At 43.3% G+C, this 57671-nt stretch carries 60 protein-coding genes, 1 tRNA gene and 2 pseudogenes (1 of these 63 only partly in view); 14 read left to right on the forward strand and 49 right to left on the reverse strand.

Features of this window, described 5'->3' with window-relative positions; all coding sequences use genetic code 11:
- On the reverse strand, window positions 1-303 hold the beginning of the coding sequence (locus HHK01_RS07525) for an urease accessory protein UreH domain-containing protein (protein ID WP_170008707.1). 432 nt of this gene lie to the left of the window's left edge; the window shows 303 of its 735 coding nt (coding positions 1-303); it begins with the start codon at window positions 301-303; its stop codon lies off the left edge, out of view.
- 216 nt (window positions 304-519) lie between these two features.
- On the opposite strand from HHK01_RS07525, the gene HHK01_RS07530 reads away from it, so the two are divergent.
- Together HHK01_RS07530 and HHK01_RS07535 are read left to right on the forward strand one after the other, a co-directional pair.
- A complete protein-coding gene (locus tag HHK01_RS07530; RefSeq protein ID WP_228027702.1) occupies window positions 520-1416 on the forward strand; it encodes a YIEGIA family protein in 897 nt (298 codons plus the stop codon).
- Between the two features lie 3 nt (window positions 1417-1419).
- On the forward strand, window positions 1420-1626 hold the full coding sequence (locus HHK01_RS07535; protein WP_170007215.1) for a capping complex subunit for YIEGIA: 207 nt from the start codon (window positions 1420-1422) through the stop codon (window positions 1624-1626).
- 49 nt (window positions 1627-1675) lie between these two features.
- Here HHK01_RS07535 and HHK01_RS07540 read toward each other — a convergent pair whose 3' ends face one another.
- A complete protein-coding gene (locus tag HHK01_RS07540) occupies window positions 1676-1861 on the reverse strand; it encodes a hypothetical protein (protein WP_228027703.1) in 186 nt (61 codons plus the stop codon).
- Between the two features lie 67 nt (window positions 1862-1928).
- Between HHK01_RS07540 and HHK01_RS07545 the strand changes: the two genes are divergently transcribed.
- Window positions 1929-3281, forward strand: coding sequence for a HAMP domain-containing sensor histidine kinase (locus tag HHK01_RS07545; protein WP_170007217.1), 1353 nt, complete (start codon window positions 1929-1931; stop codon window positions 3279-3281).
- On the forward strand, window positions 3278-3961 hold the full coding sequence (locus tag HHK01_RS07550) for a response regulator transcription factor (RefSeq protein WP_170007218.1): 684 nt from the start codon (window positions 3278-3280) through the stop codon (window positions 3959-3961). The genes HHK01_RS07545 and HHK01_RS07550 overlap by 4 nt, the downstream gene beginning before the upstream one ends.
- Window positions 3962-4021: 60 nt before the next feature.
- On the opposite strand, the gene HHK01_RS07555 is transcribed toward HHK01_RS07550, so the two are convergent.
- The 4 genes from HHK01_RS07555 to HHK01_RS07570 all read right to left on the reverse strand — a co-directional run bounded on the left by HHK01_RS07555 (window position 4022) and on the right by HHK01_RS07570 (window position 6694).
- Window positions 4022-4354 (reverse strand): four-helix bundle copper-binding protein, encoded by a 333-nt coding sequence (locus HHK01_RS07555; protein WP_170007219.1) that lies wholly within the window; start codon window positions 4352-4354, stop codon window positions 4022-4024.
- Between the two features lie 222 nt (window positions 4355-4576).
- Complete coding sequence (locus tag HHK01_RS07560) at window positions 4577-5086, reverse strand: hypothetical protein (protein ID WP_170007220.1); 510 nt, start codon at window positions 5084-5086, stop codon at window positions 4577-4579.
- A gap of 268 nt (window positions 5087-5354) precedes the next feature.
- Window positions 5355-5987: a LysE family transporter gene (locus HHK01_RS07565; protein ID WP_170007221.1), complete on the reverse strand. Its 633-nt coding sequence runs from the start codon at window positions 5985-5987 to the stop codon at window positions 5355-5357.
- A 152-nt stretch (window positions 5988-6139) separates the two neighbouring features.
- A complete protein-coding gene (locus tag HHK01_RS07570; protein WP_170007222.1) occupies window positions 6140-6694 on the reverse strand; it encodes an NADPH-dependent FMN reductase in 555 nt (184 codons plus the stop codon).
- Between the two features lie 347 nt (window positions 6695-7041).
- Here HHK01_RS07570 and HHK01_RS07575 point away from each other — a divergent pair, with 347 nt between their 5' ends.
- Window positions 7042-7392 carry a winged helix-turn-helix transcriptional regulator gene (locus tag HHK01_RS07575; protein ID WP_170007223.1) on the forward strand — a complete coding sequence of 117 codons (351 nt, stop codon included), beginning with the start codon at window positions 7042-7044 and terminating at the stop codon, window positions 7390-7392.
- Window positions 7393-7482: 90 nt separating this feature from the next.
- Here the strand turns inward: HHK01_RS07575 and HHK01_RS07580 are convergent, their stop codons facing one another.
- Window positions 7483-8502, reverse strand: a complete 1020-nt coding sequence (locus HHK01_RS07580) for a DUF1646 family protein (protein ID WP_170007224.1) — start codon at window positions 8500-8502, stop codon at window positions 7483-7485.
- Between the two features lie 421 nt (window positions 8503-8923).
- Window positions 8924-10132 carry an MFS transporter gene (locus HHK01_RS07585; protein ID WP_170007225.1) on the reverse strand — a complete coding sequence of 403 codons (1209 nt, stop codon included), beginning with the start codon at window positions 10130-10132 and terminating at the stop codon, window positions 8924-8926.
- Between the two features lie 138 nt (window positions 10133-10270).
- Here HHK01_RS07585 and HHK01_RS07590 point away from each other — a divergent pair, with 138 nt between their 5' ends.
- The gene (locus tag HHK01_RS07590) at window positions 10271-11356 is read left to right on the forward strand and encodes a hypothetical protein (protein ID WP_170007226.1); all 1086 of its coding nucleotides are present in this window, start codon (window positions 10271-10273) and stop codon (window positions 11354-11356) included.
- On the opposite strand, the gene HHK01_RS07595 is transcribed toward HHK01_RS07590, so the two are convergent.
- Complete coding sequence (locus HHK01_RS07595) at window positions 11353-12255, reverse strand: aldo/keto reductase (RefSeq protein ID WP_170007227.1); 903 nt, start codon at window positions 12253-12255, stop codon at window positions 11353-11355. The genes HHK01_RS07590 and HHK01_RS07595 overlap by 4 nt on opposite strands.
- Window positions 12256-12456: 201 nt before the next feature.
- Here HHK01_RS07595 and HHK01_RS07600 point away from each other — a divergent pair, with 201 nt between their 5' ends.
- Window positions 12457-13158 carry a hypothetical protein gene (locus tag HHK01_RS07600; protein ID WP_170007228.1) on the forward strand — a complete coding sequence of 234 codons (702 nt, stop codon included), beginning with the start codon at window positions 12457-12459 and terminating at the stop codon, window positions 13156-13158.
- A 51-nt stretch (window positions 13159-13209) separates the two neighbouring features.
- On the opposite strand, the gene HHK01_RS15550 is transcribed toward HHK01_RS07600, so the two are convergent.
- From HHK01_RS15550 to HHK01_RS07635, 8 genes are all read right to left on the reverse strand, one after another.
- Window positions 13210-13536 carry a hypothetical protein gene (locus tag HHK01_RS15550; protein ID WP_228027704.1) on the reverse strand — a complete coding sequence of 109 codons (327 nt, stop codon included), beginning with the start codon at window positions 13534-13536 and terminating at the stop codon, window positions 13210-13212.
- Window positions 13537-13623: 87 nt separating this feature from the next.
- The gene (locus HHK01_RS07605; RefSeq protein ID WP_170007229.1) at window positions 13624-14121 is read right to left on the reverse strand and encodes a staygreen family protein; all 498 of its coding nucleotides are present in this window, start codon (window positions 14119-14121) and stop codon (window positions 13624-13626) included.
- Window positions 14122-14199: 78 nt separating this feature from the next.
- Window positions 14200-14979, reverse strand: a complete 780-nt coding sequence (locus HHK01_RS07610) for a hypothetical protein (protein ID WP_170007230.1) — start codon at window positions 14977-14979, stop codon at window positions 14200-14202.
- A 59-nt stretch (window positions 14980-15038) separates the two neighbouring features.
- Window positions 15039-17471 carry a DNA topoisomerase IV subunit A gene (parC, locus tag HHK01_RS07615; RefSeq protein WP_170007231.1) on the reverse strand — a complete coding sequence of 811 codons (2433 nt, stop codon included), beginning with the start codon at window positions 17469-17471 and terminating at the stop codon, window positions 15039-15041.
- Complete coding sequence (gene parE, locus HHK01_RS07620) at window positions 17468-19447, reverse strand: DNA topoisomerase IV subunit B (protein ID WP_170007232.1); 1980 nt, start codon at window positions 19445-19447, stop codon at window positions 17468-17470. The genes parC and parE overlap by 4 nt, the downstream gene beginning before the upstream one ends.
- A 68-nt stretch (window positions 19448-19515) precedes the next feature.
- A complete protein-coding gene (locus tag HHK01_RS07625) occupies window positions 19516-19941 on the reverse strand; it encodes a CoA-binding protein (RefSeq protein WP_170007233.1) in 426 nt (141 codons plus the stop codon).
- 217 nt (window positions 19942-20158) lie between these two features.
- A complete protein-coding gene (locus HHK01_RS07630; RefSeq protein WP_170007234.1) occupies window positions 20159-21457 on the reverse strand; it encodes a purine/pyrimidine permease in 1299 nt (432 codons plus the stop codon).
- A 112-nt stretch (window positions 21458-21569) separates the two neighbouring features.
- Entirely contained in the window at window positions 21570-21947 is a 378-nt protein-coding gene (locus HHK01_RS07635; RefSeq protein WP_170007235.1) for a helix-turn-helix domain-containing protein, read from the reverse strand.
- A gap of 121 nt (window positions 21948-22068) precedes the next feature.
- Here HHK01_RS07635 and HHK01_RS07640 point away from each other — a divergent pair, with 121 nt between their 5' ends.
- Window positions 22069-22353, forward strand: a complete 285-nt coding sequence (locus HHK01_RS07640; RefSeq protein WP_170007236.1) for a DUF6809 family protein — start codon at window positions 22069-22071, stop codon at window positions 22351-22353.
- Window positions 22354-22661: 308 nt separating this feature from the next.
- Entirely contained in the window at window positions 22662-23246 is a 585-nt protein-coding gene (gene plsY / locus HHK01_RS07645; protein WP_170007237.1) for a glycerol-3-phosphate 1-O-acyltransferase PlsY, read from the forward strand.
- A 355-nt stretch (window positions 23247-23601) separates the two neighbouring features.
- Here the strand turns inward: plsY and HHK01_RS07650 are convergent, their stop codons facing one another.
- Window positions 23602-24045 (reverse strand): FixH family protein, encoded by a 444-nt coding sequence (locus HHK01_RS07650; RefSeq protein WP_170007238.1) that lies wholly within the window; start codon window positions 24043-24045, stop codon window positions 23602-23604.
- 244 nt (window positions 24046-24289) lie between these two features.
- Between HHK01_RS07650 and HHK01_RS07655 the strand changes: the two genes are divergently transcribed.
- On the forward strand, window positions 24290-25405 hold the full coding sequence (locus tag HHK01_RS07655) for an ATP-binding protein (RefSeq protein ID WP_170007239.1): 1116 nt from the start codon (window positions 24290-24292) through the stop codon (window positions 25403-25405).
- A gap of 322 nt (window positions 25406-25727) precedes the next feature.
- On the opposite strand, the gene HHK01_RS07660 is transcribed toward HHK01_RS07655, so the two are convergent.
- From HHK01_RS07660 to acnA, 8 genes are all read right to left on the reverse strand, one after another.
- Entirely contained in the window at window positions 25728-25970 is a 243-nt protein-coding gene (locus HHK01_RS07660; RefSeq protein ID WP_170007240.1) for a hypothetical protein, read from the reverse strand.
- A gap of 31 nt (window positions 25971-26001) precedes the next feature.
- Window positions 26002-26322 (reverse strand): hypothetical protein, encoded by a 321-nt coding sequence (locus HHK01_RS07665; RefSeq protein WP_170007241.1) that lies wholly within the window; start codon window positions 26320-26322, stop codon window positions 26002-26004.
- 4 nt (window positions 26323-26326) lie between these two features.
- Window positions 26327-26752, reverse strand: a complete 426-nt coding sequence (locus HHK01_RS07670; protein WP_170007242.1) for an acyl-CoA thioesterase — start codon at window positions 26750-26752, stop codon at window positions 26327-26329.
- A gap of 20 nt (window positions 26753-26772) precedes the next feature.
- Window positions 26773-28998, reverse strand: coding sequence for an AAA family ATPase (locus HHK01_RS07675; protein WP_170007243.1), 2226 nt, complete (start codon window positions 28996-28998; stop codon window positions 26773-26775).
- Window positions 28999-29123: 125 nt separating this feature from the next.
- Window positions 29124-29360, reverse strand: coding sequence for a small acid-soluble spore protein Tlp (gene tlp, locus HHK01_RS07680; protein ID WP_170007244.1), 237 nt, complete (start codon window positions 29358-29360; stop codon window positions 29124-29126).
- A gap of 45 nt (window positions 29361-29405) precedes the next feature.
- Window positions 29406-29552: a small acid-soluble spore protein N gene (sspN, locus tag HHK01_RS07685; protein ID WP_170007245.1), complete on the reverse strand. Its 147-nt coding sequence runs from the start codon at window positions 29550-29552 to the stop codon at window positions 29406-29408.
- 67 nt (window positions 29553-29619) lie between these two features.
- A complete protein-coding gene (locus HHK01_RS07690; protein WP_170007246.1) occupies window positions 29620-29754 on the reverse strand; it encodes an FbpB family small basic protein in 135 nt (44 codons plus the stop codon).
- 580 nt (window positions 29755-30334) lie between these two features.
- Window positions 30335-33046, reverse strand: coding sequence for an aconitate hydratase AcnA (acnA, locus tag HHK01_RS07695; protein ID WP_170007247.1), 2712 nt, complete (start codon window positions 33044-33046; stop codon window positions 30335-30337).
- A gap of 359 nt (window positions 33047-33405) precedes the next feature.
- Between acnA and sspO the strand changes: the two genes are divergently transcribed.
- Window positions 33406-33555, forward strand: a complete 150-nt coding sequence (gene sspO, locus HHK01_RS07700) for a small acid-soluble spore protein SspO (protein ID WP_170007248.1) — start codon at window positions 33406-33408, stop codon at window positions 33553-33555.
- Window positions 33556-33605: 50 nt separating this feature from the next.
- Here sspO and HHK01_RS07705 read toward each other — a convergent pair whose 3' ends face one another.
- A complete protein-coding gene (locus HHK01_RS07705) occupies window positions 33606-33863 on the reverse strand; it encodes a hypothetical protein (protein ID WP_170007249.1) in 258 nt (85 codons plus the stop codon).
- A gap of 116 nt (window positions 33864-33979) precedes the next feature.
- Here HHK01_RS07705 and HHK01_RS07710 point away from each other — a divergent pair, with 116 nt between their 5' ends.
- Window positions 33980-34123 (forward strand): small acid-soluble spore protein P, encoded by a 144-nt coding sequence (locus tag HHK01_RS07710; RefSeq protein WP_170007250.1) that lies wholly within the window; start codon window positions 33980-33982, stop codon window positions 34121-34123.
- A gap of 99 nt (window positions 34124-34222) precedes the next feature.
- On the opposite strand, the gene HHK01_RS07715 is transcribed toward HHK01_RS07710, so the two are convergent.
- The 15 genes and pseudogenes from HHK01_RS07715 to HHK01_RS07785 form a co-directional block, all read right to left on the reverse strand.
- On the reverse strand, window positions 34223-35539 hold the full coding sequence (locus HHK01_RS07715; protein WP_170007251.1) for a short-chain fatty acid transporter: 1317 nt from the start codon (window positions 35537-35539) through the stop codon (window positions 34223-34225).
- Window positions 35540-36079: 540 nt separating this feature from the next.
- Window positions 36080-36271: pseudogene (locus HHK01_RS07720) on the reverse strand (IS5/IS1182 family transposase); the annotation flags it as partial.
- Between the two features lie 355 nt (window positions 36272-36626).
- The gene (selA, locus tag HHK01_RS07725) at window positions 36627-38039 is read right to left on the reverse strand and encodes an L-seryl-tRNA(Sec) selenium transferase (protein ID WP_228027705.1); all 1413 of its coding nucleotides are present in this window, start codon (window positions 38037-38039) and stop codon (window positions 36627-36629) included.
- Window positions 38040-38116: 77 nt separating this feature from the next.
- Window positions 38117-38305 (reverse strand): annotated as a pseudogene (locus HHK01_RS07730) (SelT/SelW/SelH family protein); the annotation flags it as partial.
- Between the two features lie 183 nt (window positions 38306-38488).
- Window positions 38489-40384 carry a selenocysteine-specific translation elongation factor gene (selB, locus tag HHK01_RS07735; protein ID WP_170007253.1) on the reverse strand — a complete coding sequence of 632 codons (1896 nt, stop codon included), beginning with the start codon at window positions 40382-40384 and terminating at the stop codon, window positions 38489-38491.
- A gap of 6 nt (window positions 40385-40390) precedes the next feature.
- Window positions 40391-41299, reverse strand: a complete 909-nt coding sequence (locus HHK01_RS07740) for an acetate and sugar kinases/Hsc70/actin family protein (protein ID WP_228027706.1) — start codon at window positions 41297-41299, stop codon at window positions 40391-40393.
- Entirely contained in the window at window positions 41271-44408 is a 3138-nt protein-coding gene (locus HHK01_RS07745; protein WP_170007255.1) for an AAA family ATPase, read from the reverse strand. Before HHK01_RS07745 ends, HHK01_RS07740 begins: the two co-directional genes overlap by 29 nt.
- Entirely contained in the window at window positions 44405-45541 is a 1137-nt protein-coding gene (locus HHK01_RS07750; RefSeq protein ID WP_170007256.1) for an exonuclease SbcCD subunit D, read from the reverse strand. Before HHK01_RS07750 ends, HHK01_RS07745 begins: the two co-directional genes overlap by 4 nt.
- A gap of 142 nt (window positions 45542-45683) precedes the next feature.
- Entirely contained in the window at window positions 45684-45896 is a 213-nt protein-coding gene (locus HHK01_RS15825) for a YvrJ family protein (RefSeq protein ID WP_322619386.1), read from the reverse strand.
- A gap of 17 nt (window positions 45897-45913) precedes the next feature.
- Entirely contained in the window at window positions 45914-46135 is a 222-nt protein-coding gene (locus HHK01_RS07760) for a DUF2922 domain-containing protein (RefSeq protein ID WP_170007258.1), read from the reverse strand.
- Between the two features lie 35 nt (window positions 46136-46170).
- Window positions 46171-46392: a DUF1659 domain-containing protein gene (locus tag HHK01_RS07765; RefSeq protein WP_170007259.1), complete on the reverse strand. Its 222-nt coding sequence runs from the start codon at window positions 46390-46392 to the stop codon at window positions 46171-46173.
- 322 nt (window positions 46393-46714) lie between these two features.
- Window positions 46715-47440, reverse strand: a complete 726-nt coding sequence (treR, locus tag HHK01_RS07770; protein WP_170007260.1) for a trehalose operon repressor — start codon at window positions 47438-47440, stop codon at window positions 46715-46717.
- Window positions 47441-47463: 23 nt separating this feature from the next.
- Complete coding sequence (gene treC / locus HHK01_RS07775; RefSeq protein ID WP_170007261.1) at window positions 47464-49167, reverse strand: alpha,alpha-phosphotrehalase; 1704 nt, start codon at window positions 49165-49167, stop codon at window positions 47464-47466.
- Window positions 49168-49242: 75 nt separating this feature from the next.
- Entirely contained in the window at window positions 49243-50661 is a 1419-nt protein-coding gene (gene treP / locus HHK01_RS07780; protein WP_170007262.1) for a PTS system trehalose-specific EIIBC component, read from the reverse strand.
- Window positions 50662-50963: 302 nt separating this feature from the next.
- A tRNA-Sec gene (locus tag HHK01_RS07785) sits at window positions 50964-51059 on the reverse strand.
- 106 nt (window positions 51060-51165) lie between these two features.
- Between HHK01_RS07785 and HHK01_RS07790 the strand changes: the two genes are divergently transcribed.
- On the forward strand, window positions 51166-51603 hold the full coding sequence (locus tag HHK01_RS07790; RefSeq protein WP_170007263.1) for a DUF2621 domain-containing protein: 438 nt from the start codon (window positions 51166-51168) through the stop codon (window positions 51601-51603).
- Between the two features lie 100 nt (window positions 51604-51703).
- Here the strand turns inward: HHK01_RS07790 and HHK01_RS07795 are convergent, their stop codons facing one another.
- The 3 genes from HHK01_RS07795 to HHK01_RS07805 form a co-directional block, all read right to left on the reverse strand.
- On the reverse strand, window positions 51704-52183 hold the full coding sequence (locus HHK01_RS07795) for a CcdC family protein (RefSeq protein WP_170007264.1): 480 nt from the start codon (window positions 52181-52183) through the stop codon (window positions 51704-51706).
- A 138-nt stretch (window positions 52184-52321) separates the two neighbouring features.
- Window positions 52322-52681: a response regulator gene (locus tag HHK01_RS07800; RefSeq protein WP_170007265.1), complete on the reverse strand. Its 360-nt coding sequence runs from the start codon at window positions 52679-52681 to the stop codon at window positions 52322-52324.
- A 135-nt stretch (window positions 52682-52816) separates the two neighbouring features.
- Window positions 52817-53527 (reverse strand): cytochrome c biogenesis CcdA family protein, encoded by a 711-nt coding sequence (locus HHK01_RS07805; protein ID WP_322619391.1) that lies wholly within the window; start codon window positions 53525-53527, stop codon window positions 52817-52819.
- Window positions 53528-53865: 338 nt separating this feature from the next.
- Between HHK01_RS07805 and HHK01_RS07810 the strand changes: the two genes are divergently transcribed.
- Entirely contained in the window at window positions 53866-54063 is a 198-nt protein-coding gene (locus HHK01_RS07810) for an aspartyl-phosphate phosphatase Spo0E family protein (RefSeq protein ID WP_170007266.1), read from the forward strand.
- A 163-nt stretch (window positions 54064-54226) separates the two neighbouring features.
- On the opposite strand, the gene HHK01_RS07815 is transcribed toward HHK01_RS07810, so the two are convergent.
- The 4 genes from HHK01_RS07815 to HHK01_RS07830 form a co-directional block, all read right to left on the reverse strand.
- Window positions 54227-54442 carry a YneF family protein gene (locus HHK01_RS07815; RefSeq protein WP_170007267.1) on the reverse strand — a complete coding sequence of 72 codons (216 nt, stop codon included), beginning with the start codon at window positions 54440-54442 and terminating at the stop codon, window positions 54227-54229.
- Between the two features lie 71 nt (window positions 54443-54513).
- The gene (sirA, locus tag HHK01_RS07820) at window positions 54514-54954 is read right to left on the reverse strand and encodes a sporulation inhibitor of replication protein SirA (RefSeq protein WP_170007268.1); all 441 of its coding nucleotides are present in this window, start codon (window positions 54952-54954) and stop codon (window positions 54514-54516) included.
- Between the two features lie 232 nt (window positions 54955-55186).
- Window positions 55187-57196: a transketolase gene (gene tkt, locus HHK01_RS07825; protein ID WP_170007269.1), complete on the reverse strand. Its 2010-nt coding sequence runs from the start codon at window positions 57194-57196 to the stop codon at window positions 55187-55189.
- Window positions 57197-57300: 104 nt separating this feature from the next.
- Window positions 57301-57534 (reverse strand): DUF896 domain-containing protein, encoded by a 234-nt coding sequence (locus tag HHK01_RS07830; protein ID WP_170007270.1) that lies wholly within the window; start codon window positions 57532-57534, stop codon window positions 57301-57303.
- Window positions 57535-57671: the final 137 nt, after the last annotated feature.

The following is a 57671-nucleotide window of genomic DNA, read 5'->3' on the forward strand; positions in this document are numbered from 1 at the left end:
ATATAATGTGAGCTCGCCCCCAAATTCTCTCCCTAAGGTCCAAACGAGAGCTCCTAAGCTTGTAAATACTGCAATCTTTCCTAGTGTAAAAAAGATAATGTCGCCCCATGCGATCTCTTTTTGGAGAGACTTATTTCCATATAGCGTGATCGCGCCAATATTTCCAGTTAATTGGCATGGTGCCATCGCTCCGACAATCCCTAGAAAAAAGGCAAATAACACGGGAACACCTTCAAAACTTTGCACAACAGTTAGAAACGGTTGCATCATTGCGTTACTAAGCTGACTGAAAAACTGATATATCTTAATCACCATTTTCTGTTCATCTTTCAAATGTTAGTGTAATTAAAAAGTTTGAAGAAAGTGTGGAGATTGCGTAAAAAGTTATTTTTCTATATCGTGTGGTGCGTTTCAGTCTAGACAGTTCATTTGTCACCTTTTTTCCGCGTACCGAATAGCTTCATAAATCAAGGAAATGATACTGGCAAGAGGGAGTGAACTTTTGTGAAAGAGGGACTTATGTCAACAGATCAAATCGTGCTCATCGTGACAGCTATAGTAGTAGGCACCCTGTCTCGTGCCTTCACGTTAAATGAGGATTACAGGCAATACCCGAGTTATCCAAACGGATACTTAATCCATCTCATCACAGGTTTTGTAGCCGCTGCGCTAGGTGCTGTAGCCATCCCGGCTTTATTAACGAAAAATTTTGTCGCCGTCACATTCCTTACATTGGCCATTCAACAATTTAGAGACGTTCGGAAAACTGAGCGGGAAAGTTTAAAAGGACTTGAAGAAACAGAATCTGCATACCGCGGTGATGCTTACATTGATGGGATTGCTAAAACGTTTGAAGCACGTAATTATTTTGCATTAATCGTCTCCTTTGCGACCGCTCTCACAATTCAATTAGTAGACCAAGACATTATCTGGATCAATGTGGTAAGCGGTGTGTTGGTGGGTGTGATCGTGCTCCTTTTCTTACATCGTTTTTCGAAAGGGAAAACGGTCGGTGATATTGCTGATGTAAAAGAAGGCAAAGTTGAAGTGAAAGGTTCTGAGCTATTCGTCGATGGTATTTACGTATCCAACCTTCTCGGTACAGACAATGCGCAAAAGTTGTTTGAAGAAGAAGGGGTTGCCGTTGTCGTCTATCCGCGTGAAAGTCATTTTCGCATCACCTTAGATAATTACGGGCAAAGACAGGCGATGGTATTTGAGGCTACGAGATCAATTGGGCTTAAAAGATATCATTTCACAAGGAAAGATTACGAACAAGGTCGAGTGGTGATTGCTTTAGTCCCTGTTATAAAGGATATCGACAAACTGACAGAGACGGTTAAGAATACTCCGTTATTAGAAAGTGTTTGGAAAAGCCACGAGGTGTTAAAAACCAATTTAGCGGGGAGGGAATAAGCCATGGGGCGTGAATCAAGCGAAAGGCCCAACTATGAAATACTAGCCTTTCTCACCTTACATAAAGAGAAAGTGTTAAATGGAAATACACTATCCTTATTAGCGAAAGACGAAGAAGAACTAAAAATGATGACACAAGACATAGCGAAAGCGATGAAAGCGGATGTTGTGCGGATGAAGTCAGGTGATTACTTGGTGATTCGCGTGTAATAATACAAGGGGAACCCGAATGCTTTACTGTCACAAGACTCATTCCATCTCAACACCCACGAATTATTTTCTGCCCTTCAGGTGAGATTGTGACGTCCACCATGTTGACCGCCTGCATCCCACCCACGTTTTCCAGCATTTTTCGTCTTCTTTTCACCTTGAGCAAATCGTTTTTATTATACCGCGACGACTGTTTTTTGACTGGTTCGCCTGTTCCCACCCCCACTTTCTTCATCGGTCATGATAAAATACGGACATCAGCGGAAATGTGTCCTATTAAGGTGTGAGGTGATAACAGTGTTATGAGCCAAATTGCATGGAAGCTCTCGCTTTTCTTTTGCATCATGTTCTTTGCACTAGAGGGAATTCTTTTGTATGGATTACACAGTACGATGGTCGACGATGAAATACAACGTCAAATAGAGGAACTTGCAGCAAAAGGAGAGAGTCATAGAGAAGCTTTGCAAGAGCACTTTACTACAACGACTATGCAACACGTTTTATATATGGAAGAAAACGTGCCAAGTGAAGTGATGATTATACAACGGAGTGACAAACGAATTTTGGCTACCAGTGTCTCCTCTCCGGATCGAATCTTATCTGAAGATATTCTTTATGCTACTTACGAAGAGGCGACGATTGTTGAAGATGATTGGGAAAATGCCCCTTATCTTGTGACTGCCACCCCCCTAAATGAAAACGTTACGGTACTCATGATCGAACCGACCGAAATTGTGCAACAATACGTACAGCAACTGAGTCAGCATTTTCTCTATATTGCATTTGCAGGCATTCTGATCACGCCTATTGTCATTCTTCTATTGTCTCACTGGATCACAAAACCGCTTTTGCAGATGCAAGAAGCGACTAAACAAATGAGTCAAGGGAATTTTTCTGTTGGGATGAACACAACAGGTTCAGACGAGCTATCGTTACTTGCCCAATCTATTGAAGATTTGGCGTACGATTTAGCGCAGCATCGACGTTTGAGATCTCTATTTCTGGCCAGTGTCTCCCATGAGTTGCGAACACCGCTTACTTATATCCAAGGATATGCACAGATCGCACAGAAAACAGCAACGAGTAAGGAACGAAGAAACTATGCCCTTTCCATCATCCAGGAAGAAACTGAGCGTGTTGAGCTCTTACTGCAGGATTTATTTATGTTAGCAAAAGTGGATAGTAATCAATTTTCTATACAGAAAGAAAAACTTCACGTCAAAGGGTGGCTTCACAAAGTACTCTCCCCTCTCCAACTTGTCTTTGAAGAGGAGGGGAGAGCACTCATAGAAGAAGTGGACGAGGATCGAATTGTGTCCATTGATTCAGAACGGGTCCAACAGATGCTTGTAAACGTCATTGATAACGCTAAAAAGTATAGTACTGAAGGTCCGGTAAAAGTCCGTTTCACATCGAAAGGTCACACTTATCGTTTAGAAGTCATTGACGTTGGACCTGGAATACCTAAGGAGGTGCTAAGCCAAATCGGTCAACCGTATCTGCATGCAACAACCCCGCCTTCTAGCAAACATGGACTCGGGCTTGGGCTTGCCATTGTCACGAGTATTGCAAAAGCTCACGGCATACAATTTACGTTTCATACGAATGATCCTAAAGGTACCATTGCACGTTTTGAGTGGGAGGAAAACAGATGAGAAAACGAAGCGCGGTTATTGTTGACGACCAAAAAAGAATGCGTGAATTACTGGAGCTCACTTTGGAAGAACATTACGAGTGTATACTTTTTGACACTGGTCTTGACGCAATCCATTATGTGAAAAATAACCAATGTGATGTCGTTCTGTTAGATGTAATGATGCCAGGTCTCACTGGATGGGAGATTTGTCAACAATTACGGGATGTGTCAGATGTCCCCATTGTGATGATTACCGCAAGGACGGAAACAGAGGATATTGTGAAAGGATTACGTCTTGGAGCGGACGATTACGTAACAAAACCATTCAAAGAAGAAGAGTTACTGGCTAGAATGGAGGCTGTTCAACGGAGAAAAAAAATGCAGACAACTCAAGAGCAAATAGGCAAAGGTTTGCAATTAGATGAACTGAGTCATACGGTGGCCTACAACGGCCAATTGATTCCCGTCACTCACAAAGAGTTCGAGCTCCTTCAGCTTTTTATACAGCATCCGAATCAAGTGCTAAAGAGAGAGCAATTGATTACACGAGCTTGGGGATACAGTACTTTTACTGACGATCGAACAGTTGATTCCCATATTCGTAATTTACGAGAAAAGCTTCGTCATGTAGGGTTTCCAGTTGCTGAAACTTTGCTCACAGTTTGGGGTGTCGGCTATAGATGGGTTCCACATCAATAGGAGAAATTACTGTTGCCTGATGAGTTGGAGCACGCCTACGATCAGGCGTGTCCCATGTTTTTATCTAGCCATTTCTAGACATGATTCTGCGCATTTTGCGCATGCGTCCGCACACGACTTACAATGTGCGTTGTGATCAGCATGTTTTCTACACTCTGTGGCACACGCTTCACAAACACTTGCGCAAAGCTTACAAATCTCTGCACTAAAGGAGCTATGACTCGCCATCGCATTCGCTGCAAACGCACACATCTCAGCACATTCTTTGGAGAGCCGTATACAGTCTTTCAGCATGTTGATATCATTCTCGCGCAGACAAGCATCATAGCACACGTTGCATTCAGTAAAGCAGGCTAAACATTCCTCAATACACTGTTGAAACTTGTTGTCCATTAAAATCGCTCCTTTCTATTTACACTTACCTAACATTCCTCACTTGGACACTTTTTATACATGTTGGGATAGGGTTTCCGTTCTTACGGCGGGAGTGGAAGAATATGGGTAATGATGGGATGGATCATATGGATGAGCCCGAAAGCGAATCCGATAGTGGGAGTAACGAGTGTAGAAAAGAAGCGAGTCATAGGCTTCTCGCTTCTTTTTGTGCATCATATGCTATTCTTCTAGTAGGTGTTGGTAGCGATAATACGTTTTCATTTGCTTCTCACTCGATACTCGTGGTGTATAGGTCCACCCCATACTTTCAATTAAGTCAGCATACTCTTTCTCCAACGTCGCTTGTTCCCATGCCATTTTAAAATGGGCTTGCTTCACATGAGGATCTTTCATCATGAGAGCAGAAGAAAAGTTTGAGTTTGCCATGCTTTTTGTTGCAGAATGTGCCTCTAAGGCAATGTGTTTATCTTCTTCGGTGTGGTGATGCTGTTCATGAGAAAAGTGTCCGGAAGAATCCATCGCAAACGAATGTGGACGCCCTTCGCTCGGATAAATTAAATCAAGCATCGTATGAACATGCTTTTGCATAGTCGTGACCTGCGTTGCCAAAATCTTCTTCAATGTACCATTTTGAGTCATTGAGTGATACATCTTAAGCTTGGCAATGACTCCTTCATGAGCGGACAAATGATCGGTCATGAATCCAATGTCAATAGCTGGTAATCCCACGATTAGCCCTCCTTACTTAAACCTATCTGTAATCTATGTAAACGACCTTTTATTTGTGATAAACCTTACGAGTCTTTTTTGAAATAGGATCTAACAGAGATGGTTAACTTCAGTACTTGGAGAATTTAGAGTATTCTATTTCCTATTTTTTTGGCGGTTCCTCCATCCACCTTCTTTTAATCACCAAATTCATACCATCCTCTCCAAAAAACAATGAAGCAAACAATATGTAGCTTTACAGGAAACTCCAGCAAAAAAACGTTTTTACTTAACTTAATAGCGCACGAACCCCTTCATAACCAAAATAGATGCCGAAACCAACGAGCGATATACCTGATAGTAGAGAAATGGCTTGTAAGCTTCTATCGTTTAACCAATTCCGGAAGCCTGTAGTCAATGCAGCAACAAAAACATCCCATAATGTTAATCCTAAAAATATCATCGAACTATAGATTAAAAGTTCACCAGTTCCATTATCTTCGGCCGTTTTAGCCAGGATGGAGCCATAAATTCCCAACCAAAATAAAATGGAAAGCGGGCTCGTAATAGACATGATAAATCCTGTGAGAAAACTTTTACATAATGTATCTTGTTTTCTTTTGTAATCTAAAGTAATGACATTCGCCCGTAACATTCCCTCGATCCCCGAGTAGATTAAAATAAAACCACCGAAAAGCCAGAGAAAGATTTTGACAATAGGAACCTCCAAAAAATGAACCATACCAACATACACTAGCAGCATGAAAATAGCATCTGCAATCATCGACCCCGCACCTACAATCCATGCATGCCAGAAGCCGTTTCGAATTCCTTGATCAAGTCTGGCCGAGTTTACGGGTCCAATGGGAGCTGCTAAAGTTAACCCCAAAAAAATATAACTAAGTAATATGCTTACGCTCAAGAACAACCACCCCACTTCCACAAGAACTAATAGCCTGTACAGTCTATGTCAAGGGAGCGGCGTGTATGTCTTGTCCTATAGAAGCGACATCTATATGCAAGCAAAAGGCAGATTGGAGTTCCAACCTGCCTTAAGAAACTTATATGAGCTTTTTATCGCAATGGCTTTAAAGCGCCACTCCAAGCGATGACTTGATCAAGCATGGCGTTTACTGAATCGACTTGATGATCTGCGGGTTTGAAAACGCTGAATTTCTCGAAATCTGTGAACAGTGAGAGTCCAACTTGAGCACGTACGTCTGCTACCTGAAGCTCTGCCATGATCAATCGTAACCCCTCAACTGCACGTGTTCCTCCAGCACTTCCATATCCTACAAATCCAGCAGCTTTGTTATTCCATTCATTATATAAGTAGTCAATTGCGTTTTTGAGTGCGCCACTAGTCGCGTGATTGTACTCTGGTGTCACAAAAACATAGCCATCAAATGAGTTGATTTTCGCTGACCAATTTTTTGTATGGTCGTTCGTATATTGACCCATTGATGGTGGCATCGGTTCATCAAGTAATGGCAAATGAAAGTCGGCAATATCTACTATTTCAAACTCGGCATCCGTACGTTTATTTGCAATGTCATATACCCAGCGTGAAACTGCCTCGCCGTTTCGACCCGGGCGTGTGCTTCCGATAATGATCGCTATTTTAGTCATTGTTTATTCCTCCAAAAAATAATGTTATTTCGTACTGGGAAGTTCTCTCAGTATGTTAACGAAGCTTTGCTGTAGTTACAGTAAAAAATTGTAACTTACATGCGTGTGTATTAACCACCTCCCTTTCGTCATGGAAAGTTTACACCTGTGTGGAAATCTCAGTTTAGTTTGTGTTTTATGAGAAATCCTATATCCAACAATTTATGTAAAAATTAACCATATCCCTTTCGTTTCCACCTTGTGCCTTTGCAACTAATAAAGTTATACTATCTTGTAGACACATTAAAAGGAAGTAGGCACTTAAAAGTTCCATAGTATAGAAAAGTAAACCATAAGGGGGAGTAAGTTTGGGAAGTGAATGTAAAGTAGAAACAGCCCTTGATATTCTAATAGGAAAATGGAAGCCTGTCATCCTATTTCAATTGTTCCAGAACGGCACGATGAGATTCAGTGAATTGGAAAGAGCTATTCCAGAGATCACAAAGAAAATGCTCACCACTCAACTCCGGGAATTGGAATATCACGATATTGTTCATCGCGAAATCTATCCGGTAATTCCTCCAAAAGTGGAATACTCGATCACTGAATATGGAAAAGGCATGACGCCCTTACTGGAAGCGATGAATAGTTGGGGACTATCACATATCCAACATTTAAACGAACTATACGGGGATGATCAAGCAGACGAACGGGTTTAACCCGGCTCATAAAGCGAAAAAACAGTAGCAAAAGCCTGTTAGTGCTTTCGCTACTGTTCTTTAGTTGATAACTAGTGTTTCGTTTACTAGTTATTGAAACATGAAAAAAGCAAAAAAATACACTAGCATCGAAACTAAACCGACTGGTACACCGAATTTAGCCCACTCTTTACTTGTGATTTTCAACTTGCTGGCAGCGATGATATTTGGGATGTTCCCCGGAATTAACATGCCGCCACTAAGAAGCAACCCTAATAAAATCGCTCGTATTGTAAAAGTATCCATCTCTGGGCTAATCTCCGCAGCCGTAAGTGTTGCGTTGTCTAATATGGCTGAAATGATATTAATCCAATAAAGTATTGCTGGATGAAGCCCTAAAAAGTATTGACGTATCAATGGTTCAAACCCGGCGCCTAAGAAGGTTAGTCCCATCACGAAAAAATAAATTTTTAACGCACGGCTAACAATTTCTTCATACCCTTCGCTAGTTCGTTTTTCACTAATTGACTCTTGTATTTTATTTGGTTGACTCACCATGATGGCTGCCATCAACCCAAACACAACAAGTGCGACAAAAACCTCGGACCCAATTAGTTCGATTAAATAGTAAAAGCCTCCGTCTAGTTTATTGATCGCGATGGTCGAGAGCGGTTCACCGATCGGCGATAAAGCTGCCCCAAGCCCTATTGAAAAACAGGCTAACACAACGAAACGAACCTCAGATTTACGGTCAATCCGTAATGCACCTACAATCAATACGAGTACAAGGGCTGAAATGATGGCTGTGATGACACTTGAAATTAAACCTAAAAATATAACAGTCAGAGCAATAAAAGCTCTATAAGGCATGTGGTGACGAATGCCTATGATTGTTTTTTCCAAAGGTTTGTGCAACCACTTGAACAATAACCCTGCCACAAATACGGCAACAGTAATATTGACGGGGGCGAATGTAGCCTCAATGAATAAGGATCTATTTAAGACGCCACTTATAAAAGCGGCAAATAGCCCCATCCCAAATAAGAACATTTCTAGATTTTTTTCCACTGGACTGAGCAACAACGGCAAAAACAAAACAAGAAGAAAAATCACCAATAAGCCGATAACCATTCCTAACCGTCTCCATTTCCATATTTTCCCTTAAATATTCGAAGAGATGAATATAAGATGGAATGAAACAATTATATGCGGTAGGAAGGACAAACTTTCCGAACTTTTGTCTGAAGATCTATTTGATAAGAGAATCATTCATCGCAAGGCAACCGTTACTCCATCTTTCGTCATTACATTCCCATTGAGTCATTGAGTATACGGTGATTTCATTGTACTGTCTCTCTCTGTCCAATGTTTTTATTAACGATATCAGTCCTCTAATAATGAACAAAAGAAACATCATTCTATTTTACTGGGTTGCAGTTTATATTCCTATTTGGCACTACCTGTCCATCTCATTCAAAAAGCCTCTTCCGTCAATTCAGAAGAGGCTTTAAGATGCTCAAGTAATCGGAGAAAGGCTTCCCGTCAAATACCATTACACTTCTTTTAGCTTAATTTGCTGATTTCGCTTTAGTAAGTTTTTCTGCCAGGTGAGCGTGACGACGAGGGTCGCAACTAAAAGGATGAGACCTAAAATAAATGGATAGATAATCTTAACATCATATAACATACCCGCAAGCGTAGGTCCTAACACATTTCCGATACTCACATAGGCGTTGTTCATCCCCATCGCAAACCCTTGTTCATCCCCTGCCAATTTCGAGATAAGCGTATTCAATACCGGTCGAAGGATAGAGGTCGCAAGGAAAATAATCAGGGTGACGACAAAGAATGCTGTGTAGCTAGAAGCAAAGAGCGAAAGAAGAAAGCCACCCGCTGCTACTCCTAAAAAGATATTGAGAACAGTTCCTTCTCCATAACGGTTCACAAGTCTATCAACAATAAAGAGTTGGACAACGACACTTATTATACCAGCGGCTGTAATCATCAGAGCGATCTGTTGTGGAGTGGCACCAAACTGATTATCGACGAAAAGCCCAAGAACTGATTCGTACGCCATTAAACCAAAACTCATGACAAGGGTAATAACGAGTGGAATGAAGTAGGGCATTTTAACGGAACGGATTATTTTTCTAGCCATAGATTCCTCGTCATCAGGCACATTCATAGTTGTAGACGTCTGTTTCGTCACGCTCTCTTTCAGGACACCGACAGAGAATAGAACTGCAACGAGGGACACAAGGGCAGAGATCAAAAATGGCATTTTCAGACCAAAGTCAGCCAAAAAACCGCCAATCCCAGGTCCAATGACGATTCCAAGTGACATAGCCGCCGATACTAAGCTGTTGCCTCTTGCTCGTTGATCCAATGTAGTAATGTCCGCCACATAGGCAAAAATAGCAGGGATAAGTAATGCTGCCCCAATCCCACCAATAACACGAGAAGCATAAAGCCACCAAATGGAGTCAAAGGCATAAAAAACAAACATAGAGATCGTTAAGCCAGTTAGACCATAAATAATCATTTTTCTACGACCATACTGATCAGCCCATTTCCCCGCGATAGGAGAAAAGATCAATTGAGCACCGGCAAAAATTGCAATCATGAGCCCCGCCGCAGTTCCCCCTTGATTAATAGACTCCAAATAGGCCGGTAAGATCGGGATAATAATGCCGAAACTCCCGATGGCAATAAACATATTGATCATCAAAATGATCATCTTTTTTCGCTGTTCAACTGACATATGACAGCCTCTCTTTCCTAATTAATTCTTCAATATATGATGCTGACCTATACGATCGAATTTCAAAACAACATTTACATCATACTACTCCAAGCAAGCTTTTGGTCAAGGAAAATTTTTCTTTTCAGTAAAGAACACGTGTTTAAAGTAGGGAATTCGCGATCATGGGAATATATCCGCGGTCGGGAGCGGATATCCGCGATTAGGGGAATATATCCGCGATCAGGAGCAGATATCCGCGATCAGGGGGAGATATCCGCGGTCAGGGCCAGATATCCGCGGTCAGGGGGATATATCCGCGATCAGGGGCAGATATCCGCGGTCAGGGGGATATATCCGCGATCAGGGGCAGATATCCGCGGTCAGGGGGATATATCCGCGATCAGGAGCAGATATCCGCGGTCAGGGGGATATATCCGCGATCAGGGGCAGATATCCGCGGTCAGGGGGATATATCCGCGATCAGGGGGAGATATCCGCGGTCAGGAGCAGATATCCGCGATCAGGGGCAGATATCCGCGATCAGGAGGATATATCCGCGGTCAGGGGGATATATCCGCGGTCAGGGACAGATATCCGCGGTCGGGAGCAGATATCCGCGATCAGGAGCAGATATCCGCGGTCAGGGGAATATATCCGCGGTCAGGAGCAGATATCCGCGATCAGAGGAATATATCCGCGATCAGGAGCAGATATCCGCGATCAGGAGCAGATATCCGCGGTCAGGGGGATATGTCCGCGGTCAGGGGCAGATATCCGCGATCAGGGGGATATATCCGCGATCAGGGGCAGATATCCGCGATCAGGGGAATATATCCGCGATCAGGGGCAGATATCCGCGATCAGGAGCAGATATCCGCGATCAGGGGAATATATCCGCGATCAGGAGCAGATATCCGCGGTCAGGAGCAGATATCCGCGATCAGGGGAATATATCCGCGATCAGGGGCAGATATCCGCGATCAGGGGGATATATCCGCGATCAGGGGCAGATATCCGCGATCAGGGGAATATATCCGCGATCAGGGGCAGATATCCGCGATCAGGGGGATATATCCGCGGTCAGAAGCAGATATCCGCGATCAGGAGCAGATATCCGCGATCGGGGGAATATATTCGCGGTCGGGACCAGATATCCGCGGTCAGAAGCATATATCCGCGATCATGGGAATATATCCGCGGTCAGGACCAGATATCCGCGATCAACGAACAACTTTTTGTTAAGGAATATCATGCCCCATTGATGCTTGGAACACCGCGAACCAATCCCCGCGGCTCATCGGTTTTTCCATAGCCGTGATGGCACGCTCAACTCGTTTGATCTTTCCAGAGCCGACAATCGGGCAAAATGACGCCGGATGAGCAGCTAACCAAGCATACGCTGCTTCATCAACACCGCCATACCCTTCTCTTTTGGCAATCCCTTCTAATACCTCGCGCACTCTCACTGCCTGGGTTGTGTCATCGCTAAATAATCTACCTCCACTAAGCGGTGACCAAATCATCATGGGCATGCGATCCTGTTGTCCTTTATGAATCGCTCCATCCTCAAAATGGTGCAACGCAAGAGGGGATACTTCAATTTGATTAGTTACAATCGGTACGTTGCAACGAGATTGAATGAGACTGAGTTCGTGTGGCCGATGATTTGACACCCCAAACGCTCGAACCTTCCCTTCCTTATGTAACAAATCAAAAGCGTCGGCAATATCACCAGGATCCATAAACGGATCTGGCCGATGAATTAATAGTACATCTATATAGTCTGTATTGAAATTTTTCAGAGACCGTTCCGCAGAAGTAATGACGTGTTCTTTTGTCGTATTGTAAGCATGAATGGTGTTTTCCGGTCGATTTTTGCTCACGAGTTCAATTCCACATTTTGTTACGATCTCAATTTTCTCTCGAATGGAAGGCTCTTGTGCCAACGCCGCACCGAAAGCAGCTTCCGCCTCGTAGTTTCCGTAAATATCTGCATGGTCTGTCGTCGTAATGCCGCGCTCCAAGCCCTCATGTAAAAAGCGGAGCGTCTCACTAGGGCTTTGCTTCCAGTCTAGAATGCGCCAATATCCTTGGATAACTGAAGAAAAACTAATATTTTCATCTAATTCGATTCTTTGCATCTTCCTTTCATCCTCTCTTCTTAACTTTCTCTACCTTATGCCATGCTACATAATCAAAGATAAGCAAGCAAGTATAATCATTTTAGTTAACATAATAATATTACGCCCTATTAGTGATACCCTTTCAGGAATATTTTTCCATGACTAGTAACAAATTTTAGGCGAATAGTAAAAACAATGAACGCCAAAAGGGGGGTTCTGATGGAGCCTGAAGAAAGATGGAAAACCGCGGCGATTGCTATGGCTAGTGATGTTAAAGTTCAAATGCTAGGGGACAGTGGAGAGAAAGCTACTCCCTATGTTGTCGATAGGAATACAGTTCAATCAATTATTTCAGATTGGCCTGCTATGTCTAAGAAATCGGCAGTTCTTACAATGGAACAGTATGGTCGACCAAATGAAGCTGTTCCAAGCAGATTGATTTGGTACAGCAATGGTCCGTGGAAACGAACGATCGTATATCGTGACGAGATCGCACATGACTTTCCACAACCCCACACGGACGTTATAGAACAGTTTATTGATTATAAAGTACCACCAGAGAAGTTTAGTGAACTGGCGAAATTTGATGGAAGTGTAATCGTTGAAAGAACAAAGGGAGAGGTTTCTTCTCGTTGTGACATGGAGGCAGCTAATATTCTTTCCCTCAACCTAATGCACGAAATTGTGACAGGAAAATTAAATGCAGAAAAAGCACGTGAAATATATTGTGAAGTCACTTCTGCGTATATGATGAATCGACCAGCACCATATGCAGAGAGACTGCAATTTGACGTTCCAGTTGGGGGAACAGTGGACACGGATGTGGTCATGATCGGGAATGCTATGGTGCACCAAACTGTTCAAAAGGTTAAAGATTCGGTTAATCCTGACGAAGGAAATAACGGTGGTGTGTATCATTAGATCAGAGTAAAGCAGGCTTGCATCGTTAGTTGCGAGGCCTTCAACAGGTGATTAGTGGATTCTTTCCTTATGAATGCGGATGTCCATCCCGGATCGCGAGTTCTTTCCACACGAACGCGGATGTCTGCATCGGATCGCGGATTCTTTCCACGCGAACGCGGATGTCTGCATCGGATCGCGAGTTCTTTCCACGCGAACGCGGATGTCTGCACCGGATCGCGGGTTCTTTCCACGCGAATGCGGATGACTGCACCGGATCGCGAGTTCTTTCCACGCGAATGCGGATGACTGCATCGGATCGCGAGTTCTTTCCACGCGAATGTGGATGTCTGCACCGGATCGCGGGTTCTTTTCGCACGAACGCGGGTTTTGCACCACTGATTTTACGCCAATCGAGATTCTTTCAGCCTTAATTCAAAAAAACTGCCGAGGCTCTCGGCAGTTTTTTTATTCTGGTCATGTTTTTCAATGAGAAACTCTACGATCCTTTTCTGGTTTACCACTATCAGAAGTCAAATATTTACGCGGCGTCCCCATGTACAAAATTGATTGGAATGCTGGGTATATCGATTCAAATTGAACATAAATCGGTGCGTCTAAAAGCCATGGAAAGTACGTGAAAAATGTCCGGTCTGCGTACATGATGGCTCGTAAAGCTTTTGGTAATTCTCTTTGGAACACAAGGTAGCGGACTTGGGAATACTTTTCATCGTACTCTCCTCCGCTCACATATACTTTCCCCCAAAGCGTGTATTGACCTGTGCGAGGTAGCCATTCTGCGGTCACCTCGTCACGCATCGCCTCATGAATGGCGGCTTGATGAACGTGACATCCAATAGAAACCAACATTTCATCTGTATCTTTCGAATGTGTCATTGTATACATTCGCTGTTCCACTGGAGAAAAGGAAGTGGCGGGTGGCAAAAAGGTCACTTTCACATCTGCAGGTTGTAAACTGCTCACATATAACGCCTCCTCTGTTTCGGCGATCATGACTCGTTTATACAGTGTATGTAAACTGACTTTCCTTGGTGCAAATACCTAGGAGGTAAGTTCTTCAAAATGAGAGCTTACGAGCTGCCACTTTCCATTTTCGTAATACCAAACAGACGTGACATCGCCAATTCCATCTGCATGGTAGGCGCCGCTAATCCGTTGAACCCCTTTTAAGCCGAATCCATCCTTCCCCTCTACTGCAATAGGTTCTAAAATGCTGTAAGGATCGACCATGATGCCCGTTCCCTCTTTCACCTTACCGTTCACGTACAAACCGAGACGATCGTAATCTGCCTTTCGATCTTGTACGTTAACCATGTATGTTTTGCCGTTGCCCCCCAGTGTGACTTCAATTTGATAGCTATCTTGAAATGCCCCAGTGACTGGCAATGGTTTTGGCACGCCTAATTGGTTTTGCTTATCACCTGCGAAGGTCACGAGACGGTTGTTCACGGTCGCCCCACTGCCCCCTGTATTAATCGTTACAAAAATATCCTTTACTCCATCGTGATTGGCATCAAATAGAACAAACGTCGGTTCATAACCATCATCAATCGCGACCCGGAATGCCCCCTTTTTCGTTTCCACAGCTAAATAAACATTCGTATAAAAAGGACTGCCCTGCTCGTAAGGTGAGCCTTCTAGTTGAATGAGATCCTGTTTTCCATCTCCTGTAACATCCATCTTCTTCGAGTCAATTGTTTGTTCCGTACCAGGGGATCCCTCAGCTTCAGATAATAAGGGTTGCTCCGTAAACGCTCCAGCTAATGCATGGAGTGACATAAAAAAGAAGGCGGCAAGGGCTAAAAGTATTTCTTTTCTCACAAAAAAACCTCCACTTTAGGAAAAGCTAAGGTTAGGTTTCCCAGTGGAGGTAAAATTATTTATGGTAAAGGGTCTTCCTTTTTCACGAGTCTAGCTTCAGCGACGGCTCCGTATTCATGTTCATCTGCAAAGAAAGAACCGTTTGAATAGCGGTCGTTCCAGCGAAGTTGACTTGGATCAATCGTCCCGGTATTGCCATTTCCAAAGACGACCTCGACCTTTTCATCTAGTTGCGGGAACAAAGCTTTGACGATCCGATGAGGGTTCGCCTTCAGTTCACGGAGCATGAGGACACCCCGCTTAGCACGCGATGTCTTTTCAAATTCCGTGAGACGCATTTTTTTGCTTGATGCTCGTTGAGTAACAACAACGACAAAATCAGTTGTCTCTTGTTGTAACAAAGCTCCGGTGACAACGAGGTCGCCATCCTTCAAATTAATCGCCTTTACACCAGCAGCCCGTGTACCTACACTATTCACTTCTTCGAGTGTAAAATAGAGACCGTATCCATTTTGCGTAACGACAAACACGTCTTCATTTCCTTTTGCCATATGCACATCCACCACTTCATCGTCACCTTTTACGTTTACGGCGACAAGTGGCTTCGAATAACGTTGTGCCTCGTAGTTCATTAGCTCCGTACGCTTTACCATACCGTGTTTCGTAAAGAAAACGAGGCTCGCATCTTGCTTGAAGTCTTTGACAGGAATCGCACCTACGAGCATCTCTTCCTTTTCAATCGGAACGAGGTGTGACACGTGTTGACCTAAGTCTTTCCAGCGAATATCTGGCAACGTATGCACTGGACAATACAAATAGTTTCCTCGATTCGTAAAGAGAAGCAGTGTATCTGTCGTGTTGAGCTCTTCTTGATATAGAAGGCGGTCTGTTTCCTTTAAAGCGAGCTCCTTCCCCCCAGATGCTGCGTACGATCTAAGGCCTGTTCGCTTGATGTAGCCGTCTTTTGACACCGTGACCATGACGTCTTCTGAAGCAACGACGACTTCTTTTGCGATCTTTAACGTTTGTACTTGCTCTTCAATTTCTGTACGGCGTGGTGTTGCAAATTGTTTCTTTACTGCCTTCAATTCACTTTGAATAACAGCTACCAATCTAGCCTCACTCGCTAAAATACTCTCAAGCTCCACAATCTTCTCTCGCAACTCGCTCGCTTCGTTTTCTAAAGAAGTAATGTCTGTGTTTGTGAGTCGATAGAGCTGGAGCATGACAATCGCTTCTGCTTGAATTTCAGTGAAATCATACGCCGCTATTAAACGTTCTTTCGCATTGCGTTTATCTTTTGAAGCACGAATGGTTGCGATAACCTCATCTAAAATAGAAACGGCTTTAATGAGCCCTTCAACAATGTGCGCCCGTTCCTTCGCTCTTTGCGCATCATACGCCGTTCGACGCGTTACGACGTCTTTTTGATGCGCAATGTACGCATCTAGCATTGAAGGCAAACTCATCAACATCGGACGTCGGTGGTGGATAGCTACCATATTAAAGCTGTACGTAATTTGTAGGTCGGTATTTTTAAAGAGATAGTGCAGGACGCCTTCACTATCTGCTTCTTTTTTCAATTCGATCACGATCCGTAAACCGGTTCGGTCTGTCTCATCCCGCACTTCAGAAATGCCTTCTACTTTTCTATCCAAACGGAATTCGTCCATTTTTTTGACGAGGTTCGCTTTGTTAATTTCAAAAGGAATTTCGGTAATAACAATTTGTTCTCGTCCGCCACGAATGGGTTCTACTGTTGCTTTTCCGCGTACAACGATTTTTCCTTTGCCCGTTTCATACGCCTTTTTTAGCTGATCGACCCCTTGAATAATCCCCCCTGTTGGGAAATCAGGACCTTGTAGAACGGTCAATAGCTCATCAACGCTGCAGTTTGCCTGTTTCATACGCATAATTACTGCGTCAATGACCTCACCTAGGTTGTGCGGTGGGATATCTGTCGCGTAACCTGCAGAGATCCCCGTTGATCCGTTTACGAGCAGATTCGGAAATCGAGAAGGTAAAACGGTCGGCTCTTCCGATGTATCATCAAAGTTCATGACAAAATCGACTGTTTTCTTTTCGATATCTGCAAGCATCTGAGAAGCGAGATGACTTGTTCGTGCTTCCGTATACCGCATCGCAGCTGGTGGATCGCCGTCGATACTCCCATTATTCCCATGCATTTCAATGAGCGGATCACGCATTTTCCACGTTTGGCTCATACGTACCATGGCGTCATATACGCTCGTATCTCCATGGGGGTGATAATTACCAATGACGTTCCCGACCGTTTTAGCGGCTTTTCGGAACGCCTTATCATGTGTATTAGAATCCTCATGCATGGCGTATAAAATACGACGTTGTACGGGCTTCAAACCATCTCTGACATCAGGAAGCGCCCGTTCTTGAATGATGTATTTACTGTATCGACCAAAGCGGTCTCCGAGTACTTCTTCTAATGGAAGTTCTTGAATCCCTTCTGCTGTCATTCCACTCGCTCCTTATGAACCGGTGTTACTTGATCTGATTCTAGAATGCTAACATCTTCCTCTAACCCGAAGGCCACGTTCGATTCAATCCATTTGCGACGCGGTTCTACTTTATCTCCCATCAACGTGGTGATTCTTCGCTCAGCCCTTGCCGCATCATCAATACGAACGCGAATGATCGTGCGAGATTCTGGGTCCATCGTCGTCTCCCACAGCTGATCTGCATTCATTTCCCCAAGTCCTTTATACCGTTGAATCATATAGCCGTTCTTCCATTCCTTTATTAATCGATCTAATTCCTCATCTGTCCACGCATACAAAATCTTCTCGGACTTTCCTTTCCCTTTGGAGATTTTATACAAAGGAGGAAGGGCAATGAATACTTTTCCAGCTTCGAGAAGGGGCTTCATATAACGATAAAAAAAGGTAAGTAAAAGGACTTGAATGTGGGCGCCATCGGTATCTGCGTCGGTCATAATGATTACTTTATCGTAATTTGAATCTTCAACGCTAAACTCTGGTCCGACACCCGCACCAATTGCATGGATAATCGTATTGATTTCTTCGTTTTTCATAATGTCTTGTAATTTTGCCTTTTCCGTATTGATGACCTTTCCACGTAAGGGCAAAATCGCTTGGAAGCGGCGATCACGTCCTTGCTTAGCAGAGCCACCGGCGGAGTCGCCCTCTACTAAATATAATTCGTTTTTTTGTGGATTGCGCGACTGAGCTGGTGTTAATTTTCCAGACAAAACGGCTTCGCTTCGTTTTTTCTTTTTCCCGGATCGAGCCTCTTCACGTGCTTTTCGTGCCGCTTCTCTTGCTTGGAATGCCTTAATCGCTTTTTTTACAAGCGTTGTACTCAATTCGGCATTCTCTTCAAGAAAATAACTTAATTGAGTAGACAAGACGGAATCAACGGCGGAGCGTGCTTCACTCGTTCCTAGTTTGCCTTTCGTTTGCCCTTCAAATTGTAGCAGTGCCTCGGGAATTCGTACGGAGACGATCACGACGAGACCCTCACGAATGTCGGTGCCTTCAAGGTTTTTATCTTTTTCTTTCAGCAAATTTACTTTGCGAGCATATTCATTGAACGCTCGTGTGATGGCTGTTTTCGCACCGATTTCATGTGATCCGCCGTCCTTTGTTCTAACGTTGTTAACAAACGAAAGCATGCTTTCCGAGTAACCATCATGAAATTGAAAAGCAACCTCTACTTCGATGCTATGTTCTTCCCCTTCAAAGCTAACAACGGGGTGCAGGACATCTCGCTCCTCATTCATGTATTCTACAAAAGCTTCGATACCGCTTTCATAGCAAAAAACGTCCTCTTTCGGTTCTTCTCCACGCTTGTCTACGAGACGCATCGTAAGTCCTTTAAGTAAAAATGCAGATTCTTGCAATCGTTCTTTAATGAGGTCGTATTGAAATTTTGTATTAGAGAATATGGATGGGTCTGGTTTAAAGTGGACAGTTGTCCCTTTTTTACGTGTGGGGCCCTTTTTATCTAAAGAAGTGGCTGGCTTTCCTCCGTCACGAAACGTTTGCTCATACAGTGAGCCGTCTCTTGCAATGGTCACAACAACCCATTCGCTTAGTGCATTGACGACACTTGCACCAACTCCGTGCAAACCTCCGCTCGTTTTATAGCCGCCTTGTCCAAACTTTCCTCCGGCGTGAAGGACGGTAAAGATCACTTCTGGGGTTGGTTTACCTGATTTGTGCATCCCAACAGGCATCCCACGGCCCTCATCGCTTACCTTCACACTGCCGTCTCTCTCTAAAATGACTTCTATTTTGTCTCCAAATCCTCCGAGTGCTTCGTCCACGGAATTGTCGACAATCTCATAAATTAAATGGTGAAGACCTCGAACATCTGTTGAGCCTATGTACATTCCAGGACGTTTCCTGACAGCTTCGAGTCCCTCCAACACTTGAATGGATTCATCATTATATTGCGTGTGCTGTACTGACAATGTTACTTCCCCTTTCCCGAAAAAAACGCACACTTATCGTACCACAAGTTTTATGGATAGTCTTTACTTCACTTGGGTGTAGCGCCTGTGATAGCCTGCTCTACTTTTATACAACGGTCCATAACGACTTGAACACCTTTTTCGGTCAACTGCTTATATACATACTCATCTTGAACACCAAGTTGCGTCCAAAATGTTTTGGCTCCTATGCGAAGAAAAGGTTCTAAGAGGTCTTTTACAAAAACAGAGCGACGGAACACATTTACAATATCAATGTCAATATCTACCTCATCAAGGGACGCGAACGCTTTCTTTCCTTGCCAGTCCGAAATGTTTGGATTTACCGGTACAATTGTATACCCCGCTTGCTCCATAGCAACAGCTATTTGATACGAAGTACGGTTTGGATTATTACTTAACCCAACAACTGCGATCGTCTTAGCTTCCTCTAGCCACTTTTTCAATGTATCTCTAGAAGGGTGCTCAACACTCATGATCATTCATCCTTTCTCCCTCATTTTTAAAACGGTCCTAAGACAAAAAGAGAGAAGGAACGTATCGTGTCGCTCCTTCCCCTCCCCCATTTCTATATGATAAATATACCAAAAATCTATTGCCGTGTATATGAATCACCTCCAAGCGACTAAATATTTATACAATTTAGACATGCGATCGTCTACAACAATTCGGAGGCCCTGTTTTCCAAAGTTCCTATTCCCTCATTTTCTCTTTCTTTTTTACTAGTCGTCCACACTGTTCCCCGACAAGCGCAATCATCGTTCCCACTAAAATACCGTTCTGAAAAAAGGCAACAAGGAAAGGTGGTAATTCTAAAAATGCATTTACAGGAAAGGAAAACGAAGCCACTGAAGCAACAACAGCAATGGCCAACGTGACAGAGTGATAGGATTCTGTACAGCCTGTGCTAATGGAATTGACTGCCAAAATAAACATGCCAAGGAATATATAGAGAGTCACACTGTATCCAATGGCTAGAGGTAGTCCGCTAACAAAGGTTAACAAGGCGGGTACAGAAGCGATGAAAACAACCCACACGTTTGCCAAAATGAATGGTGTTTTTTTCGCATGACCTGTTTCTTTGACAAACCCTGCCGCGCCAGCGATCGGAACGGGTCCGACTGCAGCGAACAAGCCACTGAAAAGGTGATTCACGCCGGCAACGATTCCCGTTTGCTTGTAATGAACAGGAGCTGAAGGTGTTCCTCCTTGATTAAGTACCCCTTCCATCACACGGATGCTAGCTAGCGTGTTGGCCATGAGTAGCAGTGTAACAAAAACGCTTGTCATCACTGTACTCGCATCCCAGGTAGGCATTCCAAAAGCAAATACTTGCGGAAAAGAGAACGACGCGGAGGACGCTACTGTTTCCTCTTGGGGTAACGAAAATAACGCATACACACCCCAGCCCACCAATAAACTCCACAAAATTGCGTAAGAACCAATCCACTTATAAGAAACCTTTGACAGAAAAAAGGTGAGTACGACAACGAAAATACTGACTCCAAGCACACCGAAATGAACCCGACCATCGTTCACATCAAATCCGAACATTCCTTGTACGAAGGTTTGTCCCAAACTGAGCACAAGTAGCAAAAGGTAAACCCCTGTAACAAAAGGAGTGAAAAGAGGGAGGATTTTTGTGAAACCGCTAAATAAACTAATGAGAATAAACGTGATCCCCGCTATGAGAAAAGCACCTTCCATCGCCTGCAATGCTTCGGTAGAAGATACGTAAATTGTCCCGGTCAAACTAGCATATACAACAAAGATTCCCCACCATAGCCCAGCAGGCCCTTCACTTATCGGGAGCTTGTGTCCGAAAACAACTTGAAGTATCCCCGCAATACCAAGTACCCATAACGTTCGCTGTAAAAATAGCGTTGTGTCGCCTGCTGTCAGACCATACAAATCAGCAATAGATAAAGGTGCTACGATGGAAGAGGCAAGAATGAAAAAAAGCCACTGAATAGAGGAAATGAAGTTGTTCAATATCATTCACTTCCTTTCAATACCGAAGAGGTAAGTAGGAGCGGGCAGCTTCCTCCCGAATTAAAAGAGAAGACTCTATCCTGTCGAGAGGTGTTATTTTTTTAGGAATAAATTAAATAGAGGAATTTTGCATAGATGAAAGCAATACGTATATTGCTTGCTTTTGATCGTTCGTTAAATTGGACAACAGTCTCATACATTCCTCTTCCAGTACACCCTCCACTACCTTCTCCTCATAACCTCGCGTTTGTTCTTGCACAAAAGAAAGCGCACGTTCGCTTTCTTCAATCTTACGAAAAAAGGAACTCACATCAGTATTTAACAATTCGCATATCCGCGCAAGCAACTCCACTGGAATGGCTTGCAAACCAGTTTCCACACGAGAAAGCTTCGGTTGAGAAATACCGAGCCTGCGAGCGAAATCAATCGAGTTTACCCCTTCTTCTTTGCGCAATTTCCGAATAAAAGCCCCTACTTGTTCGTGATTCATCGACGACCCTCATTTCCATTTTACAAAATGCACGAATCATTGTATGCTAAAAAGTAATAAAAAGTATATTATATTCAGTATCAGAATAAAAACAGACGTTTGCAAAAGGGGTGGTCTAATCATGTCTTCGTTTCATCGTCAATTTCAACAATTTGTATTTGAACGGCTGGAAACAATTCGCAATTTACCGAGCAGTGAACAACAGAAAAGACAATTACATATAGAAGAGACGATAACAAAACTTGCTAGCCAAATGTCTGAAGAGCAACAAAAACTCCTTCAACACCTTCAAGATATGTACCACCAAGAACACACCGAAGAACAAGAACGAATTTATGAACTTGGATTCACAGACGGTATGCAACTTGTACATACTGTTCATCAAACCTCTCCAGAACGTTCATAAAAATGAGTCTCTCCCTTATCGTACCACGTTTCTTCAAATGGTGGATACAAAATATTTACTAAAGAGTGAGAGTAGCCAAACGTTCTGTAGCCGTTAAATAGAAACACACAACTCACCTTTGACCGAAAATTTTCACGATTGGAATATTGAAAAAAATGATTTTAAAAATTCACTCTCTCAGATTAGCCCCTTCTCATGGTATACTAGTAAAGCCATTATGAATGTGTACGCATGCTTTCATGCCACTTATCCATTAGAAATGACACAAAAGTACACAACTAGTAGATGAACGTAAAGGGGTCACGCTTGTGGAAGTTGTTATTCTTGCAATCGCTGCATATCTGCTCGGTTCCATCCCCTCAGGCTTAATCGTGGGGAAAGTGTTTTATAAAATAGACATTCGGGAGCACGGTAGCGGGAATCTTGGAGGAACGAATACATTTCGAACACTTGGAAAAAAAGCGGGTTTTGCTGTCACGATTTCTGACATTTTAAAAGGTACACTCGCTACGGCACTAGCCTTTTGGTTTGATGTTGGGCTTCATCCACTACTAGCAGGGATGTTTGCTGTGATCGGACATAGCTTCCCTATCTTTGCAGGGTTTCGTGGTGGAAAAGCAGTCGCTACATCTGCTGGCGTCTTACTCATGTACGATCCGTTGATTTTCGTACTCCTAATAGCATCTTTTTTTGCTTCTCTCTACTTAACCAAATACGTATCGCTATCTTCCATGGTAGCAGGAGTCATCGGCGTGATCTATGCATCATTTTTAGGGGACGGACCATTTCTTCTTGTCGTCTCCCTATTAACAGCATTCGTCATCATACGCCACCGCACCAACCTAATACGAATTTTCAAAAGAGAAGAACCAAAAATAAAATGGATGGGATAAGAAAAGCGGAAGCGGCTTGCTTAGGGCAACCCGCTCATCTCGGCGCCGTAGAGAAAGTTGTTCTTTAACTTTCACGGAGGGGACGAAATGACGCGCGGTGCCCTAGCCGCTGCAGCTAGACAAAGAAAAGCGGAAGGCGGTTGGTCAGGGGAACCCGCTCGTCTGTGAACCGGAGGGAAAGTCGCTCTTCAGACTTTCTCGGAGGGGCACAAACGAGTGCGGTCCCCTACCGCCTGGAGCTAGACAAAGAAAAGCGGAAGCGGCTTGCCTGTGATCATAAAAAGCTTTCCAGCAATTATGCTGGAAAGCTTTTTATGATTCAGCTATCATGTTCTGGAGACACCCAGACTTGTGATCATAACTCTCCTCCTGCACTCGCATCTTGTTGTGAAGTTGGTTCGACATCACCAATACGAATGGTTTTTTTAGGCATAACATGCATGTCCCGAGCGGTCACGTGGGATTGAACTACATATTCCCCTTTTTCTGTGAACGTATGTTTTACCTCGTACATTCCGTCTTCGGTTGCAGTGGCTGGGAGCATTTTGCTTTCCTCTTTCATCCCCACTTTCCAAACTTCAAAAATGACTTCAGCGGCGTCACTAATATTTTCTTCTCCCATAGTTACGTGCGCGCCTAACAAGACTTCCTTATTCAGCATCCCTTTTTCCGCAATAATTTGCACGTCAACAGGAACGAGTGTATCACTGGATTTACCCTTTACATCTTCGTCATCCTTTACACCACAAGCAGCTAATAAAACAAGAAGGAACACGTAGAGTATGTATTGTCTCTTCATTCTTTTTCATACATCCTCTCTACATAATAAGCTTAAGCCCGTTTCACATTGCCAACACCTATGTAAAAATTTTGTGCAAAGTACTGGAAAATTATACAGACCTCATCGGGTACTATCTGTGAGCAAAACTTGTCGAACTTTTTCCCAAATCACGTAAATGCGAAAACTTTCAACACTGCGGAAATATGTTACAATAATGATAGAATGAAGGTTGGTTTTGAATCACCATAAAGGAAGGGACGCCATGCAATTAGTAGCTGAACAGCTCTCTCAATTACCTTTCCCGCACTTTTACATATCGGATCAATTCGATGTATTAGCTGCATCAAAGTCTGCTATGGACGAGTTCCCAAAAACTACAAACTTTTTAGAATTGGTTGACGTAGGAAGCTATCGAAAAGCAAAGCAATTTATTTTGGAAAAACCATCTACCACACCGATAGAACTTCTGTTGCGTTCTATAAATAACCGGCACTCGCTCTATGATGTGTATACGTTACATGAAAAGCAAGATCGTGTTCATTTATTTTTGTTTAATAAAGAGCGGGAAATAGAAAAGGTACAGGAGATTATTCGGAGCTTAGAAACACAGTTGTTTAATTTAAACGTGAGCCTTCTGGACAAGAAGGTGAAGCTAGAAAAGTCTCTTAAGGAACTTCAAGATGTAGCAATGGATCACGATCAACTTACGTCTGTCGGGAAACTTGCTGCCAGTATTGCTCATGAAATCCGTAATCCACTTACGACCGTCAAAGGGTTTATACAGCTGTTAAAACCATACTTAGTTGATATTGGAAAAGAGCAATACGCAAACGTTGCATTAGATGAAATTAATCGGGCGAACGACATTATTTACGAATTTTTAAACTCGGCAAAACCACAGCGACATAAGAAAGAAACGGTACACCTAACAAAAGTATTACAAGATGTTGCGCTTCTCTATGAGAGTGAGGCGATCTTACGCAATATCAACATTTCCTACATACCAGAAAAGAATGAGCCTCTTGTTACTTTAGATACAATGCAAATGAAACAAGTACTCGTCAATATTATAAAAAACGCCATCGAAGCTGCAGAATTGTCAAATGCAAAAGATACCTTTATCAGATTGACAACGCATTCCGACCGAGAGCGGGTCACGATCTCAATAGAAGATAATGGACCTGGTATGTCACCTGAAACCATCGAAAACTTATTTATTCCCTTCTATTCTACGAAAGAAAAAGGAACGGGGATTGGGTTAAGCGTGTGTAAGAAGATTATTAAGGAGCATAACGGTACGATTCGAGCGGAGAGCCAACTCGGTAAGGGCACAACTTTTCATATACAGCTCCCACTATACAACCCTCCAATGACGTAAACCAAGTACTCTTTTTATGAAGAGGCTTGGTTTTTTGACGTGTTTAATTGCAAGCTGGAAATGCGATTCATATAGGAGTTAAATCACAGAAAATCAGCTATTGAATTAACAACTGATAGACGTCCATTAGCAGAAAGGAATCCATCTGCTGATATAAGAGCGATAATCCCGGGATAAGAGCGTTAAACCAGGTTTATGAGCGATAATCCCGGGATAAGAGCGTTAATCCCGGGATAAGAGCGTTAAACCAGGTTTATGAGCGTTAAACCCAGGATAAGAGCGATAATCCGGGTTTATGAGCGTTAAACCCAGGGTAAGAGCGTTAAAACAATATGGGATATAAAAAAATGACAACGACACTGGTGAGCGCTAGAACAAACATTGTTCCAATAAAGATTTGCGGTCTTTTCTGAAATAAAGCAAGCAAGACGAATAGAAGAACGATGACAGCACCTCCGAAAAGGATTACTTCTATCCGTTCTTCCATAGTATCTAATTGCAAAAAGCTCATGCCCACTATACTTATGAACAAAAATAGACCATAGACAGAAAGTCCATTCTTCATGCTAATAGCTCCTTTTTATAAGAGAATGTTCCTACAAATTGATTCTTTTTACCAACACACCTAATTGGGGAGAATCAATTTCAAATTCCTTTTGTAAAATATCTTTTTGAAAGTTCCCAAGTAAATCAAAATGCGGATAACCATCTTTTCTTCGGTCTATCCACCTGTCCTCCAATCCATGCAGATTCCCCCACTTTGCTAATACTTCTTCCGAATGACAGCTTACTTTGGTAACTGTATCATGGTCTGGAAAGCGTTCGTCATACCAGTAATGGGTAAGAAAAGCGAGCCTTCCTTCGCGAACAGCCTCTTTCCATAAAGCTAATTCTTGTTTTGAAATTCCGAAGGCCACTTGCTTACTCCCCTTCTCGTCTAGCGGCTCGTTCGTAGGCAGCGTGCCAGTCTGGGAACGTTTTTTTTAGTGAAATGGGCCGAAACGTACTTTTCTGCACACAAACATGCTCGGTTGTTCCTTTTGCATATAGTGTTTCTTCATCATAGATTTCATAACCATACGTCACCCGTAACCCATTATAGGAAGCGATCCACGTTTTTACAGACACAGTTTGTCCATAGCGTACAGGTTGTTTATAGCCTACGTTGACCTGTGTTACAGGAGCGAGTACGCCTTCCTCTTCCATATGCGCATAGCGAAACCCTAAATTCTCAATGAGGGCAGTTCGTCCCATTTCCATCCAGACAAGATAGTTAGCGTGATACACGACTCCCATCTGATCTGTTTCCGCATAACGAACAACGATTTTTGTTTCACTCGTTACCACATTGATTCCTCCTTACTTTGTTAGTCGTTCCACTTTTGAAATGCTGCTTCAACATCCGACGAAAGAAGCGTGGATTGCAACGGGTCCTCACTTGCGATACGTACTGTCTGAAGTTGAATCGCATCAAACAATAAGTTTACAACCATTCGTCCATTACCGGAAAGCTGTTTGCGCTGAAATTGCGTAAGCAGCCACTGACTCGCACGCTGCTCAATTGTGTAGCCGTAGTTTTGTGCTGTCGTGCTAAACATCTCAAGTAATTCTTCAGGTGTGTAATTAGGGAAGTGGAAAAATTTTTTGAACCTAGATCGTAAACCGGGGTTGCTATCTAGTAGTTCATCCATTTCCTTTTCGTATCCTGCCAAAATGATGACAATATTTTCCCCGTGCTTGCTCATTTCATCTACGAGCGTATCGATCGCCTCTTTGCCAAAGTCGTCCCTGGACGCTGCATGCAAACTATACGCCTCATCAATAAATAAAACACCGCCTAATGCTTGATGGATCGCCTTTCGTGTTTTGCTCGCAGTCTGTCCTACGTAACCAGCCACTAAATCGGCACGACTTTTTACGACAAGATGGCCCCTCTTTAGAAGACCACACTCATGAAGAAGCTTCGCAAACCGTTTGGCGACGGTTGTTTTCCCTGTTCCGGGGCTTCCTGTGAACACACTGTGGAGTTGAATCGGCACTGTTGGCTGGTCAGCTTTTTGACGAATTTTTTGCACTTGGACGAAGGAAGCTAGTTTTTCTAGTTCTTGTTTCACCTCTTGTAAGCCAATGAGATCCTCTAGCCCTGACAAGATTTCTTCACCCTTTTTCGGCATAACAAAATCTTCATCATCTAGTAGAGCAAATGATAACAAAGTCGAGTCAGCGGTAGCGGTAGCTAACTTTTGGAACATTGCATCTAATACGACGGTTTTCGCTGTGCGCGCATTCCCGAAAGTTTCGTCAACTCGCTCCGTTTCCATGCGCTCTTCAAAAGCTTTGATAGCTCTTGGTGTTAGGACATAATCGTTGTCCAAAGCAACACTTTCTGCAATCTCAACAAGTTCATTTGTTGTGTAGTCTGGAAGATGAAGTTGATTGGAAGTAGGAAAGCGGCTACGTAAACCTGGATTTGCATCCAGAAAATCACGCATTTCTTCTGTATATCCTGCTAATATGACTGCAAATCGGCCTTCATATTCTGAGCTCGTCATAAGAGAAACGAGTGTATCAATCGCAGTTTGACCATAGTCCTGACCAGATTGGCCGTCACGCTTTAAGCTGTATGCCTCATCAATAAACAAAATGCCTCCGAGAGACCTATCGACCACTTCCCGTACATTCTCTTCTGTTTGACCAACGTACGCTCCAACAAGCTGCGAACGATCCACTTCAAACACATCAGGCCTCGCAAGCAAACCTAATTCGTGATAGATACGAGCTAAAAGTCGCGCCAATGTCGTTTTTCCCGTCCCAGGGTTACCGGTCAAAATCATATGCAAATTTAATGGATCTTTGCGACGGAACCCAAATTCTTCACGTTTTTTCGAAAGTGAAAGAAACGTGACCATTTGCTTTACCTTACTCTTAATTTGAGAAAGACCAATCATCCCTTCAAGCTCTTCCATTGGTGGTGCGCTAGTTGAAGCAGGACTCGGTGGAATTTGCTCGTCCCACGTTTGTTTAGCTTGTTCAATGGATCGAATCAATTCAACCATCTCTTCGTACACACTTGAAGTATGAAAAATACCCGTTAAAGAATTTTGAAATTCACTGGCAGAAGTAATGAGCGCCCGAGCTTGTTGTACAGTACCGTTAAGCAAAGTAAGATGCTTCTTGATTTCATCTGCTGTCGATTTATTTCCTGCTGCAAGAGCCATGTGTAACTGTTGTTCAAGACGCGTTATTTCCCCTTGCGCTTGTTCAATTAGTTTTTCGGCACTATGTATGTAGTGGGATGCACGCTTTTGCTTCGTTTGTCTTGGATCTGTTTCACGAATTGGAGGAAATTCTACTCCTTCAAACACGTCACTCATTCGTCGTAGTCCATGCTCAATTAAGAAAGAACGCGCATCTTCCTGGGTAGAGTCTTCCCGTAAAGCCGCCTCCATCCAGAGCAGCACATAGCGATCAGTATACCCTTCTTCCTCTAGAGCTTGACCGATGTTTGCATATAGATCAGCCCTCTCTCTAAACGTTAACTCTTGCTCATACTGTAGTCTTTGCCATTGTTGTTGTAAGTTTCTTTCGACCATATATCCTCTTCCGTTCTGTATTGTCCTGTATATTTTATCATAACAAACTGTACAACCTGTACTATCCCGCATTATTCCACGAAAATAGAAAATGACCAGAAACAAAATGTTTCTGGTCATCTAGTCTACTGCTTTCCTTGTTGTTGTTGGTAAGCAGCTTCATCCTTAATTTCACTGCGCATTGCATCAATACTTTCACGGCGGCGCTCATTTTTTTGCTGAATTGCTTGTTTTTCTTCCCCTGTTGAGAATTCAAGCGTCTCTTCGGCTTTCTCCATGTTTTCGATCGTATGCTGGACAGCAGACTGTAAATTTTCAACGTTATCGGAACGGTCGTCCGGATTTGGTTTATCCATAAACATGTAGAGTCCACCTCCAATATTGTAATGTATCGCGATGTGCGAGGACTACTCCCCTTTTGTTTGCATAACTTGTGCGTGACCTCGAGCTTTAGAATTCATCTGTTTCCCTTTGTTCCCTGAAAAACCTCTAGACGAAATACCAAGATGATTTTCTCCAAGTCGGTGTTTAGAACTTCTTTTTGGATTTGACATAAAAAATCCCCCCTCACAAAGTAGCTTCCGTAAAAAAACGGTTTACTATGCGAGCAGGGATCTGGATTTATTTTACTGCTTTCATTGCATACTTTTCTTCAAGACGCTCTTCAATACGTTGAATTGCTTCTGAATCTTTAAGCAATTCCTGCTTGTTTTCTGAAACAAGCTCCGCAAATGTACGTTTTTGAGTTCTTCTCAAAGTCCTTCACCTGCCTTATGTATACTATACCACGTAGTATGGACAATAACGCTTGCAATTATGACAACTTTAAGAAAACTTAAACAGAAAAGCGGAAGGCGGTTGGTCAGTGTCCAAAACTAATAGAGCGTTAATCCTGGGATAAGAGCGCTAATCCGGTTTTAAGAGCGTTAATCCAGTTTTAAGAGCGCTAATCCGGTTTTAAGAGCGTTAATCCAGTTTTAAGAGCGCTAATCCGGTTTTAAGAGCGTTAATCCCGGGATAAGAGCGCTAATCCGGTTTTAAGAGCGTTAATCCTGGGATAAGAGCGCTAATCCGGTTTTAAGAGCGTTAATCCCGGGATAAGAGCGCTAATCCGGTTTTAAGAGCGCTAATCCCGGGATAAGAGCGTTAATCCAGTTTTAAGAGCGCTAATCCCGGGATAAGAGCGCTAATCCAGTTTTAAGAGCGTTATTCCCAGGATAAGAGCGTTAATCCTCCGGGACATCCAGAATTCCCAGCTTAAGCTACGGATTTCACGCTTTAGTCCATAAAAAAAGGCCACCTTTCTTCACTAAGGAAAAAAGGTGGCCTTTGTTTCTTAAGCGTTATGCAATTTGTTACGAAGAACCATTTGCAAAATACCGCCGTGACGGTAGTAGTCAATTTCTACTTCAGAGTCAAAACGGACGAGTACTTCAAATTCCTTCTTCACGCCGTTTCCAGCTGTAGCAGTTACTTTCACGATGTCACGTGGTTTGACGTCTTCACCGATCTCTACGTGTAACGCTTCTTCACCGGTAAGTCCGAGTGATTCGGCATTTTCTCCTTCTTTGAATTGAAGAGGGAGTACACCCATTAACACGAGGTTTGAGCGGTGAATACGCTCGTAGCTTTCCGCGATCACTGTTTTAATACCAAGGAGATTCGTTCCTTTAGCAGCCCAGTCACGAGAAGAGCCCATTCCGTAGTCTTTCCCTGCGAGTACAGCAAGCCCTGTACCAGCTTGTTGGTATTTCATACACGCATCATATATTGACATCACGTCGCCTGTTGGCCAGTGTGTTGTAAGCCCACCTTCTGTACCAGGTGCGATTTGGTTACGAATGCGAATGTTGGCAAACGTACCACGCATCATCACTTCGTGGTTACCACGACGAGATCCGTACGAGTTGAAGTCGCGAATCGCTACGTCATTGTCACGCAAGTATTTACCTGCTGGTGTATCTTTACCAATTGCCCCTGCTGGAGAGATATGGTCTGTCGTCACAGAGTCGCCAAATTTACCGACAACACGCAAATTAGTAAGAGGCTCAACGTCCTTAATGTCTTTTGTTAACCCTTCAAAGAACGGCGGGTTTTGAATATACGTAGAAGAGTCATCCCAGCTGTATAGTGGTTCACTGCTCGTCTGAATTTCGTTCCAACGCTCGTTATCGTCGAACACGCGCCCATACTCAGCACGGAACAATTCTGGTGTTACCGTGTTACGAACAACTTCTTGAATTTCATCTCTTGTCGGCCAAATGTCAGCAAAGAAGACATCATTCCCGTCCTTGTCTTTTCCGATTGGTTCGTTTTGAAGGTCAATATCAACAGTTCCAGCTAATGCGTACGCAACAACGAGTGGCGGAGAAGCCAAGTAGTTTGCCTTCACTAGTGGGTGGATTCGTCCTTCAAAGTTACGGTTTCCGCTTAGCACGCTAGAAACGAGCAAGTCAGAAGAAGAAATCGCTTCTTCAATCTCATCTGCAAGTGGACCAGAGTTACCGATACATGTCGTACAGCCGTAACCAACGAGGTTAAAACCAAGCTGCTCAAGGTGCGGAAGAAGTCCGGAGTCACGAAGGTACCCTGTTACAACCTTTGATCCTGGCGCGAGTGAAGTTTTCACGTACGCAGGAACTTCCATGCCTTTTTCCGCAGCTTTTTTCGCTACAAGTCCAGCACCCAGCATCACGTATGGGTTAGACGTATTTGTACAACTTGTGATCGCTGCAATCGCGATAGCACCCGTTTTCATCGTTGTCTCACGGCCATCTTGCAATGTCACGTCTACAGATTTTTCAATTTCTTCTTTTTCAAGACCGAATCCTTGGTTTCCAGACGGTGCAGTCAGTGCGTTAGTGAACGACTTTTGCATATTTGAAAGTGGGATCAAGTCTTGTGGACGTTTTGGTCCAGAAAGGTTTGCTTCGATTGCTGTTAAGTCAACGTCGACAACAGCTGTGTAATTCGGCTCTTCATCTGGTGAGAAGAAGAGGTTATTTTCTTTACAGTAAGTTGCTACAAGGGCAATTTGTTCTTCGTCACGCCCTGTAAGACGCATGTAATTCAATGCTTCATCGTCTACTGGGAAGAAGCCACACGTTGCTCCGTATTCAGGCGCCATGTTGGCAATTGTCGCACGGTCTGCAAGCGGTAAATTCGGTACACCAGGTCCAAAGAACTCAACAAACTTTCCAACAACACCTTTTTGACGAAGTACTTGTGTTACCTTTAATGCTAAATCTGTTGCCGTTGCTCCGTTTGGAAGTTCACCAGTAAGGCGAACCCCGACTACTTCAGGAACGGGGAAGTAGGAAGGTTGTCCGAGCATTCCTGCCTCCGCTTCGATACCACCTACACCCCAACCAAGAACACCGATTCCGTTGATCATCGTTGTATGAGAATCTGTACCAACGAGTGTATCTGGGTAAGCAACTATTTCACCGTTTGCATCTTCAACAGCGTGTACGACATTCGCCAAGTACTCTAAGTTTACTTGGTGAACAATTCCTGTTGCTGGTGGAACCGCACGATAGTTGTCAAACGCTTTTTTCGCCCAGCTCAAGAACTGGTAACGTTCAGCATTTCGTTGGAACTCAAGGTCCATATTCACTTGCAAAGCGTCTGCAGTTCCCGCTTTGTCCACTTGAACAGAGTGGTCAATAACCAAATCTACTGGAATTTCTGGGTTGATTTGATCAGGGTCTCCACCCATATCTGCCATTGCTTTACGAAGTGATGCTAGGTCAACCACCGCAGGAACCCCTGTGAAGTCCTGTAAAATAACGCGTGATGGTTTAAATGGAACGTCCAAGTCTTTTTGTTCACTAGTGCCCCATTTTGCTAAATTTTCAACATGCTCTTTTGTAATGACACGGCCGTCTACTTGACGGAGTACGCTTTCTAGTAGTACCCGAATAGAGTACGGTAGCTTTGAAATGTTCGCAACGCCTGCTTTTTCTAACTGAGAGAGCGCATAGTAATAATAATTCTTGCCCCCGAGTTCAAAAGAAGTCCGTGCGTTCCATGCATCATGAGTTGCCATTTTATTTCCCCCTCTTTGACAGTCTCTACATTGGTTCAAACTGAATGCATTTTCCACAGTTCCTATCGTAATACAACCTGTATGATAAGTAAATAACGAGAAAGTTATCGTTTTCCATAAGGTGTGCTTATCGAATGGGAGTCATTGCTTGTTTATCCGTTAAATGCGACGGGTTGTCCATCAAATGCGAGATTTAGTCGATCATACATCATGGTTCGTCCACCAATTTAGTGTCTTTACCCAAATGCTATGATTTGTCCATCAAGAATCTTATCCGTCAAACATCGCCAGTTGGAAAATCGTAACGAACGTATCGTTGTGCAAATTGAGACATACTAGCACAAGGAGGTGATGGTCACATGTCAAAACGGAAAGCCAACCACGTACGCCCTGGAGCCAATGCTGCGAAAGCTCAAGGGAAAGGCGCAGGATATAATGAAGAGTTAGCCAATGAACCTCTAACAACACAAGAACGCATGTTCAATAAAAAACGAAAAACAAACCAGTAACCATAACAAAGGACTCGCTCAGTCTTAGGCGAGTCCTTTCCAACTTTCTACTATTCAAACTCCGCTTGTTGAATGAGCTTTTGTAAATCACTTTGCATCTGTTGAAGTTGTTCTTTTTGGTGCTCAGAAGCAACTCCTAGTGCATTGTTAATTTGTTGGTGCGCCTCCATAACCTCTTCTTTCAAATGGGCTAGTTGGTGGCCGTAACTGGAGCTATCCCGTAAAATATCGGTTGCCGCATCTACCGCTTCTTTCGTTCCTTTTTGTGCGTGTTGGAACGCTTCCTGTTTGTCCATATGATACGCCATCAAAAGCATCCTCCCTTCATTAATCTGCCAGTAGCTTCTGCACTATAAGGGCAAAATATGTAACACATACACTCTAAGCACTAAGAGCACGTTAAAAATGAGGAGGGATGATACCCATGAACAAAAATGACGGAAAAGACATACGTAAAAACCAACCAAAAGACGCTCAGCCAGGACAACCCGAACCATTAAGCGGCTCCCATAAAGTGAAAATCCATCAACAGAAACGACAAAAACACAACAGTCACCACGACATGTAGAAAAGTTCCAAGTGTATGTTTTCCCGCCCGAGGCTATACAGTGAAAAGCGGAAGGCTGACCTAAATAAGTCGGTCAGCCTCCCTGCTTATATTCCTTGCTTATAACAGTAGCAATCCTAACGAAATTACGATGCCACTACCCATTAAAATGACGACACAATACCCCATAATATCCTTTGCGCGTAACCCCGCTATCGCTAAAGCTGGCAACGCCCAAAAAGGTTGAATCATATTTGTCCACGCGTCACCCCAAGCCACAGCCATGGACGTTTTAGCGACATCTGCGTTCATTTGCAAAGCTGCCTCAAGCATAATAGGGGCTTGCACAGCCCACTGTCCTCCACCAGAAGGAACGAAAAAGTTCACAATACCCGCTGAAAAAAAAGCGAACATATAAAATGTCGTTTCGTTTGAAATAGATACAAACACTTCAGACAGCCATACAGCTAAACCAGAAGACGTCATGATCCCCATGATACCAGCATAGAAAGGAAACTGAACGATAATGCCACCTGCTCCTTTCACCGCTTCTTGTACGGAATGCAAAAACGACATCGGTCTAAAGTGTAGCAGTAGACCTAAAATAAGGAACAAAAAGTTTACAATATTTAAGTTTAGTGAGCCGTCGTCCACAAAATAAATGGATAAATAAATGAGCCCCAGTGCTCCTGCAATGATTGAGAGCCATGGACTCCATTCCAGCCGTTCTGCTGGTGTTCTTTTGCTAAGCTCACTCGGACTAGGAGCTGATGAAGAGGTTAACTTAGCAGTGTCTACAATGACACGATCCTTTTCTTTCGGAAGCATCCAAACATTTAAAAGGGGAATTAAAAAGAATAAAACTGCCAAGATAATTAGATTGTATGAGGCAAAAATCGTCTCACTAGTTGGAATCAACCCGATCAGATTTTCAGCAAAGTGCCCTTCCGTAGCAATTGTCAACGGGATGGATCCAGAAAAACCTGCATGCCAAATCACAAAACCACTGTAAGCACTGGCGATGAGTAGTGGATAGTCTACTTTAGGCACACGCTTCGCTAACTCTTTAGCAAATAAGGCCCCGATCACTAGCCCGAAACCCCAGTTTACCCAGCTAGCAACTAAAGATACGATCGTGACGAGCAAAATAGCAGAAGGAGCTGACTTACTCCATGAAGCCATCTTACCAAGTCCCTTTTTAACAAGTGGTGTACTCGCCAACACAAACCCAGTCACGAGTACGAGCACCATTTGCATACCGAATGCCAATAGACTCCAAAAACCATCTCCCCAATATTGAACAATTTCTAAAGGAGAAGACGGTGTCACGAGTAAAGCCCCTATAAATACAACAAACGTTAAGATTAGTACAAACACAAATGGATCCGGCAAATAACGCTGCATCAACACATTCGAAAAAGCTGTCAAACGTCTCAACCTATCTCCCTCCTACTAAAGAAAACGCCTTCATTCCACTTTATGCACGCCCCCACCTGAACATGTACAAAACTCGGAACTGGTACGACCCGAATTTTGTCGAAGTCAACAGATACCTAGAGCATCCCAGGTTTGTAAAATCTAAAACAAAAAGGCTGTTTTCATATTCTTTGTTGTTTTTACTAAACAGTTAACCCATGATGCGGCGTAATGAAGAAACTGCTAGAATACCGCTGCGGAAATACACTTCGCTTTCCCACAGGAGTCTACGTGTATTTCCTCCGCTAGTATTGAGCTTAATATTTGAATCAATTTCATAAATCACTATCTTAAAAAACAATGAGTAGCAGAATAGTAGTTGCTTTAAATTTTTGATTTTTAGCCGTTGAACTGGGATGTTGATTTCCGCTACAGGCGGACGCTTTCCGCGGGCGGGCCGTGAGCCTCCTCGTCGCTCCGCTCCTGTGGGATCTCACCTGGCCACGCTTTTCCCGCAGGAGTCGCCGCCTTTCGCTCCAATCAACGGTTTAGAAATTAAGATTGAGCATGAACACAGCCTATAGATGCATCTAGTTGAGCTTTGATCATCTTTTCTAAGAGGGGAAGAGTGGCTTCTTTTTCAGCTTGTTCAACTAGCCACTGCTCACGTTCTGCTTTCAGTTTGCGTCCGCATTTTTTAGGTTCAGTTTTGGGCTTTTCTTCTTTTGGCGGTGCCTGATCACGGGCTTCAAAAGTATGGGTGCCTCTTTGTTTCTGAAAAATTCAAGTACCCATTGAACGGCATCTGGAGTGTACAATACAAACTTTTCAGAAGGTTGAGGTAATAAGTTCAATACTAGTAAGGAAATACACATGGAATCCTTGAAAATGCACTCAGCATTTTCTTTGTGCAATGTAAGTTCAAAACCAGCGAAATGTATTTCCCGGAGCGATATTTAGCAATATTAATTTGCATTACGTCGTATCATACAGCTGTTGTGCAATAAAACTGCTCAAATAAAGCAAAACCTTTTAGAAAACAGCCAACAAAAAAAAGGACCACTTACGCATAAAATCGTAAGAGATCCGTTGTCTATTACTTATTTTCTTAAACTTCGAGCAAAGCTTCTAAAAGCAATACTTCCTCATCCTTGGAAATGGTACGGAAGTCAAAAAGTAAACGATCTTGATAGACCCTTCCGATCACTGGGAGAGCCCTTTTGCGCAAAGCAGTTACCCATGAGTTTACGTCAGAAACAGCAAGAGCTAACGCATAAGAAGGTAATTCAACGTCTGGCATGGTTCCCCCTCCGACGCGACTCGTACATGCTTCTGCTGTGACATTGAAGCCCAATTGTGGTGCCTTATGGAGTAAACGATCTGCAAATGCTTCCACTCTTTTTTGCAATTCAGCCTGCGTTGCCAAGAGCATTTGATGTGTAGGAATATGAAGCTGGTCGTTTTCGTCACTCGCCCAAAGTCGCAACGTAGCTTCAGTAGCGGCAAGTGTTAATTTGTCCACCCGAAGCACGCGGGCAAGTTGGTGACGCTTCAGCTGATCAATGTACTCCCTTTTCCCGACAATAAAACCAGCTTGTACGCCACCTAAAAGCTTGTCCCCGCTAAAAGAAACGAGATCACAGCCCGCTTTAACCGCTTCAGCTACTGTAGGTTCATCGCCTATGCCGTGTGCCCGGTAATCGTACAACACGCCACTGCCCACATCTTCGTACACCAAAACATGTGGAGTATCTCTTTTACACTGAACAAGTTCATCTACGGAAACGGATTTCGTAAACCCGATTGTTTTAAAGTTACTTGTATGTACTTTCATGAGCATAGCGGTTTCTTCTCGTATTACCTCTGCATAGTCCTTCACATGCGTACGATTGGTCGTGCCAACTTCACGCAACAAGGCTCCACTTTCTTCCATAATGGAAGACACCCGAAAACTGCCACCGATTTCCACAAGCTCACCGCGCGAAACAACCACCTCCTTCCCTTTAGCGAAGCAGTTCAACACGAAATACACACTCGCCGCATTGTTGTTGACAACTAAAGCGGCCTCCGCACCGGTTAGCGAGCAAAGAAGCTTTTCTACATGCTGAGTTCGACTACCTCGCTCCCCTTTGTCTACATCGTATTCAAGGTTTGAGTAGGAGGTCGCTATGTGTGTGACATGGTCCATCACGTGTTCACTTAATCGAGCGCGACCAAAATTAGTATGGAGAACCGTTCCCGTCCCGTTCACTACACGATAAAGCGTTGTCGGGGTTTGTTCACTAGCTTGCTGTAACACCAGCTGATAAAGCTCGTCAATAAATTGTCGTGGGTCTGTGGAAGGAAGAGCCCCTTCCCACACATCCTGTAACAACTGTGCACGAACTTGATCTACACAATTTTTGAGTAATTGCTTCGCCTCTGTATACGTTCGATGCTGCTGTAAGCTTCCGAAAGAAGGATGCTCCAACAACTCATGCATAGGTGGAATAGAACGAACTTCAACTTTCAACTGAGACACCCTCTCGTCCATTCATTTCCTTCAGTATAACGAAAAAAGCAGCAGGTATGAAATAATCATACCTGCTGCTGAACATTTTACTTTTGTAGTTTCAATTTATCCAAAATAAGTTGATGCTCTGGAAATTTTCCTACCTCGAGTTTTGAGTAAATCTTCTCGTCATTAACCATGATTTCAAACGCCCCACCTGAACTTGGAACCAACTTCATTTCTGTTACACCAGAACGATACTCGTTAAAAATACTTTCCGCTAGACCAGCGGCTTTAGGAGCATAGTTTCACTGCATGCAAAATTCGATTGAGATTTTCATAAAAACTTCCTCTCTTTAAAGATTACACAAATAGTGTAGTACAAACGAAAAATGAATACAAAAGAAAGGGACGATCAGAACACCTATCCATCCTAAGGAAAAGTAATGCCTTGTACAAGGAGGAAGCCGCGCGATCACCTAGAGATTCACTTCTTCCTTCCACGTTCGTTCTCCATCTTTCCTCGCAGTGTACCCTAAGCTGTCCAATTTCTCCAAAAACGGAACAAGATATTTACGCGAGATCTGCAAGACGCTCTTCGCATCTTGTAACGTAAACGTAGGTCCCGTTTGCTCTTGAAGCAACTGAATACTCTTTGTCACCACGTCATGATGAACGACTACATCGTCAGCTAGAAAAAGCAGTTCTCTCTCTTGTAAAAATGATTGTAGTTCGAGTTGAAGCGCGGCTGGGATCGACTGTGTCGCAAGATGTTGTGACCACGGTGACGTATTCCACCCCTCGCTTTTAATGGCTTGAACGACATGGGCAACGCGTTTTTCCCATTGCTTCGGTACATGCGGAATAAACGTTTGTAAAGAGACAATCGCTCCTTCTTTTCGTAACTTATCTTCCTGTTGCAAAGAGATAGTGATCGCCTTGGCAAGCTCAACATTGAACTGGCGCGTGGTAGTTTGAATGAATTCCGCATAGTCAGCCCCTTGTAGAAGCGGGTGGGCTTCATGAAAATGAAGAAGCCAGTCCAATACAAACTCCCTTGCCCTTCGAACAGTGAGGTCACTTGCATAAAGATCGTTACCTAAAGATACAAGAACACCATCCGTAACCGCGACCTCCCACTCTTTCTCTGTTACACCAGTTGCCTCAACGAGCTCTTTTTTAGAAAATGTGTGCCTATGTTCAGCCTGCTCAAGCAAGCGTTCGTTCGGCGTCCCTTTTGCCTTTGTTTTTAGCATCGACACAGTTTCGTCGCCGAAGCGGTACCGACCTCCGTAAGGGTCTATAACAAATCCCCCGCCAATCGTTTCAACTGGGGAAGGTCTTCGAATGATAAATCGATCGTTCCTTTTGGCAACAACAGCCCCATCTAATCGCAATTGCGCATAACAAATACCTGCATCTTGACCTTCTTCCCATCCATTTCGATCAAAAAACACGAGGGTTCCTCTCTGCTCATGGGTTCCAATATGTAAAGTAACAGGCATTCGTTGCTTCACAGGGTGCTGTAAATTGGGTAGCAAGGTCAATTCTACATCTAAGATTGTGCTCGTATCTAAATCTTCCTCTACTAATACGTGTCCTCTGGATGTAGCTTCTTTCGTTACATTTGGTACATTTACAGCCGCTCGTTGGCCAGCAAATACTCTTTCCACACTCTTTCCATGAACTTGTAATTGGCGCACCTTCACTCGCTCATGTTGTGGTAAGAGAAACACGGTATCTTGAGGAGCTAGCGTCCCTTCCAAAATGGTTCCGCGGACAATCGTTCCTTGCCCCTTCATCGAGAAAGATTGGTCAATCGCCATCCGGAATGCTCCTACGGTTTGAGTACGTGCAGGAACGTCAGCAAGTAGCGCAAACATCGCTTCTCGGCAGGCATCCACACCTTTTCCAGACAAACTATCCACGAACACACTAGGCGCATCAGCAAACGGGGTTCCTTGAAGCGCTTCTTGGACATCTTCCTTGGCAAGTTCTAGTAGTTCTTCTTCCACACGATCGCACTTAGTGAATACAATAAGCCCTTTGTCCACCCCAAGTAACGAGAGGATGTCGACGTGCTCTTTAGTTTGTGGCATGACGCCCTCATCAGCAGCTACAACTAAACAAATGGCATCCACACTTGCCACTCCAGCAATCATTTGTCGAATAAACCGTTCGTGTCCAGGTACATCGATTAGGGAAACGTGCAAGTTCTCGTCTTCATATAAAAGAGCAAAGCCAGGCTCGATAGAAATTTTCCGTTCCTTCTCTTCTTTAAGCCTATCTGTATCAATATTGGTCAACGCTCTCGTTAGCGTTGTCTTGCCGTGATCTATGTGACCCGCCATACCGATCGTATAATATGATTTCAAAATCCTTCACTTCCTTCTCATCTCCGCCAGTGCCAATTCCCTTGCTCCCTTAGCCCCTAAAAACATCCCTTGCTCAACTTGTTGGAAAGACAAACCAGTCATCTCTTCAAACGATTTTATTCTCTCTACAAGGGGAGCTATGTAAGAGAAAGCGCCTCCAGATAAATACACTCGTTTGGTCGGAATTTTCTCAGCTAATTGCTGTGACAAGAGGACGAATACCTCTGCCACAGATTGCACAGTACTGGCCAGCATATCGGAGGGGCGACTACTTTCAGATGCCTTGGCGAATTGGCTTGCCGTAAGATCTCCCATAACAGGAGAACTTTCTGTATAAATATCTTTCACAAGGAGATCAACTTGCAGTCGGTCTCCATCTTGAATTTTAGTGTAGAGATCCTTCTCGTCAAAGGAGTTACCATACAAAAACCGTGCCAAGCCAAGTATCATCCCCCCACCCATCGCACTGCCGAGCACGCGTTCACCTTTTTCTTTCTCACGGAATACGAAAAAAGAAGAGCCAGTTCCACTATGAAGAAGTAATGCGGCTTCCTCACGATTCTGTGCACGGAACCCCGCTTCAATGGCGTCGAATTCAGAAAAGATACGTATTTGCGCAGGCGGCAACTTATCAAAAAGTGAATGAGCACCCCCTCCAGTGAGAGCAATGCGGGACTGCGGATAAGCACTATGTAACCATTGAAGAAGCGAGTGTGACTTCTCTGCAGGATAAGACTTTAAACGAAGCTGATTCCCCTCTTCATAGGCAATCTTTACATTAGAAGCGCCACAATCCATCCCAATCCACATGAAATTCACCCCTTCTTCCATATCTCGGACTTTTTCAGCTGAGTCGTATGCCGTTAAAAAGACGGTGCTAGTCCCACTATCTTTGTTCAGCGAACTTTCTTTCAATCATTTGGTCTTTATGAACGAAATCTACTGTACTTCCTTGTGGGGTGCTTGTCACTTCAAGTGTTAAATCAACACGATTTTTCAGCTCTGGGACGTGTGAAATAACGCCAACAAGGCGACCGCTTGCTTGCAAATCAAACAAAGTTTCCAATGCCTGATCTAACGATTCTGGGTCTAATGTACCGAATCCTTCATCGATAAACATCGTTTCTAGCGAGACCCCACCTGCGTACGATTGTACAACGTCAGATAAGCCAAGTGCCAACGCTAACGAAGCCTTAAAGCTTTCCCCACCAGACAAGGTCTTTACGTGACGAGTTCGCCCTGTGTACTGGTCATCTACCAACAGTTCTAATCCGCTTTGGGCAGTGCCTTTCGCTCTGTCGCTATTCCTAAGTAACCGGTATCTACCATTCGTCATAAGTAGTAAGCGTTCGTTAGAAGCGTGCAGCACACCTTCAAACATTGCTGCAAGTACGTATCGTTCAAAGCTAATTTTCTTCGCATTTTGTCCTCGTGCCATATCCGCTAAGTGACCAATTCTTCGATACTGTTGCTCCCATTTTGTCACTTCTGCTTCAATGCGCTCAAGCTCTTTTGCGTGCTTTGCATTTTCTTGAAGAAGGAAGCGATACTGTGTCAGTTGTTTTTCGATTTGTTTCCATTCTGTTCTACACTTTTCGACCGATTCACTAGCTACAGCGACTTCTGGTGCGTCATCTTTTGAAATTTCGTCGTTCAGAGCTGCTACTCGTTGTTGCCAATGTGTCACATTTTCTTCATATTCTTTTATAACATGTTCTAGTTCAGGTATGCGATGCACGAGTTTTTTTGCTGCCAAGTACGCTTCGTCTGAAGAGAATCCGGCAGTGTTTCTTTTGTCCTTCCAAGCCAGATCTTCTGTAACAAACTCTTGCTCAGCTTCCTCAGCCCACTTTCGTTGTGCATCTACTTGAGTAGCTATCTTTTCTAAAGAGGCCTTTTCTTTTTCAAAATGCTCAGTTGCTTGTTTATATGCTTCAAAAAGTGATTTTTCCTCGGCTAGGCATGACTTATACTGCTTCTCCCATCCTGCTAACGTGTTCACACCGTCTGGAAGCTGCTGCTTAAGCTGCATATGAACTGCCTCAGTGACAGACAACTCTTTTTCACATGACTCTAACCTGATTCGTTCTGCTTCGATGCTCGCTTCATTCTTGTCGTACTCTTCTTGAACAAATTGTAAGTTGTTCAAATTGATTTGTAAGGTTTCGATGGTTTGTTCGTCATTAGCTAGTTTCTTTCTCGCGGATTTGACTATTTTTCGAAGCCGGCGTAATTCCGTTTGCAATTCCTCTTCCACTACGTCAATTTCCATATCCATTCGTGCCTTTTCAAAGTGAGCTAAGTCAGTCTGTAAAATAGTTACCTCTCGCTCAGCCTCTTTGATTTCTTGTAGTACGGCTGTATGCTCTGCTTGAAGCAATTCTATTTCCTCTGACTGACTAGTTGTTTCTGCCGAGTGCACGGGGGCTGGGTGATGCAAGGAACCACAGACTGGACATGGCTTCCCGTCTTCCAATTGTATTCGTAGCTCGTACGCAGCTTCTTCTTGTTTTTCTTTAAGGAGCTGTTGCATTTTTCGACTACATTCTTTTTCGTGCTGTTGCAGTGATTGCAACTCTGTTGTAGCTATTTTTAACTTACGATCTGTTTCCTTTTGGCTTCTTTCAGCCTGGACCGCTTGTTCGTGAAGAGCTAAGCGTTCGCTTTGTTCGTGCAGGAATTCTTTGGAAGCAAATGTTTCTTCGCGTACGTGTTGCAATTGTTCTTGAAATACCCGTTTATTATCTATTTGTTGTTTAAGGTTAGAAATTTTTTCTGTGCTCAAGGCATATTGCTTGGCCACTTGCTCCTGCTCACTTTGCATACGTTGAAGGTTACTAGTGTGCTCTTGGTACTTTTCAACAGTAGTTTTCAAGTCTTCTAGTCTGTGCCTCTTTTGACGAGACGCTTCACGCACATGTTCGTTGGCCTGTTCTTGTTGAAATATTTTTTGAGCGGTAGAGTAAGAGGCTTCTACCTTCTCTTTTTTAGTTTGCAGCAGTTCTTTTTCTTGCTTTCGCTTCTCTGCAGTGGATTTAGCCTTTTGCCAACTCTCTTCATAAGGCAAAAGCTGCTGAGATCGTCCCGCCATCTGGAGAAACTGCTTTCGTTCTGCTTGTTCTTCCTTTTTATTTTGAAGTAATAGAAGGCGGTCGGATGCTTCTTGATATGCTTTCTTTTGCGTCTCGTGGTGCTTGGCACGCTGCAAAAGTTCTAATGATTGTTCAAGAGCTTTTCCTGCAGCGATTCCTGCTTCTTCTTTATCTGCAACTAACTGCTTTGTTTCTTCTAACCAACCTTCGTAAATTGATGTCCAGTTTTCCTGTTGGCCTTCCGCAAACCACTTAGCAAAACGATCTCCTTCGTTATACTGAAAGTGACCGAGAGCCCTTGTTTTTTTCTCTTCTGCGTTGCGTAGTTCTTCTTTTACTTGAGAAGACTGGCGAAATAACTCTTCTGAGAAATTTTTATATAGTTCTGTAGAAAACAATTTCTCTAGTATCGCTTCTTTTTCACGACTATCTGAAACGAGTAGCTTTTTAAATTCACCTTGTGGTAAGCAAAGAAGCTGCCTGAATTGATGTAACTGTAAACCGACCAGTTCACGAATTAATTCATCTACGTCTTTTACCATACTTCCAAGCAATGTTTCACGTCCCTCAACCAGTTCATAAAGGGTTGCCTTTGCCGGTTTTGTCGTGAAGCCATCACCTGTTTTCTTCGGAAGCTCTTGTTGGGGGGAACGAACAACTTTATATATTCGTTGACGCAATTGAAACGTAAAGGTCACTTCGGTAGGAAGTTCAATAGGTGCGTAATGGCTTCGTAATTCCATTCCAGAACGGTCGTCACTCGTTGCTTTTCCATAAAGCGCGAAACACATGGCATCAAAAATGGACGTTTTTCCTGCACCCGTTTTCCCGCTAATGACAAAAAATAAGCGATCCTTCAATTCTAAAAAGTCAACCGTTTGCTTGTTGCGATATGGGCCGAATGCTTGCATCGTTAATAAAAGGGGTCTCATTCGAGCTCACCTCCTGCTAAAATACGCTCAAACGTTTGTTTCACCAGTGACTCATCCTCTTTCTCATACTCGTCCTGAGACACCTCTTCGTAAAATTGCTGAAACAAGTCTACTGGTGACTTTGTTGCTTGATCGTATGCTGATAGGTGTACACTTCCTCCAGTTTGTTGAAGTGAAACCCGTTCCATTTGCAGTACATTTGGGTAGACGACCCGAATTTTTTGCATAGGATCAAGCAAAGCTCCTTTATCTGTCAGTTCAATCTTTAGAAAATCATCTGTAGGTTCGCTTTGGCCTGCTTGTAAAAGCTCGTCTAAACTCCCACGCAAAATACGTACATCCCGCTCCGGATGCAAAGGGCGAAATGAACGTTGCACATGTCCATCCTCTTCAATATCGATTAGCCACACACCTTTTGGCTGCTGTGCTTCTTGAAAAGAATATTTTAATAGACTACCAGAATAACCAATTCGCTCCGCACTAATCGCATACGGATGGTGTAGGTGTCCAAGCGCAGTATATGTAAATGGGGCAAATAAATCACTTCCTACATATTCAGCGCCGCCTAGAGCAAGCATTCGTTCTGATTCAGATGGTGTACCACCACGTATGAAGGCGTGTCCAACAAAGACGTGATGCTTGGCCTCATTCCAATAGTTCTTACGTATTTCCTCTATAATTTGTTCCATAGCTCCATGATGATCTAAAGGCTCTTCAGTTGAAAAAGCTTGGCGGACGACAGAAGGTTCCATGTAGGGGACGAGGTGAAAGGCCGTATTGTTTAGTATGACTGGCTGTGAAGGGAGTCCCGTTCCATTTAGATAAAGATGTTGGCTCCGGTACCAAGCTTCACCAAAAGATACTCGTTCGCGGCTATCATGGTTTCCTGTTATAGCCAGTAAGGGAATACCGCGCTCTAAATTAATCGCTTGGAACGTTTCATGAAGAAGATCGACAGCTTCCAGCGGCGGAATGGCTCGGTCGTACAAATCACCGGCAACGACGACAGCATCTGGTTGTTCGCAATCTATAATGTGTAGTAGCTGCTGCAATGCCATTTTTTGTTCCGCGATCATTGGGTAACCGTGTACGACCTTGCCAAGATGCCAGTCGGCTGTATGTAAAAATTTCATTTATCACTCACTCCTCGAACATTTGTTCTATTTTCAGTATATCCTATTTTATTTCATAAGTCTAGCTTCTCTATAAAAAAATCCGAACCACGCTAGCATCCTTATTGTAGCATGGTTCGGATTTAGATTTGTGTTTGTTAAACTACAATTGCCCTTTCATTTCCCTGATCGAGGCAATCACGACGTCTAGCTTTTTTTCCATACGATTAAGTAAATAAAAGCTAACAACGATGGGAAAGCCTACCTCTCCTACAAAAGGAACAAACGTTTCCACAAGCACTCTCCTTTCTGTTACACTGATTTTTTTGCTAGAAAAAGAGCCAGTGAGTGAACCACCCACCAGCCCTTTCTCCATTAGCCAACTGCTTGCTTTTACGACTGTAGTTCGTAATCTGTTACATTCCGTTCGATAAGACGCGCACCCCTCGCTTTAACGAAATAGCCTGCTGTGGAAAGGAATACATTTGCTTGAATGAGCTGATCCATAGATGCTTGGACAACAGCCATATCAACCGGTTCTTTCGGATCAGCAATACTCACACGAGAAACCTTTCCTAAATTTGTATCAAACTGCAATTCTAACGTTTTTGCCAAAAGTTCCACCTCCTCTCTCTTTCATTTTCGTTACGTTACGCGGATACGATGTCTGATGTGTCTGTGCGTTCCACGTCCATGAGTGGATACACAGATAATGCAGCCAACGCTTGAGCAACCGTGTACAGTTCTTCTGGTGTTGCTGTCGGACGAATGGTCGTGAACGATTTTGTCTTGTACTGTGGTTCGCCGTTTTCGTCTACGCCTTCTTCAAAGATCAGGGTTAGACGACTCGTCGCTAACACTTCTTCTACCATGTTATCGCCTCCTTTCATCCTCTATATAGAAAGTAAGATGAAAAAAAGACACCCGAAATTTTTCAGGTGTCTTCCGGTATGCGTAACAACAGCTGCGCGCGTTCATAAATACTGAACAAATCGTTCGCTTGGGCGGCAAGTGATTCTATTGTATAGTTCGCAGGAGGATGCAGACCTCACACTAAAGAACACGCAGTTGCTACTCTTTATACAACTATTTCTTCGACTAAATTGCCCCAATCCAACAGCTCTACATTAGTGTATGAAAATAAAAGGGGAAGGTTGTCCGTCACCCGTCTATACGCTTGGAAAAAATTTCTTTCTAAGGCTTAATGATCCCATGTTGTCTTCTAGCAAAATCAACAAAGCGAAATTTATCGAGTCTATGACGAGATTCTGTGTATTGAAACAGCGTCGCATCCTCTAAATGAACAAAATTTTGCACAACAACTACATGGGTAAATCCCTTTAAGTCGAGCAGTTCCCGATCTTCATCTGTCGCCTCTTCCACGATGATGATTTTTTTTGCGAAGCTGATTGTCAAGTCCAATTCCTTTTCAAGGTACTGATAGATTGACGACTCGCAAATTTCTTTCGTTAACTTTGGCACGAGGCTTGAACGGAAGTAATCTTTATCCAAAATGATACACTCACCTTGAATTTGCCTGGTACGGCATACTTTCCATACGTCTTCACCTTTAGGTAGTTTGAGTTCTTTTTGAATAGAAGGGGTAGGGGCTCCTAAACTTAGCTCAACCACTTTTGTACGAACATCTTCTCCGAGAGATTGTTGCAGCTCTTGAAAGCTGACTAAACCCGATACCGGAAAATTAAAACGCTCAACATCGAGTACGACAGATCCCTTTCCCTTCACTTTTTGAATTTTCCCCGTTTGAGCAAGCTCTTGCAACGCTTTGCGGATCGTTTCTCGTGAAGTCGAAAATTGTTCGGCTAAATCGTTTTCACTAGGCAAAATATCCCCTGACTTGTATCGACCTGAAGCGATGTGCTCAGATAAGGTCTGTGACACAAATTGGTACTTTTTCAAGACCTCTCCCCTCCCTAACAAAACTACGAACTAAAAACCGGCTTCTGTAACCGATAGACGACAGATTCATACGGCCGAATAGACAACTGTCCACTAAAGGAAGTTGTATCATGATAATTGGAAAGAATCAACTCGGAATGCTCCCACGATTGAAACAACTCTTTCGTATCAAACGTTGTTTCCTCTGAGTAAAAGTTGTTGACTACAACAAAGGTCTCATCGCCATCTGTACGCGTGTATACATAAAGCTGCGTGTTATCCTGTAAGTGCCAGCGGAAGGTTCCAGTTGTAATCGTTTCATACTTTTTTCGTAGTTGAATGAGCTTTCTGTAATGATGATAAATGGAATCTGGATCTTTTCGGGACGCTTCTACGTTAATTATATCGGCATTTTTAGCCACTGGAATCCAGGGTATTCCCGTCGTAAATCCACCGTTTTGTTCACTAGACCATTGCATCGGAGTACGAGAATTATCACGAGATTTGTGTTGTAGGATATGAAGAATCTCCTCTTCACTAACCCCTTTCTCCCTAAACTTCTCATACATATTAAGTGACTCTACATCACGGTACTGATCAATAGAGGTAAAGGAAGGATTCGTCATTCCGATCTCTTCCCCTTGGTAAATATAAGGAGTCCCTTGTAGCAAGTGAATGGCTGTTGCAAGCATTTTCGCACTTTCTTGATGGTATTTTCCATCGTTTCCGAAGCGCGACACGATGCGTGGCTGATCATGATTACACCAAAATGTTGCGTTCCAACCGCCACCCTCTTGCATGCCTATTTGCCACTCTGACAGAATTTGCTTTAGTTTGGCAAAGTCGAACGGTGCAACTGCCCACTTTTCACCGTTCGGATAATCTACTTTTAAATGATGGAAGTTAAACGTCATGGCAAGCTCATGGCTATCAGGGTGTGTGTATCGAACGCACTCCTTTAAAGTAGTCGAGCTCATTTCTCCAACGGTTAGTGCATCGTAGCGACTAAATACTTCATCGTTCATTTCTCGTAAATAGTCATGCACCCTGGGCCCGTCTGTATAAAACTTTCTCCCATCACCCGGTGCAGCACTGCCGTCATCATCCGGGAAACGCTGATCCTTGGAGATTAAGTTGATAACATCCAACCGAAAACCGTCAATTCCTTTAGCAAACCAAAAGTGCATCATTTCGTAAATTGCTTGCCTGACCTTTTCATTTTCCCAGTTCAAATCGGCCTGCGTCACGTCAAATAGATGTAAATAATATTCTTTTGTCTCTTCATCCCATTGCCACGCAGATCCACCGAATTTGGAAATCCAATTCGTTGGTTCCTCGCCATTCTCCTTTGCTTCTTTCCAAATGTAAAAGTCTCGATACGGACTCTCTTTGTTCACAGACGCCTGCTGAAACCACTCGTGTTCAGCGGACGTATGATTCACGACTAAATCCATAATAATTTTAATCCCACGGCTATGTGCAGCTGCCAGCAATTGTTCAAAGTCAGCCATCGTTCCGTACGGCTCGTGGATCGCTTTGTAATCTGAAATATCATAGCCGTTATCGTTTTGAGGAGAGGTATAGATCGGTGTAAGCCATATAACGTCTACACCAAGCTCCTCTAAATACGGAAGCTTTTCGATAATTCCATTTAAATCTCCAACACCGTTTCCGGTCGTGTCGTAAAAAGATTTCGGATAAATTTGATATACTACGGCTTTTTTCCACCACGGAAGTGTAGTTGGCATACGATTTCCTCCAGTCTAGATGTGAAAATACGAAAAGGAGCGCACACTGATACGCTCCCCGTTATATTGTCAAACTTATGCTTTGTTACGTTTTGCTAGTGTGATAATGGCTGATAAGACAAACGGCACGACGATAGCAATGACCATACCGATTGCAAATACACCCCAAAATTCTCGTTGAATGGAGATGATAGCGGGTAATCCCCCAACTCCAATTTTTCCGAGTACACCATAAGTTCCAAGAAGAATACCGCCAATGGCCGAACCGACAAGTGCACTGATGAACGCATACCGGTAGCGTAAGTTCACCCCGAACATCGCCGGTTCTGTAATGCCTAGATAAGCGGAAATGGCCGATGTAATCGACAATCCACGTAGCTTCTCATTATTTTTAGTAAAGAGACCTACCGCGAGCGCTGCGGAACCTTGGGCAATGTTGGATAAAGCAAGCATTGGCCATAAATAAGTACCACCCAACGGACCGCTACTTAGCTGCAAGTCAACAGCGAGGAACGTATGGTGCATCCCTGTAATCACGAGGACAGCGTACAATCCACCATACAGTAAACCACCGAGCCATGCTGCGTTATCAAAGATAGCGAGCACTCCGTCTGTCAACCATCCACCAATAATAAACGTAACAGGTCCAATTAGAATAAACGAAAGAAAACCAGTTACTAACAGCGCGACAGGTGCGACGACAAGCATTTTAATGGAGTCATGAACCCGTCTGTTTAAAAAGATTTCGATTTTGGCTAACACATAGGAGGCAACGAGAATCGGCAAAACTTGTGCTTGATAACCGACTTGCTGCACTTGGAGACCAAAAACATTCCAATAGGTGATGTCTCCGCTAGCTTGAGCACTTCCATACGCCCATGCATTCAGTAGTGATGGGTGGACAAGCATAGCTCCTAATACAATCCCGAGAAGTGGGCTGCCACCAAACCGCTTCATCGCAGACCACCCAATGAGCACCGGTAAAAACGTAAAGGCTGTATTGGCAATTAAGTTAATCATCTCGGCAATATCTGCCCATTGTTCATACACTTGCACGAGCGATTGGCCTTCAAAGAAAATATCTGGAGCTGTTAAAATATTGTTAATTCCCATTAATAAACCGGCTGTTACGATCGCGGGTAAAATGGGAATGAAAATGTCTGCTAACGTCTTTACAGCTCGTTGAAGCGGATTCATTTTATCTCCAGCTTCTTCTTTCACATCGTCTTTTGAAGATTCCTCAATTCCTGCAAGGGCTACCATTTCTTTGTATACGTCATTCACAGTCCCTTGTCCAATCACGACTTGAAATTGACCGCTCGTTGAAAAGGATCCTTTCACGACATCAATGGTCTCTAAAGTAGTCTGGTCTACTTTCGATTCATCCTTTAACGCAAAACGAAGCCGCGTCACACAGTGGGTCGCTTTAGCAATATTCTCTTTCCCACCGATCGCTTCGATTATTTGCTCAGCAGGTGCTGTATATTTCCCCATCGTACTATTCCCTCCTAAACTAGCGCACGCCACAAAATCTTCTCAGAGAAGGAAAACGTGTACATACATGTTGTGGATTAATTCTAAACCTGTACATACAGGTTTGTCAACGAGAATGTAAGCGGAATCAAACAAATTTCGACTACAGCTACTGTGTAATGAGATTCATTAAAAAAGCAACAATCTTTTAGAAAACAGCCTTATAAAAAAACATGAAGTTGTTGTGTTATCCTTTCCAAAGAAACGCAAAAAACGCATAAACCCGGAAGGATTTATACGTCTGTACTTTGAATTGAATAACTTGGCGGGACTGTGTGGGAATCGAACCCACCAGAGACGGCACGCGCCTCCCTAAGGTTTTGAAGACCCCGGCAAGCACCAGCTACACAACCAGCCCCAAAAGGAACGCTCATTCATTATAACGGAATCTTTTCTTGTCTACAAGCGTTTACCTCCGTTGAGTCATGAAGCCTTCCTCGGTATAATAGAGATGAGGTGAGCACGGTGCTAGAAGGTTGGTTTCTTTGGTTTATCCTAATTTGGATCGTTATTTTAATTTCCCTATTTTCAATCGGTGGATTTTTTATGTTTCGCAAATTTTTGAAACGACTTCCGAAAGAGGATGGAAAATCAATTTTGGACTGGGAAGAATATTATGTAGACAAAACGCGTCACATGTGGGATGACGAGCAAAAATCCCTTTTAGAAGAGCTCGTTAGTCCTGTACCGGAATTGTTTCGTGATGTGGCCAGACAAAAAATTGCGGGGAAAATTGGCGCACTTGCAATTGAAGAAAAGGCACAGAAGTTGTCGCTTTCTCTCATTATCCGGGGGTACATTGAGGCCACCCCGAAACGTGATCACAAGTTTTTGCGAAAAAAGTTATCTGAACTCGAAATTGATTCTAGTCCTTTCGAAGCACACTTTCAAAAAGGTCAATAAAAGGTAAGCATAGAACGGCGGGGGCTATCTTCAATCCGAGTAAGTAGCAGTAGGTTCTACAAACAAAAAAAACAACCCCTAAACGAGGTTGCGACCCAATTCAATAGCTCGGCGGGACAGGTCGAATCGTCTCCTGCTCGAGCTTTTTGAATTTTACATACATCGCGAGTCGCCACGGAACAATCATCCCAAAAGCAAGTAAGTAAAACATCCCACTTAAGGCAGCGACTTCAAAAGAAGAACTAAGTATCACCTTCAATAGTAAACGAACACCTACCAAACCTAGCAAAATCCATAAAAAGGCTTTCGATCTCTTTAAGTAAATATCATTTCCCCGTATTTCAAAGGTAGATGTTTTGATAAGAAATATGGAAAAAAGCATTCCCACCACAAACGCTTCCGCCGTTTCCATCCAGGTGACACGAAATGGCGGGAAAACAAACATAAGTGCACCGGTACTCATAAAAAACGGGGGCAATATAATTTTCTTTGCTGTCACCGGCCGATTCGACGCTCTCATACGGACAGCAAAAACAACAAGTGCCATGGCAACTGCCACAACAGAAGTAAATATAGCCATAAAAACCTTTCCTTTCTCTCTTCCCCTCATTATACAATGACTTTTAAAATCACACAAAGTCAAAAAAGGAGACAATTGTCACAAGGGGTCCCTAGTGTAGAGCAAACTACCTTTTACACTACACAAAAAAAGCGCGGCTCAACTAAGCACACGCTCAATAGCATCTAGAATTCGATGGCGCTCAAACGGTTTAGTCACAAAGTCCTTAGCACCCGCTTCAATGCATTGCATTACCACTTTTTTTTGCCCGAGGGCAGTGCACATTATCACTTTCGCACTTGGGTCCTCTTCAATGATTTGATGCATAGCTTCCAAACCATTTAGTACGGGCATCGTGATGTCCATTAACACTAGATCGGGCTGTAGAATGCGATAGTGCGTAATGGCATCTTGGCCATTCTCTGCCTCCCCAACGACGCGATGACCGTTTTGTTCTACGATCTCTTTTAACGTCATTCGCATAAACGTAGCATCGTCGACGATCAGAACGGTGGCCATGTTGATCTCCTCACTTCAATTCATTCTTTGGGAATAGTTCCTTTTGCTTATTTTTCATCTACTACGAATGTACCAGTGTTCTGACATTTGATCAAGGTTTAGTTCAGGGATTTTCAAGAAATTCAAACTTCCTCCTTAAAATCCAGTAAAACCACCCATAAAAGTTGTAAAGAAGGCGATAATATCCGTCATCAAATCAAAGAACAATAATATCCCCATAAGGATCATAACCCAACCGCCAAACTTCATAATTCTCTCCGAATACTTCATAAAGTTTTTCATTCTTCCAATAAAAAAGCTCATGATGAAAAAAGGAACACTGAACCCAAGAGAATACATAGATAAATACACAACACCTTGATCCGGGTCTGTAGCCGCCATGCTGAGAACGGCCCCTAGGATAGGACCTGTACAAGGCGTCCAACCCGCAGCAAAGGCAATCCCGATTAGAATGGAGCCGAAATAACCGGTTGGGCGATTTTTAAATTGAATGGTATGGCCTTTCATGAGGAATTTCGGCCGAAAAAAACCAATAACGACCAAACCAAAAAATACTAAAAAGATAGCTCCAAATTGTCTTATAGCGTCTTGGTAATCATAAAAGAATGAGCCGACAAAGCTTGTCGTAAAACCTAACGCAATAAAGACGACGGAGAATCCGATCAAAAAAAACACAGTATGTAGTATACTTCTTCTCTGTAGCATTACTTGCTCGTTGTTTACTTCTGATATGCTCATGCCTGTCACGTATGACAAGAATGCGGGATATAACGGTAAGCAGCAAGGAGAGATAAAACTTAAAAAACCAGCTGCAAACGCTAAGAATATTGTTACATCTTCCATCATTTCCTCCCCTTTCATACTATATGTTAGTGTACCACTCAACACGTTGAATACGAACCGATCTATTTCCGAACATGTGTCATTCTCATAACACTTGATGTGTCGTGTTTACAAGCAGTTCAATGTGGTAATGGTAGAATAAACGTCTCACTCATAGGGGGTCCTAAACACTCTATCGTTTCTACCATTTTCATAAAGTTTACGTTTTGTCAAAAAACGTTAACACTTTCCTTTGAATCCTTGTCTAAAATCGTTTATACTTACACATATATCCACGACATACAGTTACTAGAACAATTGACCCGAGTATACGGAATCTCCAAAAGAAAGGACTCTGTATCGTGTCGAAATATGAAATGCTTCGAAAAATCGAACAAAAAAGATCGGAATTGATACGTGTTGCTAGTCGTAACGGTCTCAATTCATCTCTTGCTATTCAGTATAGCCAAGAGCTTGACGCACTTCTCAACCAGTATGATCAACAGGATCTAAAAAAGGATCGGACCTTAAACGCATTCCAATCGATCTCGTCATCATAATGAGAATAAAATACGTTTGTTGCTCTATGAATCTTTTAGGAACTTTAGCCATCCAGTACATACATCGCCCATAGGCACACATTGATCATCATGTATGGGTGATGGCAGAAGTTTTTCGATGACAACCTAGACAAAAAGCACCCCAATTCGGAGTGCTTTTTCTTTATTTGGACGATTGCTTGTTCATTGCTGCCATCATTTGGTTGATTTTTTTTTGCGACGGTTTTTGACCCATCTGCATCATCATCATACGTAGCATCTGTTCATTAATCGGTGGATTTTCTTTTAAGTAGTTCATCATGTATTTACGCGCGATGAAAAACCCGAGAGCGACTCCTGCAAGAAGCGCAATGACCCCGACTAGAATGGGTACCCACATTCCTTTGTTTCCTCCTTCATGTTGTATGTCTTTTATTAGTTTACACAACGAGAAAGAGTTAGACAAGATTCCTATACATATTTCTGCTGTTTACGAGGTTTTAACCAACCATATCGTGAACAACTACGCTCAATTGCTAGAAAATTGTCTACTTTACGCAACCTCTCGAAAAGTAAACTATCTACCTCTTCTTCTTCGCCGTAAACATCTATGGTTAACAACTCGTTTGTCCATCGGATCGTTGCATGCCAACGAAAGTCACGATCTTGCAAGTATACACCCTGTCCTTTCCTCGTACCACCAATATCTTGAACTAATTTATGTAGTTCACGTTGAATTTGAAGATTAGGCACTGGTTCAAGTATGTAAGTCACTTGCCTTTTTAAAATATCTAACTTTCTTCCCTCTGCCTGCTCGCATTCCAAAAACAGCTGAACAAACTTACCTTCTCGACCATAAAAGAAATTCGCTACCTCGGCTTTGATGGAATAGAGTGTATAATGTCTCTCCATGACTTGTCCCTCCTGCGATCCCTTACTTTCCTTATCGTAGCATAAGCCTCCAGCAACTTTTGTCAGATTATGAACGGGATCTACCGCGAGTTTTGTCGAATCGAAAGAATATTCTTAACTAATAAGATACAGAAAGGATTCCTCAATCGCAACTAATAGGCGAACAAATCAGGAACAAAGAAGAAGTGCCTCTTCAGTAGTCAATTACTACTTCGCGGCACTTCTTCGCTACTTATTTTGATTCAATCAACGCTTTCGCACGAGCGACGACATTTTCTACTGTAAAACCGTATTCCTTAAGAACAATTTCTCCAGGTGCAGATGCCCCGAAAGTGTCCACTCCGATAATATCTCCATCCGTGCCAGTATATTTCTCCCATCCGAAAGGACGTGCCATCTCAACTGCTAAACGCTTTTTGACTGCTCTTGGAAGAACAGACTCTTTATAGCTAGCGTCCTGTGCGTCAAATCGACTCCAGCTTGGCATGCTAACGACTGAAGCGTCAATTCCATCCTTAGATAACTCCTCTTGAGCAGAGAGCACTAATCCTACTTCTGATCCCGTCGCCAATAACAGGAGGTCCGGTGTATCATTGGACGACTTTCGTACAACATATGCTCCTTTTTTGACACCTTGATCAACGGCGTCTTGAGGAAGATCCAGCGTAGGCACATCCTGGCGAGTCAATACTAGTACAGTCGGCTCGTTTTTGCTTGTTACAGCTTCTTTCCATGCAGCCTTTACTTCTTTCGCATCAGCTGGGCGAACAATGTTTACGTTCGGCATTGCGCGCAAAGAAGGTAGTTGCTCAACAGGCTCATGCGTGGGTCCATCTTCACCGACAGCAATACTATCATGGGTCAGCACATACGTTACTGGAACCCCCATTAAAGCGGATAGTCGCAGTGCAGGACGCAGGTAGTCACTAAACACAAAGAACGTTCCGCCGAACACTTTTAGCCCTCCATGAAGTGCCATTCCGTTCAAGGCTGCTGCCATTGCAAATTCACGAACACCAAACCAAACGTTACGACCATCGTAGCGCTCATGGGAGAAGTCCCCAGAAGACTTGATCATCGTTTTATTTGAACCTGCTAAATCGGCAGATCCACCGAATAGCGAAGGCACCCCATCCGCTAACGCGTTCACGAGTTCACCAGACGAAGCACGAGTCGCCATCCCCTTGTTAGCTGTAAAATTCGGTAGTCCGCGATCCCAATCTTTCGGCAGCTCATCGCGAATTGCCTGGTCAAGCTGCTCTGCTTCTACTGGAAATGCCTTTTTGTATGCTGAAAATGCTGATTCCCATTCAGACTGAGCTTTTTGACCTCGTTCTTGTACAGTTACACGAAAATGCTCATACACTTCTTCTGGAACATGGAAATCTTTTTCGAAAGTCCATTTGTACGCTTCTTTCGTTAGCTTAGCTTCGTCTCCACCGAGAGGGGATCCATGAACACCACTTGTTCCTGATTTGTTCGGCGAACCATAGCCAATCACCGTTTTTACTTCAATCATGGTTGGACGAGTTTGATCCAAACGGGCCTGTTCTATCGCTTTAGAGATTTCGTCAACATCATTGCCGTCCTCTACTTTTATGTAGTGCCAACCATAGGCCGTGAAACGCTGCTCAATATTTTCCGAGAAAGATTTATGCAAATCACCATCTAATGAAATATCATTTGAATCGTATAACACGACAAGCTTGCCGAGTTTTAAGTGACCGGCTAGAGAACAAGCTTCGGAGGAAATTCCCTCCATTAAATCTCCGTCTCCACAAATCGTATACGTGTAATGATCGACGATGGAATGATCTGGGCGATTAAATTTCGCACTTAAATGTTTTTCTGCCATTGCCATCCCGACTGCCATCGCAATGCCTTGGCCTAGAGGTCCTGTCGTTGCCTCCACACCATGTGTGTGACGGAATTCCGGATGTCCGGGCGTTTTACTTCCCCATTGACGGAATTCTTTCAGATCGTCCATGGATAGGTCATACCCTGCAAGGTGTAGCATGCTATAAAGCAGCATGGACCCATGTCCAGCTGATAGTACGAAACGGTCACGGTTAAACCAAGTAGCATCTTGTGGATTTTGGTTCATAAATTTTGTCCATAACGTATAAGTCATGGGAGCAGCACCCATTGGCATTCCAGGGTGACCCGATTTTGCTTTTTCAATGGCATCAATGGAGAGCGTACGTATTGTGTTAATTGAGAGTTGATCCTGATTCATTATCATGATATCCATTCCTTTCGTCAGAAACGAGTTTTCACATAGTGTAGCGTCAATGTGCTGTATGTATGTAGGACAAAAAGCGAGGAGTACATATTTTCCCCGTCAAGTTAATGACTGCGCTTTCGAGTTTGGCGATCTTTCAACTTTTCCGGCGTGACGTCATTCCCGTTTGGATCAACAATTTTCACTCCGTCGAGCGTGTTGAGCATTGAGTTACGAAACGACTTTAAATACTCTTTTCGTAACTTAGATTGCTCTTTCGCTTCAGCTTCAGATAACCCTTGTTCTTTCGACTTTTTTGCGAGTTCGTTAATGCGTTGCAACATTTGTGGTGAAATCATTAGGAAACTCCCTTTCGTAAAACTTGTCCAATAAGGACGAAAGTTGTCCTAATCATACTAAACTGGACTGTTCATGACAAGCAACGCGAGCCGTAATAAGGCAAAACACATTCTCTCCCTGTTTCTCCACGTATCTC

It is taken from the genome of Bacillus fonticola, assembly GCF_012955605.1.
GTDB classification, from domain to species: Bacteria; Bacillota; Bacilli; order Bacillales; family JC228; genus Bacillus_CG; species Bacillus_CG fonticola.

Coding starts and splice junctions, on each gene's coding strand:
- HHK01_RS07530 (WP_228027702.1), top strand. CDS start 520: ATGTCAACAGATCAAATCGTGCTCATCGTGACAGCTATAGTAGTAGGC.
- HHK01_RS07535 (WP_170007215.1), top strand. CDS start 1,420: ATGGGGCGTGAATCAAGCGAAAGGCCCAACTATGAAATACTAGCCTTT.
- HHK01_RS07540 (WP_228027703.1), bottom strand. CDS start 1,861: ATGAAGAAAGTGGGGGTGGGAACAGGCGAACCAGTCAAAAAACAGTCG.
- HHK01_RS07545 (WP_170007217.1), top strand. CDS start 1,929: ATGAGCCAAATTGCATGGAAGCTCTCGCTTTTCTTTTGCATCATGTTC.
- HHK01_RS07550 (WP_170007218.1), top strand. CDS start 3,278: ATGAGAAAACGAAGCGCGGTTATTGTTGACGACCAAAAAAGAATGCGT.
- HHK01_RS07555 (WP_170007219.1), bottom strand. CDS start 4,354: ATGGACAACAAGTTTCAACAGTGTATTGAGGAATGTTTAGCCTGCTTT.
- HHK01_RS07570 (WP_170007222.1), bottom strand. CDS start 6,694: ATGACTAAAATAGCGATCATTATCGGAAGCACACGCCCGGGTCGAAAC.
- HHK01_RS07580 (WP_170007224.1), bottom strand. CDS start 8,502: ATGGTTATCGGCTTATTGGTGATTTTTCTTCTTGTTTTGTTTTTGCCG.
- HHK01_RS07585 (WP_170007225.1), bottom strand. CDS start 10,132: ATGTCAGTTGAACAGCGAAAAAAGATGATCATTTTGATGATCAATATG.
- HHK01_RS07595 (WP_170007227.1), bottom strand. CDS start 12,255: ATGCAAAGAATCGAATTAGATGAAAATATTAGTTTTTCTTCAGTTATC.
- HHK01_RS07600 (WP_170007228.1), top strand. CDS start 12,457: ATGGAGCCTGAAGAAAGATGGAAAACCGCGGCGATTGCTATGGCTAGT.
- parC (WP_170007231.1), bottom strand. CDS start 17,471: ATGACAGCAGAAGGGATTCAAGAACTTCCATTAGAAGAAGTACTCGGA.
- HHK01_RS07625 (WP_170007233.1), bottom strand. CDS start 19,941: ATGAGTGTTGAGCACCCTTCTAGAGATACATTGAAAAAGTGGCTAGAG.
- HHK01_RS07635 (WP_170007235.1), bottom strand. CDS start 21,947: ATGAATCACGAACAAGTAGGGGCTTTTATTCGGAAATTGCGCAAAGAA.
- HHK01_RS07640 (WP_170007236.1), top strand. CDS start 22,069: ATGTCTTCGTTTCATCGTCAATTTCAACAATTTGTATTTGAACGGCTG.
- HHK01_RS07650 (WP_170007238.1), bottom strand. CDS start 24,045: ATGAAGAGACAATACATACTCTACGTGTTCCTTCTTGTTTTATTAGCT.
- HHK01_RS07655 (WP_170007239.1), top strand. CDS start 24,290: ATGCAATTAGTAGCTGAACAGCTCTCTCAATTACCTTTCCCGCACTTT.
- HHK01_RS07660 (WP_170007240.1), bottom strand. CDS start 25,970: ATGAAGAATGGACTTTCTGTCTATGGTCTATTTTTGTTCATAAGTATA.
- HHK01_RS07675 (WP_170007243.1), bottom strand. CDS start 28,998: ATGGTCGAAAGAAACTTACAACAACAATGGCAAAGACTACAGTATGAG.
- tlp (WP_170007244.1), bottom strand. CDS start 29,360: ATGTTTATGGATAAACCAAATCCGGACGACCGTTCCGATAACGTTGAA.
- sspN (WP_170007245.1), bottom strand. CDS start 29,552: ATGTCAAATCCAAAAAGAAGTTCTAAACACCGACTTGGAGAAAATCAT.
- acnA (WP_170007247.1), bottom strand. CDS start 33,046: ATGGCAACTCATGATGCATGGAACGCACGGACTTCTTTTGAACTCGGG.
- sspO (WP_170007248.1), top strand. CDS start 33,406: ATGTCAAAACGGAAAGCCAACCACGTACGCCCTGGAGCCAATGCTGCG.
- HHK01_RS07705 (WP_170007249.1), bottom strand. CDS start 33,863: ATGGCGTATCATATGGACAAACAGGAAGCGTTCCAACACGCACAAAAA.
- HHK01_RS07710 (WP_170007250.1), top strand. CDS start 33,980: ATGAACAAAAATGACGGAAAAGACATACGTAAAAACCAACCAAAAGAC.
- HHK01_RS07745 (WP_170007255.1), bottom strand. CDS start 44,408: ATGAGACCCCTTTTATTAACGATGCAAGCATTCGGCCCATATCGCAAC.
- HHK01_RS07750 (WP_170007256.1), bottom strand. CDS start 45,541: ATGAAATTTTTACATACAGCCGACTGGCATCTTGGCAAGGTCGTACAC.
- HHK01_RS15825 (WP_322619386.1), bottom strand. CDS start 45,896: ATGGAGAAAGGGCTGGTGGGTGGTTCACTCACTGGCTCTTTTTCTAGC.
- HHK01_RS07765 (WP_170007259.1), bottom strand. CDS start 46,392: ATGGTAGAAGAAGTGTTAGCGACGAGTCGTCTAACCCTGATCTTTGAA.
- treC (WP_170007261.1), bottom strand. CDS start 49,167: ATGCCAACTACACTTCCGTGGTGGAAAAAAGCCGTAGTATATCAAATT.
- treP (WP_170007262.1), bottom strand. CDS start 50,661: ATGGGGAAATATACAGCACCTGCTGAGCAAATAATCGAAGCGATCGGT.
- HHK01_RS07795 (WP_170007264.1), bottom strand. CDS start 52,183: ATGGCTATATTTACTTCTGTTGTGGCAGTTGCCATGGCACTTGTTGTT.
- HHK01_RS07800 (WP_170007265.1), bottom strand. CDS start 52,681: ATGGCCACCGTTCTGATCGTCGACGATGCTACGTTTATGCGAATGACG.
- HHK01_RS07805 (WP_322619391.1), bottom strand. CDS start 53,527: ATGATGGAAGATGTAACAATATTCTTAGCGTTTGCAGCTGGTTTTTTA.
- HHK01_RS07815 (WP_170007267.1), bottom strand. CDS start 54,442: ATGTGGGTACCCATTCTAGTCGGGGTCATTGCGCTTCTTGCAGGAGTC.
- sirA (WP_170007268.1), bottom strand. CDS start 54,954: ATGGAGAGACATTATACACTCTATTCCATCAAAGCCGAGGTAGCGAAT.
- tkt (WP_170007269.1), bottom strand. CDS start 57,196: ATGATAATGAATCAGGATCAACTCTCAATTAACACAATACGTACGCTC.
- HHK01_RS07830 (WP_170007270.1), bottom strand. CDS start 57,534: ATGATTTCACCACAAATGTTGCAACGCATTAACGAACTCGCAAAAAAG.